Annotated in this window: 43 protein-coding genes, 1 tRNA gene and 2 pseudogenes (1 of these 46 cut by a window edge); 27 read left to right on the plus strand and 19 right to left on the minus strand. The window is 44.3% G+C overall.

Annotated elements, in window-relative coordinates:
- From Xsze_RS10065 to Xsze_RS10085, 5 genes are all read right to left on the minus strand, one after another.
- Window positions 1-4,083: DUF6531 domain-containing protein (locus Xsze_RS10065; protein WP_099139125.1), on the minus strand; the 4,083-nt coding region annotated here is incomplete at its 3' end.
- Between the two features lie 11 nt (window positions 4,084-4,094).
- Window positions 4,095-4,451: a DUF4150 domain-containing protein gene (locus Xsze_RS10070; protein WP_038240787.1), complete on the minus strand. Its 357-nt coding sequence runs from the start codon at window positions 4,449-4,451 to the stop codon at window positions 4,095-4,097.
- On the minus strand, window positions 4,444-5,661 hold the full coding sequence (locus tag Xsze_RS10075; protein WP_038240785.1) for a DUF2169 family type VI secretion system accessory protein: 1,218 nt from the start codon (window positions 5,659-5,661) through the stop codon (window positions 4,444-4,446). Before Xsze_RS10075 ends, Xsze_RS10070 begins: the two co-directional genes overlap by 8 nt.
- A gap of 15 nt (window positions 5,662-5,676) precedes the next feature.
- Window positions 5,677-7,863: a type VI secretion system Vgr family protein gene (locus Xsze_RS10080; RefSeq protein WP_038240784.1), complete on the minus strand. Its 2,187-nt coding sequence runs from the start codon at window positions 7,861-7,863 to the stop codon at window positions 5,677-5,679.
- Window positions 7,864-8,593: 730 nt separating this feature from the next.
- Window positions 8,594-9,811, minus strand: a complete 1,218-nt coding sequence (locus Xsze_RS10085) for a tyrosine-type recombinase/integrase (protein ID WP_038240782.1) — start codon at window positions 9,809-9,811, stop codon at window positions 8,594-8,596.
- Window positions 9,812-10,165: 354 nt separating this feature from the next.
- Between Xsze_RS10085 and Xsze_RS10095 the strand changes: the two are divergent.
- From Xsze_RS10095 to Xsze_RS10160, 14 genes and pseudogenes are all read left to right on the plus strand, one after another.
- Window positions 10,166-11,381, plus strand: a pseudogene (locus tag Xsze_RS10095) (tyrosine-type recombinase/integrase).
- A 437-nt stretch (window positions 11,382-11,818) separates the two neighbouring features.
- Window positions 11,819-12,025: a helix-turn-helix transcriptional regulator gene (locus Xsze_RS10100; protein ID WP_012987855.1), complete on the plus strand. Its 207-nt coding sequence runs from the start codon at window positions 11,819-11,821 to the stop codon at window positions 12,023-12,025.
- 98 nt (window positions 12,026-12,123) lie between these two features.
- The gene (locus Xsze_RS10105; protein WP_051462526.1) at window positions 12,124-14,541 is read left to right on the plus strand and encodes a toprim domain-containing protein; all 2,418 of its coding nucleotides are present in this window, start codon (window positions 12,124-12,126) and stop codon (window positions 14,539-14,541) included.
- Window positions 14,542-15,152: 611 nt separating this feature from the next.
- Window positions 15,153-15,578 carry a DcrB-related protein gene (locus Xsze_RS10110; protein WP_038240781.1) on the plus strand — a complete coding sequence of 142 codons (426 nt, stop codon included), beginning with the start codon at window positions 15,153-15,155 and terminating at the stop codon, window positions 15,576-15,578.
- Window positions 15,579-15,590: 12 nt separating this feature from the next.
- A complete protein-coding gene (locus Xsze_RS10115; protein ID WP_244590072.1) occupies window positions 15,591-19,799 on the plus strand; it encodes an RHS repeat-associated core domain-containing protein in 4,209 nt (1,402 codons plus the stop codon).
- Window positions 19,800-19,830: 31 nt separating this feature from the next.
- Window positions 19,831-20,550 carry a barstar family protein gene (locus Xsze_RS10120; protein WP_038242494.1) on the plus strand — a complete coding sequence of 240 codons (720 nt, stop codon included), beginning with the start codon at window positions 19,831-19,833 and terminating at the stop codon, window positions 20,548-20,550.
- A gap of 383 nt (window positions 20,551-20,933) precedes the next feature.
- Window positions 20,934-21,425, plus strand: coding sequence for a hypothetical protein (locus Xsze_RS10125; RefSeq protein ID WP_038242491.1), 492 nt, complete (start codon window positions 20,934-20,936; stop codon window positions 21,423-21,425).
- 22 nt (window positions 21,426-21,447) lie between these two features.
- A complete protein-coding gene (locus tag Xsze_RS10130; protein ID WP_244590073.1) occupies window positions 21,448-22,830 on the plus strand; it encodes an RHS repeat domain-containing protein in 1,383 nt (460 codons plus the stop codon).
- A 190-nt stretch (window positions 22,831-23,020) separates the two neighbouring features.
- Window positions 23,021-24,091, plus strand: a complete 1,071-nt coding sequence (locus Xsze_RS10135; protein WP_038237817.1) for a hypothetical protein — start codon at window positions 23,021-23,023, stop codon at window positions 24,089-24,091.
- 472 nt (window positions 24,092-24,563) lie between these two features.
- Entirely contained in the window at window positions 24,564-24,782 is a 219-nt protein-coding gene (locus Xsze_RS10140) for a hypothetical protein (RefSeq protein WP_038237815.1), read from the plus strand.
- Between the two features lie 232 nt (window positions 24,783-25,014).
- Window positions 25,015-25,890, plus strand: a complete 876-nt coding sequence (locus Xsze_RS10145) for an integrase domain-containing protein (protein WP_038237813.1) — start codon at window positions 25,015-25,017, stop codon at window positions 25,888-25,890.
- A 254-nt stretch (window positions 25,891-26,144) separates the two neighbouring features.
- Window positions 26,145-26,411, plus strand: coding sequence for a helix-turn-helix domain-containing protein (locus Xsze_RS10150; RefSeq protein WP_038237812.1), 267 nt, complete (start codon window positions 26,145-26,147; stop codon window positions 26,409-26,411).
- A 116-nt stretch (window positions 26,412-26,527) separates the two neighbouring features.
- Complete coding sequence (locus Xsze_RS10155; protein ID WP_244431791.1) at window positions 26,528-27,022, plus strand: hypothetical protein; 495 nt, start codon at window positions 26,528-26,530, stop codon at window positions 27,020-27,022.
- Window positions 27,023-27,092: 70 nt separating this feature from the next.
- The gene (locus tag Xsze_RS10160) at window positions 27,093-27,422 is read left to right on the plus strand and encodes a hypothetical protein (protein WP_038237809.1); all 330 of its coding nucleotides are present in this window, start codon (window positions 27,093-27,095) and stop codon (window positions 27,420-27,422) included.
- Window positions 27,423-28,048: 626 nt separating this feature from the next.
- On the opposite strand, the gene soxR is transcribed toward Xsze_RS10160, so the two are convergent.
- A complete protein-coding gene (gene soxR / locus Xsze_RS10165) occupies window positions 28,049-28,510 on the minus strand; it encodes a redox-sensitive transcriptional activator SoxR (RefSeq protein ID WP_038237808.1) in 462 nt (153 codons plus the stop codon).
- A gap of 171 nt (window positions 28,511-28,681) precedes the next feature.
- On the opposite strand from soxR, the pseudogene Xsze_RS10170 reads away from it, so the two are divergent.
- Window positions 28,682-31,206 (plus strand): annotated as a pseudogene (locus Xsze_RS10170) (efflux RND transporter permease subunit); the annotation flags it as partial.
- 191 nt (window positions 31,207-31,397) lie between these two features.
- Window positions 31,398-32,399: a tRNA-modifying protein YgfZ gene (gene ygfZ, locus Xsze_RS10175; protein WP_038237805.1), complete on the plus strand. Its 1,002-nt coding sequence runs from the start codon at window positions 31,398-31,400 to the stop codon at window positions 32,397-32,399.
- Window positions 32,400-32,587: 188 nt separating this feature from the next.
- Here the strand turns inward: ygfZ and Xsze_RS10180 are convergent, their stop codons facing one another.
- Window positions 32,588-33,238: a GIN domain-containing protein gene (locus Xsze_RS10180; RefSeq protein ID WP_038237803.1), complete on the minus strand. Its 651-nt coding sequence runs from the start codon at window positions 33,236-33,238 to the stop codon at window positions 32,588-32,590.
- Between the two features lie 648 nt (window positions 33,239-33,886).
- On the opposite strand from Xsze_RS10180, the gene Xsze_RS10185 reads away from it, so the two are divergent.
- Together Xsze_RS10185 and Xsze_RS10190 are read left to right on the plus strand one after the other, a co-directional pair.
- Complete coding sequence (locus tag Xsze_RS10185) at window positions 33,887-34,612, plus strand: hypothetical protein (RefSeq protein WP_038237801.1); 726 nt, start codon at window positions 33,887-33,889, stop codon at window positions 34,610-34,612.
- Window positions 34,593-35,075, plus strand: coding sequence for a hypothetical protein (locus tag Xsze_RS10190; protein WP_209435276.1), 483 nt, complete (start codon window positions 34,593-34,595; stop codon window positions 35,073-35,075). Before Xsze_RS10185 ends, Xsze_RS10190 begins: the two co-directional genes overlap by 20 nt.
- An 84-nt stretch (window positions 35,076-35,159) precedes the next feature.
- On the opposite strand, the gene mltD is transcribed toward Xsze_RS10190, so the two are convergent.
- Complete coding sequence (mltD, locus tag Xsze_RS10195) at window positions 35,160-36,497, minus strand: murein transglycosylase D (RefSeq protein WP_038237797.1); 1,338 nt, start codon at window positions 36,495-36,497, stop codon at window positions 35,160-35,162.
- Between the two features lie 71 nt (window positions 36,498-36,568).
- Complete coding sequence (gene gloB, locus Xsze_RS10200; RefSeq protein ID WP_038237796.1) at window positions 36,569-37,324, minus strand: hydroxyacylglutathione hydrolase; 756 nt, start codon at window positions 37,322-37,324, stop codon at window positions 36,569-36,571.
- A 54-nt stretch (window positions 37,325-37,378) separates the two neighbouring features.
- On the opposite strand from gloB, the gene Xsze_RS10205 reads away from it, so the two are divergent.
- Complete coding sequence (locus Xsze_RS10205; protein ID WP_038237794.1) at window positions 37,379-38,086, plus strand: class I SAM-dependent methyltransferase; 708 nt, start codon at window positions 37,379-37,381, stop codon at window positions 38,084-38,086.
- 6 nt (window positions 38,087-38,092) lie between these two features.
- On the opposite strand, the gene rnhA is transcribed toward Xsze_RS10205, so the two are convergent.
- Window positions 38,093-38,563 carry a ribonuclease HI gene (gene rnhA, locus Xsze_RS10210; protein WP_038237792.1) on the minus strand — a complete coding sequence of 157 codons (471 nt, stop codon included), beginning with the start codon at window positions 38,561-38,563 and terminating at the stop codon, window positions 38,093-38,095.
- 62 nt (window positions 38,564-38,625) lie between these two features.
- Here rnhA and dnaQ point away from each other — a divergent pair, with 62 nt between their 5' ends.
- A complete protein-coding gene (gene dnaQ, locus Xsze_RS10215; RefSeq protein ID WP_038237790.1) occupies window positions 38,626-39,384 on the plus strand; it encodes a DNA polymerase III subunit epsilon in 759 nt (252 codons plus the stop codon).
- A gap of 197 nt (window positions 39,385-39,581) precedes the next feature.
- A tRNA-Asp gene (locus tag Xsze_RS10220) sits at window positions 39,582-39,658 on the plus strand.
- A gap of 128 nt (window positions 39,659-39,786) precedes the next feature.
- Here the strand turns inward: Xsze_RS10220 and Xsze_RS10225 are convergent.
- Both Xsze_RS10225 and Xsze_RS10230 read right to left on the minus strand, forming a co-directional pair.
- Window positions 39,787-40,656, minus strand: a complete 870-nt coding sequence (locus Xsze_RS10225; protein WP_038237786.1) for a hypothetical protein — start codon at window positions 40,654-40,656, stop codon at window positions 39,787-39,789.
- 305 nt (window positions 40,657-40,961) lie between these two features.
- Window positions 40,962-41,501 (minus strand): GNAT family N-acetyltransferase, encoded by a 540-nt coding sequence (locus Xsze_RS10230; protein WP_084616228.1) that lies wholly within the window; start codon window positions 41,499-41,501, stop codon window positions 40,962-40,964.
- A 94-nt stretch (window positions 41,502-41,595) separates the two neighbouring features.
- Between Xsze_RS10230 and Xsze_RS10235 the strand changes: the two genes are divergently transcribed.
- From Xsze_RS10235 to abiEi, 6 genes are all read left to right on the plus strand, one after another.
- The gene (locus Xsze_RS10235; protein WP_038237783.1) at window positions 41,596-42,117 is read left to right on the plus strand and encodes a macro domain-containing protein; all 522 of its coding nucleotides are present in this window, start codon (window positions 41,596-41,598) and stop codon (window positions 42,115-42,117) included.
- Between the two features lie 377 nt (window positions 42,118-42,494).
- Window positions 42,495-44,489 (plus strand): transketolase, encoded by a 1,995-nt coding sequence (gene tkt, locus Xsze_RS10240; RefSeq protein ID WP_038237780.1) that lies wholly within the window; start codon window positions 42,495-42,497, stop codon window positions 44,487-44,489.
- A gap of 316 nt (window positions 44,490-44,805) precedes the next feature.
- Window positions 44,806-45,825: an erythrose-4-phosphate dehydrogenase gene (gene epd, locus Xsze_RS10245; protein WP_038237778.1), complete on the plus strand. Its 1,020-nt coding sequence runs from the start codon at window positions 44,806-44,808 to the stop codon at window positions 45,823-45,825.
- Window positions 45,826-45,899: 74 nt separating this feature from the next.
- Window positions 45,900-47,066, plus strand: coding sequence for a phosphoglycerate kinase (gene pgk, locus Xsze_RS10250; RefSeq protein ID WP_038237776.1), 1,167 nt, complete (start codon window positions 45,900-45,902; stop codon window positions 47,064-47,066).
- A gap of 107 nt (window positions 47,067-47,173) precedes the next feature.
- Window positions 47,174-48,250: a class II fructose-bisphosphate aldolase gene (fbaA, locus tag Xsze_RS10255; RefSeq protein ID WP_038237774.1), complete on the plus strand. Its 1,077-nt coding sequence runs from the start codon at window positions 47,174-47,176 to the stop codon at window positions 48,248-48,250.
- A 146-nt stretch (window positions 48,251-48,396) separates the two neighbouring features.
- The gene (gene abiEi / locus Xsze_RS10260) at window positions 48,397-48,930 is read left to right on the plus strand and encodes a type IV toxin-antitoxin system AbiEi family antitoxin (protein ID WP_038237771.1); all 534 of its coding nucleotides are present in this window, start codon (window positions 48,397-48,399) and stop codon (window positions 48,928-48,930) included.
- A 140-nt stretch (window positions 48,931-49,070) separates the two neighbouring features.
- On the opposite strand, the gene dtpB is transcribed toward abiEi, so the two are convergent.
- From dtpB to hpaH, 7 genes are all read right to left on the minus strand, one after another.
- Window positions 49,071-50,537, minus strand: coding sequence for a dipeptide/tripeptide permease DtpB (dtpB, locus tag Xsze_RS10265; protein ID WP_038237769.1), 1,467 nt, complete (start codon window positions 50,535-50,537; stop codon window positions 49,071-49,073).
- Window positions 50,538-51,032: 495 nt separating this feature from the next.
- A complete protein-coding gene (gene hpaC, locus Xsze_RS10270; protein WP_038237768.1) occupies window positions 51,033-51,551 on the minus strand; it encodes a 4-hydroxyphenylacetate 3-monooxygenase, reductase component in 519 nt (172 codons plus the stop codon).
- A 22-nt stretch (window positions 51,552-51,573) separates the two neighbouring features.
- The gene (gene hpaB / locus Xsze_RS10275; protein ID WP_038237766.1) at window positions 51,574-53,136 is read right to left on the minus strand and encodes a 4-hydroxyphenylacetate 3-monooxygenase, oxygenase component; all 1,563 of its coding nucleotides are present in this window, start codon (window positions 53,134-53,136) and stop codon (window positions 51,574-51,576) included.
- 976 nt (window positions 53,137-54,112) lie between these two features.
- On the minus strand, window positions 54,113-55,018 hold the full coding sequence (gene hpaA / locus Xsze_RS10280) for a 4-hydroxyphenylacetate catabolism regulatory protein HpaA (protein WP_038237763.1): 906 nt from the start codon (window positions 55,016-55,018) through the stop codon (window positions 54,113-54,115).
- A 50-nt stretch (window positions 55,019-55,068) separates the two neighbouring features.
- Window positions 55,069-56,433 carry a 4-hydroxyphenylacetate permease gene (gene hpaX, locus Xsze_RS10285; RefSeq protein WP_038237760.1) on the minus strand — a complete coding sequence of 455 codons (1,365 nt, stop codon included), beginning with the start codon at window positions 56,431-56,433 and terminating at the stop codon, window positions 55,069-55,071.
- A gap of 145 nt (window positions 56,434-56,578) precedes the next feature.
- Window positions 56,579-57,385, minus strand: a complete 807-nt coding sequence (hpaI, locus tag Xsze_RS10290) for a 4-hydroxy-2-oxoheptanedioate aldolase (RefSeq protein WP_038237757.1) — start codon at window positions 57,383-57,385, stop codon at window positions 56,579-56,581.
- Between the two features lie 19 nt (window positions 57,386-57,404).
- Window positions 57,405-57,671: the final stretch of a 2-oxo-hept-4-ene-1,7-dioate hydratase gene (hpaH, locus tag Xsze_RS10295; protein ID WP_038237753.1), read on the minus strand. Its footprint extends 537 nt past the window's final position; 267 of the gene's 804 nt are visible here — the last part of the coding sequence; its start codon lies off the right edge, out of view — the gene reads right to left on this strand; its stop codon occupies window positions 57,405-57,407.

Below are 57,671 nucleotides of genomic sequence, written 5' to 3' on the forward strand. Positions count from 1 at the left end.
CCCGCCCAATAAGCCGATCGGATCAGGCGAGATGTACTGCGCCGTCTCCGGCGAGTAATACCTAAACCGATTATAATACAACCCGCTCTCTTCATCCTCATATTGCCCTGCAAACCGTAAGTTACAGTTTACATGATAATCCGCATCGTTCGACGCAATGACCTGCGATTTATCCGCTTTGCCCCACGTCCTCAGCCGCTGTGCCCAGACCAGCGTGCCGTTTTCGTTGAGCATCTCGCGCGGCGTGCCTTGATGGTCGCTCACCACATAGTGTAGCTTACCCTTTTCATAGCGGGCAGACGGGGTGAGTGCCCCCGGCTCGTACAGCCAGCGTACCCGGCAATCCAGTGCCAGCGAGCCATCGGCATACACCGGCGTCTCCTCAATTAGCTGGTCGCCGCTCCACAGGTAGTCCTGCCCATAAATTTCCGTGGCGCGTGGGGTTAAGTCCGGTTTGCCAGCGAGCCATAACTGTAAATTAGCTGCGGTCAGTTTGCCATCGTGAATTTTCAGTTTTCGGATACGTCGCCCAAAAGCATCGTAGCGATAATGCCAGCGCGAGCCATCCGGTGTTTCGCAATGGGTAAGCTGATTCTGTGCATCCCAGCGGTAGCGCCAGATTTGTGGGCGGAAACCATCACGCTGTTCGGTTTTTTCCACCAGACGACCATTGTCATCATAGCGATAGCGGATATCCCCTTGTTGCACGACCCGCCCGGCTTTCTGATGCTGAGTAATTTGTTCCATTGCGCCGTAGGCATCGACAGGCAGGTGCTGGCTCAGGTTGCCGTTGGCATCATAACTGAATTGCTCTTCATGCGGACGATTGCCGTCAAACAGGGTATTGAGGATTTGATCATTACTGTTATAGCGATAACGGGTTTGTCCCCACCGGCTGTCGTCAATCACGCGCACATTATGTGCACGGTCATATTGCCAGCTCCGGTTGACCGCAGAGGCTTGCGGCGGAAAATGCGGGTCATTTTGTGCCAGTGTTTCCCGGAAAAATTGGGTGGCCTGTCCCGCCGACTGATGCGCGAGCAATCCGGTTGCGGTATAACGGCTGGCAAGGATAAACCCGTTGGTACTTTCCCGTACCGTTTCTCGTCCCAGTACATCATGCTGGAAAGTCAGTGGCGCATGTTGGTTGAGCTGAAAATGATTCAGAGCCCCCATGGGGTTATAGCCCAAATGCAGAGTGTTGCCATCCACGCTTTCACTGACAGGGCGTCCGGTCAGCTTATCCCATTCACGAATGATTTCCCGACCGTTGATACGCTCACAGGTCGGCAGACCCGTGGTTTGGTCATACTCATACTCGACAGTAGCATCGGCATTAGTGGCTTTCACCAATTGATACCGTTTGTTGTATTCGTAGGTGGTGGTGTCTTTCAGTACGAGCTGGTTTTCTTCCGGCTGCCAGCTTTCCTGTTTGACCAACAACCCTGCACTGGAATAGTACCCGCGCAATTGCTGGCCATCGGGGTATATCGTGTGTGTTCGGCGTCCCAGTTTATCGTACTGATACGTCAGAGTACGCCCGGTAAAATCGGTTTCACGGATAATCTGGCCAGCGGCATCCCGCTCGTAACGGTAAGTTTCCCCCGTGGAGGAGGTCACGGTATTTAGTCGGGTGAGTCGGTCATAGCCAAAGTGTAGGGTGGTGCCATCCGGGCGGGTCATTTGGGTCAGCAGGTCAAACGCGCCGTAGGTGTAGCGGGTGGTTCGGCCTTCACCGTCCGTAGCCGCTGCCACGCGATGCTCGCCGTCATACTCCAGTTTTTGAGTGACGCCATCGGCGAGGGTGATTTCACTCAGACTGCCATTAATGAGGCTGGCATGGTCAGGGCTGTACTGATAGCGAGTTTCCTGTTTCAGCGCATTGGTAAAGCAACGCAGGCGACCCAAAGCGTCCAGCTCCAGACCGGTGGTTTCACCATCTGGTGCCATCACGGCGGCGAGGCGTTGGTGCTCGTCATAGGCGTAGTGCCACGTCCGGCCATCCGGAAGCAGGCGCTGGCGCAGTTCACCGTGAAGGCCGTACTGGTATTCGGCTCGATGGCCCAGCGGGTTGGTCAGTGCCGTCAGGTTGCCTTGCCCATCATAATGCCATTGCCAGCGTTCACCGGTAGGCAGGTAGCTTTCGGTCAGTTGACCGTGTTCATCATAATTATAGGTAAAGGTGTCCCCCGTCGGCAGCACCACTTCGGTCAATGCCCCGTCTGCATTGTAGTCAAAGGTGGTCATCTGCCCTGACGGGTCACTTTCCCACATCAGCAGGCTGCCCCGCCACTGGCGACGGGTAATGCGGCCCAGCGGGTCCATTTCCCGTATCACCAACCCGTTCGGATCATAGTGGTAGCGGGTTTCGCCCCCTTCGCCGTCCAGATAGGTGGTTACGCGGGCATTGTCATCGTAGCGGAAGCGGTCGTGCCAGTAACCGCTGGGAGAGGTGGTGCTGAGTACCCGCCCGCGTTCGTCATAGGTTATCGTCAGGTCAGTCTGGTCGGTATCATGCCAGCGGATCATCCTCCCCTGCACATCATATTCATGCCACAGGTGGTTGTGCTGGAAGGCGTCGCACTCTTTCAGATATCCCTGTGAATCATATTGACAGGTCAACAAACATTGTTCGGCAGGCTGGCCTTCGCGGTTTTCCTGCATCGTGATCGTGTGAAGCCGGCCGTCCAGATAGTGCAGGCTTAACCGCAGGCCGTCATTGCGGGTGACGGCCGTCAGTTGTGACTGCTTATCGTAGATAAAATCAATCCGGTTCTGACGTCGGTCAGTGATAGCAGACAATTTTCGCGTGTTGCCTGAAATCGGGTTGAAATGGTACGTCAACTGGGCGCGGCGGTCGGTCAGGCACAGTTCGCCGGTCAGTTCTCCCGTCAGCAGGCAATGAGGAAGATTATGGTTACGGGACAAGACCCGATTATCCGGTGTGGCATAATCGTAGATCACGCCATCGGTATGGGTATAGTGCACTTCCCCCTGACTGATAACCAGTTTCAGTGACCAGTCATCCGCCCATTTGGCACCAAACAGACCGTGTAAATCCGCCGTGGAGCGGTAGGTTCGGCTGAGGTTTATTGGCAACAACCCCGGAATGGCGAGAACCGGCCAGACTTGCAGGAAATCGCCGGTGGCCATATCGACCGGATCGCCCTCTGTACTGGACAGCTCGTTGTCATTGCCCTTTTTTTTGCCGGAGGGAGCAGCGTTATCGGCGGGCTTTTCAGTTGTGGGTTTGACTTCCGTTTTCGGGGATGTCGGGGGTTTTTCTTTGATTATAGCCCCAGCGGCAGGGTTGGTGTTTTTAGCCGCCAGTGTACCGGCTTCTACGACCTGTGCTGCCTCACGGGATTTTGTCGCCAGTGCACCCGCTTCTGCCACTTTCGCGATTTCGGTTGCTTTAGTCACTGATCCCGCAGTACCTGCACCTTTTATCGGGCCGATAAGCATGGCAATTTCAGCGGTTGTGCCGCCAATACGTTGTCCGGGTGTGTCCAGTGTCATCTTGTACTCGTCAAGATTAAACTGTTTGGCATTCGTGCGGCCGGCATCGGCGACTTCGCCTATCACTTTAGCCTGTTTTTCGGTGTCAGGGTTGCCAAATACTTTCCCCCAGAAAGCTAACGAACGGGCTGATTCGTCCGCTTCACGAGCTGAGTTCAGCATTCCGCCCTTAATGGCCATTTCGCCCAGCCCCACGGCGGTATTACTGACGGTTTTGGCAATGCCTTTCTGCTGTTCAATCGGATTCCATCCGCTTACGGTTGACAGGTCTTGTTTTGTTTCTTTGGCTTTGTCTACGGCAGCGTTTCCTAACGCTTTTCCCATTGTTTTCAGCGCTTCCCATGCACTCATTTCGGGTTTGCTTTCCGGTATCACCACCGGATTCGCCTCATGAGGCGGATTCGCTCCCTGTGGTGCCTGACCGATGATTTTACCCTGCGTGTTGCCCTCACCGGTTGGGTTGTCACTGCGTGGTTTTGGTGGTAAGGCCGTATTGGGTTGTGGCGGAACGTATTCGCTCGTTTCTGACGACACTTCCTTTCGGTTAGATTTATCTTCTGACATGGTTTCCTTCCTTATGCTCCATTCATCCAAAATTTATCCCCGTGACGCAGCACCAGTTTGTTGCCGGCCCGCACCGTCTTGGTATGCTCCTGCGGATGGCATTTACCGCCGACCGTGCCGCTTTTGACGCCATTCGCCACACCGGGCTGGTCACCGATTGTGGTGGGTACAAAACTGCGGGCAAACACCACCACTGGCTTGCCATTGGCACGCACGGTTTTTTCCGGCACCGAACTGTCCGCCAGTTTCGCGATGACCGGATACGGGATTGGCGGCGTTGATGAGCCCATCGGGGTTTTGCACACGTCCGGCAGAATACCGATTATCAGCCATTCGCCCGCGGTTCGGGCGATGTAGTTATCAGCCATCCTTTTTCTCCTCTTCCAGTGGGGCGAGTTTGAGCAACGGTGCTTCCGGATTGATTTCAAACCGGGCTTCAGCGACCCGCACGGGCAGGGAGGTTTTGAAGCTCAGTCGGCAAGTCATATGCAGCGTCCTTGCTTCGCTGTCGAGTATTAACGTGTCCGTACGCATCGGAACAGGAAGCAGAATGCCGTTTTGCATCCGCAGCAGAATAAACGGACGGTGCCCCGGCAGGGTGACATGCAGTTCACCATCTGGCGTCAGGCCGCTTAACATGATGGCAATATCGGTTTCCGGCCAGTCGATCTGTTGGTCAGCCGGTGCACCGTTCCAGTAGCCGAAGTCAAAATCTTTCGGCAGATAGGGATGACGATGTGCCAGCCAGTCGGCATCGTAAGTGCCGGCAAGCTGACGGCGGGGCAGCCACGGACGGCCGATAAAGCCCATGCCCTGCGGTTGGCTGGCTGGGATATCGGGCGATAACGTTCCCTCCAGTTGAGCGACAAAATGCTCAACGGTAAACGGTGCATCCGGCCGGGTGATACGTGGTGCCGGGTAGCGGGTGGATTGTTTGGCCTCGGCATACCACGGCGTGATAAATCCACTACCGAGAGGATTGCTTTCACAAGTGGCGTGAGCGATCGGTGCTTTTTCTCCGTCAGGATGCTGCTGGCGTTGTTCGGGCGTGAGCCGGTCACGTTCCCGGAGGTGCTGGCTTGCTTCTTCGTCAGCATAGATTTTGCACTGACCGCCAAAGGCATGGCGGTAATCCAGCGGCAACGTTGCAAAAGGTTTCGGCGTGGTCAGTTGCCAGTGGCCATCCGTATTGCGGATAAAGTCCCGTTCGCCACTGACTGACAGGGTTTTATCAAGCAACGTTTGCCCCCGTTTATTCTGCACCTGCAATCGCACGGGGAATTCGGTACAGGGCCGGCCCTCCGGTGCATAAGCTATGCCGTTGACAATGACGTCACAGCGCGGTTTAAACGGGGCAAGGTCACTTTCCCGCAACACCTGTGAGACATTCATCTGCCCACGGTATTCATCCTGTAAACACAGGGGCGGTGCGGGCAATAATTCAGCGCTGTATTCCCCCTGTCCGGCAGGCAGGAGCTGATAGCCGATTTTTATCACCACAACGTGATGTTCGGTATCTTCAATATCGAGCATCTGATAGTTCATCACCGCAAAGGGGGTCAGGTTACGAAATTCCATCTCAATCCGTCCTTTCTAGTTCAGGTCGATATCTTTACCGGTGATTTGCACCGGGCCGCTTGCCTCAAACTTAAACTCACTGCCCTTAAGGGTAATTTTGCCGTTGCTGTCCATGCGCAGGACGCTTGCGCCACATTTCAGCTCAATCACATCGCCGGTCGTGATGGAAAGGGTATTGGTGATGGTCTCTGCCTTGTGCGCACCGACCTCGATAATGTAGTTTTTGCCAGTAATCAGTTTGCGTACCTCCTTTACCGTTTCCGTGCTGTTGAGCGTGACCGTTTCCTCTTTGTTCTCATTGATCGTGATGATCTGATTTTTCTCCACTGTTTCGCTGTGGTTGGCGATAACATGGGTATCGCGGTTGTTGAGAACCTTGGTGTACATGTCTTTCTGCGCGTGCAGTGACAGCAGTTCGCTGCCTTTGGCATCCTCAAACAGCAGTTCGTTGTAGCCCTGTCCCTTATGGGTTTTGGAGCGGAACGCCATCTGGGTTTTGCTGCCCGGCAAGGCACCCGGCGGGATGTTGCTGGCATGGTAGGTGCGGCCGGTGACTATCGGCTGGTCGGGGTCGCCGTGCAGGAAATCCACCACCACTTCCTGTCCGATACGTGGGATGGCCAGCATCCCCCAGCCCTGACCTGCCCATGGCTGGCTGACCCGTATCCAGCAGGAACTCTGGTCGTTGCTCTTACCGTACCTGTCCCACGGAAATTGCAGACGCACGCGGCCGTACTGGTCACAGAAGATTTCTTCGCCGGCCGGGCCGACTACCTTAGCGATTTGTGGGCCATCCATCACTGGTTTGGGCAGCGGTGCTGGGCGCCAGTTTTGGTTCTGGCGGATGAAGTAGAAGTGGCTGTGCAGCGTGGTGCCGCTGCCGCCAGTTGTCGTTTCAAGGGCACCCGGCTGGCTGCCGCTGTGGCTTGCGGAGACGGTTTGCCATGACTGATTCAGGTCTGCCCGTGGATGGTTATCGAGGATGAACAGTTTGCCCGGTTGCAGGGCTATCGCATTGCCGCTGCCCTGTCCGGTCACGGCGTCGCTGCGCAGTGCCTCCAGCCGATAGCGGGTAAAATCCTTGCCATGGGCTTCGTCCTTGAAACGGCCGGGGTAATCGTAGTGCTCGTAATACAGTTGTTGCAGATTTTCGTCCCGCATTTGCTGGTGAAATTCTGCTGGCCACGCCGGGTTCTTGAAGGTGTAATCCTTAAGCTGGACCTGCGCCGGGCGTATCTGTGCGCTGCTGGTCAGGCTGTTGACAGCCGGTTCACCCAGCGTACTGCCCTCACTCGGCTGATAGGGCAGGCGTATGCCCGGCGGCACTGAACCGCAGTCGTCGGCGAATACCAGCGTGTTGCGCCCGTTACTGCATTCGAAGAAGTAGAAAATGCCCTCTTCCGCCGTTAACCGTTGCAGAAAGGCAAAGTCACTTTCCTGATACTGCACGCAGAATTCGCGCGCCGGATGAGGATGGCGCAGGCTGAAGATCACATCGCGGATGTTATGTTCTTTCAGGATAGTCGTGATGATGGTGGCGATATCCTGCTGCTGGAAAATGCGCGAGTTCTGTCTCAGGGTCGTGCGCCACAGGTCAGGCCGGATAGTCATCTGGTAGGTGGTCTGGTGCAACCCGGTGTTACCCTGCTCAAAGCGGGAAACGATCCCCGTGATGCTGCGTTGTTCGAGACCATTTTGCAGAATGGTCAGTGTAGCGGTGCGATCCAGTACGGCCGGAAAGTCGATAGCCGGGTCGGCACTCGCCAGTCCCACACTCAGGCTGAACGGCTGGGAAAAACTTTCGTTCAGGGTGAAATCGGTCACCACAAACGTTTGTGGCGGTAAGTTACCTGCGGTCAGGGTAAATTGCAGGCCACTCGGGTCACGCCCGCCCATCAGCATCTGGCCGACTTTTTCCAGCGCTTTGGTGGCGGCATTTTGTCCCCCGGCTGAGCGTTCTGCCAGCCCCTGTCCCCCAGTAAAACCGCCGCCTGGAATTAATCCCGCCGTGCCTGAAATGCCACTTCCTGAACTGCCGCCTATTCCGCCGGCAAAACCGCCACCCGGGATTAAACCTGCTGTTCCTGACATGCCGCTGCTCAATTTGCCTGCAACCTGTTTCGCTTTCTGAACAGCTCCTTGTCCCTGCTGAACAAGGGCTTGTCCTTTCTTCAATTTATCGATGTTCTTCTTTATTGACATGGTGTGTCTCCCTGAGATGATGGAATGTTATGAAATAGGCTATCCCGCCTGATAACAACGCAGGCCATAACATTCGGGCACAAGATTTAAATCTAACTCACATTGTTTCCGACAAATTTGTTAATTAAGGACGCAATAGGTTGTTTTTCGATAATTTGAAGGGACTTTGTGTCCGAATATATCGACTGATCCGTGATAAATAAAATGGGGGCAATAATAAATAACGAAGGAGTAAAGACCAAATTAAATCAAGTGAAATAAAAAATGGCATCCGACAATTACAGTGTAAAAAGTTAAAATGATTGCGGTTGAAAAATAATATTCTTAGATAGCGTATGTGATTAATGTATAGAACCACTTAATATTTATCCATAAAAGGTGTTTTTTCGTAACGTCATGAAGTAAAAATAAAAAAATAGGTAACGGGTTTGACAAAATCATGATCATATTAAGTTTATGAACTCGATCACAAAAAAACTGCTTTTAGCAATGAGATTTTTTATTTCATGTTTTTTCGTTTAATAAAAAACATAACTATGAATGATATATTTGCATTGAATATATATGCCAGCTATTAATTCAAATGAAATTAAATATTGAGATGAGCTAAATCCTAAATAGAAACAGAAAAATTAATATTTGGCATATTTAGCAATATGAGGATTAAGTTAATTCAAATAACTCAACTTTGTTAGACAATTGCCTGGATTTCAAAGGGCAGTTTTCTGCCCTATAGTGATAGTAACTTATTTTCCCATTGATCTATAATTTCCCGTTTTTCTTTCAGATAGTCGTAACGGTCATAGTGCTTGGATGAGACGCCGGGTTTTTTATGGTTCTGCAACCGATCCCTCATCTCAGAACTGATCCCCATCTCTCCTGCAAGCGTTTTAAAAGTTCGCCTGATATCCCTTGGTGTAAATTTTTCAAAATCATATCGAGCACAAAATTTTCGGATCTGTTTGGCATATTCCGCAGTGAGTAAATGACCTTCTTTAGTATCTCCGGGAAATAGGAATTCTGAGTCTGGATATTGTTTGGCTTGCTGCTCTAATATTTTGGTGGCGGACTCACATAACGGGATCACATGGTAATCACTATTTTTGGATATATGGGGTGGTACTGTTAGCGTGTTATTCTTTTTATCCCAATTATCTTTCGTATTAGTCATTATTTCCCAAGGGCGCTGACCAGCGGTAAAAATACAGAGTAACAGCAATCGGCCGTAATCTGGATTGATTGGAAATATTGTCCGAGAAACTTGGAACAATTCCAGAATTGCTTTCATTTCATCCCACGATAGAAATCTATCTAATGCCCTATCTGCACCTTCTTGTCGCGGAACGATAGTCACAGGGTTTCGATCTAGCCCATAGATAACTTTCTCGTTCAGCTTGGCTGGGTCATTGTCAGCAAATAGACCAAAATTAAATACAGCATGAAGATTTGAACGAGCCTTATTTGAGCCAGCAACAGCACCACGTGATATAAATTCCGCCAGTACTCTTTTAATGTGGTCTGGGGTGATATCTTTTGCTGGAGCATTTCTATCAATGTGTTTGCTATCTAATACTTGATTTAGCCTGTATTCGGTTTTGTCGTATGATCGTTTTCCTCGGCGTTTTTGGTCAGAAATATAATCTTTAAATAGCTGCTCGATTGTAGCGTGGTTTATAATGATTTTTTCAGGAGAGGACAACTTTTCTTGGGCATCTTGAGCTTTTGATGTTGCCTCAGCCAGAGTCAGTGCAGGGTAATCACCCAAGGTCAGGAATTTCCTTGAGCCATTAAGGTGGTACTTGTAAACAAAGACTTTTCTACCAGAAGGGTAGATTTTTAACCCTAACCTACCTGTTCCACGAGTTGCTGATGCCTGCCAAACGTAGTAGGCCTGATCTTTAGGTTTAATGCCTTTTATCTTGCTATCGGTAAGGAGTAATCCAGCCATAATTACGGGTGCTCTAATGGGTGTCTTAGTGGTGAAATAGTATGATATAGGATGACATCATTCAATATGTTAAATTCATTTAAAATCAAAAAGATGAAATGTAATGAAATCGATAGAAATCACCTAAAATCATAAAAAATTGCCCTTCTAAGCCGTAGGTCACAGGTTCGAATCCTGTAGGGCGTACCATCCATTCATATCTTAACGTCTTCCAAAGTCCACAAAACTCCAGTAAATACGCATTGTTAGCGCTTTTCCGTTCTTCTATAGTCCAGTCAGGTAGGTTGAAATCCACGATCTTATGGGGGTATATTTAGGGGTACGTTCAGGTTCAATGAAGTGAGATACCCCCAGATGAAGTTAACAGCCCGACAGGTGGACACTGCAAAGCCGAAAGAAAAACCTTATAAACTTGCAGATGGTGGCGGACTATATCTATTGGTTAACCCTAATGGCGCTCGCTATTGGCGGTTGAAGTACCGGATCGCAGGCAAAGAAAAATTACTCGCATTAGGGGTATACCCTGATATCTCCCTCGCAGAAGCAAGAACCAAGAGAAACGAAGCACGGCGGATGCTATCGGATGGTCATGATCCGATAGAGGAAAAGAAAGCTGAAAAGGCAGCCAAAGTGTTTGCGGTCAGCAATAGTTTTGAATCCATCGCCATTGAGTGGCACGAGCATAAACGCCCCAACTGGTCAAAAGGGTATGTTGAAGACATTCTGGAATACCTGAAAAAAGACATCTTCCCGTATATTGGCAAACGTGCCGTTACCGAGATTAAACCCGCCGAAATGCTGGCTGTTCTCCGAAAAATGGAGCAACGCGGTGTTTTGGATAAATTGAAAAAAACCAGACAGGCCTGTCGGCAAATTTTCACCTATGCCGTGATTACCGGGCGGGCTGAGTTCAATCCCGTTACTGATCTTGCCAGCGCACTTAAAGCACCGAAGCAAAAACACTTCCCACACCTTTTAGCCGACCAAATGAATGAATTCCTCATCGCCTTGGCGGGCTATACCGGAAGCGAAGTGACTCAGTCTGCGACACGTTTATTGATGCTTACCGGCGTGCGTACCATCGAATTGAGAGAATCAGAATGGACTGAATTCGATTTCGATAAGGATATCTGGCAGATACCTGCTGAGCGAATGAAAATGCGCCGCCCTCACATCGTCCCGCTATCCAATCAGGTTAAAGCCATTCTTATCAAACTTCACTCTATTACAGGGCGTGGGAAATACGTTTTCCCCCGGGCGTAATGATGCGGGTAAACCGATGAGTGAGGCCGCCATTAATCAGGTTATTAAACGCATTGGTTATGATGGCAGGGCAACCGGCCACGGCTTCCGCCATACCATGAGTACTATCCTGCATGAACAAGGTTATAACACGGCTTGGATTGAAACTCAGCTTGCTCATGTTGATAAGAACAGCATCCGGGGAACTTACAATCACGCCCAATATCTGGAGGGGCGCAGGGAAATGCTGCAATGGTATGCGGATCATATGGAGATGCTGGAACACGGTGAAAATGTGCTGATCGGAAAAATTGGCAAAAGGGCGTAAAGATACGGTGATTTTTTAAACGCCTGTGCCCGGGGCACAGCAGCCTGTTTTTCATACTATCTACAGATGGTTGATAAAAGAACGTAAAGGTACGGTTGCTTTTTACACCACGTTGGCAGTGCCAACAGAGCTATTTTTCGTACCAGTCATAGGGGGATGGTGCTTTTTTATTCTTTGTTGGCAGTGCCAACAAAGTTATTTTTTTATACAGAACATGGATGATGGATGTTTTTTAGACTGTGTTGGAGGCTCCAACAGTGACTGTTTTTCATACAGCATACAATTCGGGAGTTGGTACTCCCTATAAATTGATAAATTTCACAAATGGAGTAAACAATTAACGCTGTTCATTTAATCTTGCTTTTTAAATAATCCGCCTGTCATCAAACAACGTCCACGATGAGCGCTCAAGGACTCGGTAACAGGAGAGAAAAAATATGACAATGACAGCACCGAAAGAAAATCTTATTCGTTTGCCCGAAGTTCAACGCAGAACGGGTTATAGCAAGGCGTGGATCTACAAACTGATTAGCGATGGGGAATTCCCGAAACAAATTAAACTCGGCTCCCGTTCCATCGCGTTTATTGAATCAGAGATTGATAACTGGATTGCGCAGCGGATCGCAGGTTCACGAGCGGCATAACACATAACATAAGAAACGTAATATAAAAAAACAACGCCCCAGTGTGCGACAACACAACTGAGGCGTCTGACCAACAACCGTTATACGAGGTAACGATGATGGCTGATATACAGCATACCCAAACTCACCCTAAATTTACACTTTCAGATAAAACTGCTCGTCAAAAATCGCTCGATCTGATCCAGACCGTGAAAAAATCCGCCATGTATCATTGGGAAAATCTGCTGCCTGCCTGTGGTATTGATATTCCGGCAAAAGATAAACATGGTGCCTGCCCGATTTGCGGCGGCACTGACCGTTTTCACTTTATTGATGATCACCATCATGGCAACTGGTATTGTCGCCAGTGTGACATACCGAACTACGGCGATGGGCTGGATTTGGTGGCAAAAACCAAAGGAATTTCTATTACTGAGGCGGCGAAAATCATTGCGGATGTACTGGCATTACCCTTGCCCGAACCCAAGCCAGCCAGAAAAACCACTCAACCAACACAGCCGATTGCCGACAGAGTAGCGGCCCTGATGGCGCAGACCGTTACCGGACAATCTCCCTATCTGACCTCAAAAGGGCTGCATTGCCCTAATCAGCGGTTATTGCCTGATAATTCAGCAGTGTTGCGACTCGCAACATTGGACAAAAAAGTAACAGGCGCACAGATCATCAAACCGGATGGCGAGAAAAAATTACTCACCGGTAGCCAGAAGAAAGGCGCGTTTATTCCTTTATCAACGCTGGAAGAGAACCCTGATACCGTCATCATTACCGAAGGTTACGCCACGGCACTCACGGTTAACCAACTCTGTAGTGGCGCTGTTCTGGCAGCACTGGACGCGGACAATCTGCTCTCCGTTGCTCAATCAGTCAGGGAACGTTGGCCGGATACGAAAATTATTATTGCTGCCGATAACGACTGGCATCATCCCAGTGAACTGGATAAGAACGGTAAACCGAAAGTGAATACCGGTAAAATCTCGGCAGAAAAAGCCTCTATTGCGGTTAATGGCTGGATCACGTTACCGCCGACAGATCATAAAGCCGATTGGGACGACTACCGCCAACAACACGGTGTAGAAACGGCAAAGCTGGCGTTTGTTCAAGGGCTTTATCAACCGGCACCCATAACGAAAAAAGCGGTCATTCAGCCCAATGATACCGAATCGTCAAAATTAACATTATGCCAGATGGGAGCCAGTCAGCGCGGAGAAGTGTTACTGGCACGTTATGACGGTGATTTGGCATTGGATGGCGCTTCGGAAACCGTTCATCACTATGATGGTATTATCTGGTGTCCGGTCAGTAACCGCGATTTACAGCGGGAAATGGTGGCGGCTTTTATGGAAGAAAAAATGCCGTACTCACCGCACGGTATCAGCGCTGCTGTGGATGCACTGAAATTACAGCTTCCCATGATGAACTCGCCAGAACGCCATTTAATCGGGTTCCGTAATGGGGTATTTGACCTGAAAATCGGTCAGTTCCGGCCTCATCACAAACATGACTGGCTGCTGCTTGCTAACGACGTTGAATTCAATTCCCCCGTTTCGGGGGAAACCCTGCAAAGCCATGCACCTCAGTTCTGGCACTGGCTTAACCGTGCAACAGGCAGCTGTGAAGACAAAGCAGAGAGAGTGTTGGCCGCGCTGTTTATGGTGCTGGCGAACCGTTATGACTGGCAGTTATTTCTGGAAGTTACCGGCGCTGGAGGCAGTGGCAAAAGCATCTTTGCTGAAATTTGTTCAATGCTAGCAGGCAAAGGCAATACGGTTTCTGCCAGTATGGCCGTACTGGAAAATCCACGGGAACGCGCACTGGTTGTGGGATATTCGTTGATTATTCTGCCCGACCAGACGCGCTATGTGGGCGATGGTTCCGGCATCAAGGCGATTACAGGTGGGGATGAAGTCGCCGTTGACCCGAAGCACAAACAGCCTTATTCAACCCGCATTCCTGCTGTGGTGCTGGCGGTGAACAATAACGCCATGAGTTTCAGTGATCGCAGTGGCGGAGTGTCGCGGCGTCGGGTGATTTTCAACTTTTCCGAAGTGGTGCCGGAGAATGAACGCGATCCGCTTTTGCGGAACAAAATCGCGGCAGAACTGCCCATCATTATCCGACAACTGCTGCATCGGTTTGCTGATCCACAAACGGCAAAGCGTTTACTGGCAGAGCAACAAAAATCCAAAGAAGCACTGGATATTAAACGGGGTACAGATCCTTTGGTTGATTTTTGCGGTTATCTGGTGGCTTCTCATGAAGCGGATGGCCTGTTAATCGGCAATGCGGAAATCGTGCCATTTAATCCCCGTAAATACCTCTATCACGCCTACCTTGCTTATATGAAAGGTAATAACCTGAATAAACCGGTTTCCGTGACCCGATTCGGTATGGATATGCCCGGCGCACTGGCTGAATACAACCAGCATTACCTGCGTAAGAAAAGTAAACAGGGTATTCGCAGCAATCTGAGCCTGAATATCGATACCGCTATCGAATGGCTGCCGAAACTGACATGAAATAACCTGCCAGAAGAATAACTTTTTTCACACAGATAAAGATTTCCTAAAAAATAGTAAAAAGTGTTCACTACTGTTCACCCATAATTTAAATCATATATATCAAGGTATTATAGGGTGAATAGTTTTTTTAAACTGTTCACAAGTCTTCACCCCTGTTCACCTTTTTAAGATTTAAAGGTGAAGGGTTGGGTGAAGAGTGGTGATGAGTTGGATTTCAATTCATCACCCTCTAACGTTATGAATTTAAATATAAATACTCAGAGGTGAACAGGGTGAACAGTTTTACCTCTAATTCTTTAATAGGGAGGGGTAAATAAAAATGGTTTTTCTGGCGGGTGTAGTATTTTTCCAGATCTCTGATTTATCTGGTTAATGTATTAACCAGATAAATCAGAGAAGGCAAGCGCAGCGCGTCAGTGTGATTTTAGTTTGAAGCATTAAGTTAAATTGACACTAGGTGATAATCTGATTTTATTTATAAATAGAAGTTAATCACAATTTCCGTGCTGATTCCTTATTCACTCTGGAGTTCATAAATGTGGCTGTTATATCCTGCCTTTAATCATGTTACTAAAACATAAATTTATTTTTAAAGAGGCAAAGGAAATATGGAAACACGCCCACGCTGTTTGTTCTCGGAAGGCAGTATTACTCTACCGGAAGGTTATCAGGAACAGACCGTCAATATTATTATCGCTCCCAATGTGCCCGCACTGAATATCAGCCGCGATCAGTTAAATGAAGGGGAAGATTTAGCCGGTTATATCATCCGCCAGAAGACGTTGCTGAAAAACGGTCTGAAAGACTGGCAACTGCTTGAAGAACATCCCGCCACACTAGGTGACAACTTGCTACAAGGTCATTTATTGCTTTCCCGCTACCGCCCCAAGAAAGGGCAACAGGTTTACCAGTATCAGGCGGCATTTCAGCGGGATGAGAAAAAAGTGCTGATTTTTACCCTGTCATCCCAGCAGGCCTTCACTGACTCACAGCGGCAGTGGCTGGATGACTGTCTGACAAGTTTTCAGTTCTAGGGAGAGAACGTTATGCCAGAAGCAGCAAGGTTGGGAGATACGATAGGCCATTCCAATGCAATGGCCGGCTTAATTGGTGGAACTCTCATCGGCTCCTTAATTTCTGCCGCAGGCGGAATTGCCGCCGGATTTCTTTTTGCGGCAGGGGTGGCAGCTTCATGTATCGGGGTCGGCGTTTTGTTGATTGGTGCTGCCATTGCTGTGGGAATGGCAGCAAGCGCTTTAGGGGATAAGGCGCGTGATGCTGGTGTTTCAATAGGGGCATCGTCGCAAAGCCCCACCGGAACGATTGAAACGGGTTCGCCCAATGTCTTTATCAATAACAAGGCGGCGGCCATTGCAACACGAAGTCAGGTGGCATGCAGTAAAGAAAATGGTATCCGCCAGATGGCGCAAGGTTCGGATTCCGTACTGATTAACGGATTTCCTGCATCGCGGGTGGGCGATAAAACCACCTGTGATGCCGCCGTGATGACAGGCTCTCCGAATGTCATTATCGGTGGGGGGACAAAAACAACAGAAAAAATCACACCAGAAATCCCCGAATGGGCATATACCGCCTCTGATTTAACCATGTTTGCGGCGGGATTGTTCAGCTTTGGCGGAGCCGCCGCCAAAGGCCCCGGCGCATTGCAAAAGCTGTTCAGCAAATTGCCGGGGGCGGATAAAATCCGCAAATTTGCGTGCCGGTTTGGGTGGCTTGGCGTGGCATTGCCGGTGGTGGGCATTTTGGCGAATCCGGTTGAAGTGATTGCCGGCCAAAAGTTTCTGAATGATGACGATGAACTGGATTTTGTTTTTGAGGCTGAATTCCCTCTCTACTGGCAACGCAGTTACCTGAGCAGCTATCAGTATGACAGTGTGCTGGGTCAGGGCTGGAATTTATTCTGGGAAAGTCAATTAATCCGCGTTGAAGAGGGCATGCTTTGGCGTAATTTATCCGGGGATATCATCCCGTTCCCGGATGTGCCGGAAGGCCACCGTTGTTTCTGCCCCGATGCTCAAAGCTGGCTGATACACACGGAAGATGGCGAATGGGAAATCCGTGATGCGGGCGAATTGGTTTACCACTATGCCGTTTTTGACAATGATGGTATCAGCCGGTTAAGCCACATTCGTGATAATGTCGGCAATGAGCAACGATTCCATTACAACGACCAGCATCAGATGGTCAATATCACCGGTTGCGGCGCAATGAATCTGCACTGTGATTATCAGCTCATGGAAATCAATGGCAAAACGGTTTCCCGAATTACCACCATCTGGCGAGAGTTGTATAACGGCCAACGTGTGCGTCTTTGCCATTATCGCTACGATGAGAACGCCCGGCTTATCGGTGTCAGCCATCGCAATGACCATCTCCAGCGTCAATTCGGCTGGACTGAACACGGTATGATGGCATGGCATCAGGATAAGCGTGGTCTGCGCTGTGATTACGCATGGGAAGCCACCGAAGAAGGTTTGTGGCGTGTTATTTCCCAGAAAACCAGCGAAGGCGCAGGCTACCGACTGGATTATGATGATGAAAACCTGACCCGCACCGCCCATTGGCATGATGGCTCTTGTTCCGTCTGGAGATTGAACGAGGATCATCAAATCATTCATTGTGCTGACCGTAATGGCACAGAGCACCATCTCTTGTGGGATGAGTTTGGCCTGCCGAACGGATACAAAGATGGTGAAGGTCATACCCGCTCAGGTGAATGGGATAAATTAGGCCGGTTGCTGGGCATGATCGATGGCAATGGCAATCAGACACAGTGGCAATACCAGAATGACACGGACAGGCTGGCTTTCATTTTCTGGCCGGATGGCACAGAAACGGCGCTGGAATATGACGAGTTCGGGCGTCTGGTCAGCGAAACGTCACCACTGAAACAAACGACCCGTTATTATTACAGCCTGAAGACGTTGCGCCCTCATAAACGCACGGATGCCAAAGGCGGCGATAGCCATTTTATGTGGAATGGCCAGGGGCAGTTAATCAGCCATACCGATTGTTCAGGGCAAAGAAGCACATGGGGCTATGATGATGAAAATCGGCTGAGCCGTTTTATCAATGCCCTGATGGAAAGCGTTCGTTATCACTATGACGATGCCGGACAGCTCTCAATGGTGACTTACCCGGACGGCTCGACAGAGCAAATGGTGTGGGACAATGCCGGTCGGCTGACGCATCACCAGCGCAATGAAAACACCACCCGTGGTTGGGAATATAATGCATTGGGACAGGTGGTTTGTGCCACTGACCGTCTGCAACGCCAAATCCGTTATCATTACAATCCCGAAGGCTATCTGGTACAGATTGAAAATGCCAATGGCGGCCGCTATCAGCTGAACCGTGATGCAGAAGGGCGTTTGATTGAAGAAATCCGCCCTGACGACACCCTTATCCAGTATGAATACAATGCTGCCGGTTTGTTGCGAACTGAAAAACGCATGGGTGATCGGGTATTCCGGCAACCTGTCCGCGCGGTTTACCTGCATTACGATGCTGCAGGCAACCTGATTAAACGGGAAACCGGCACCGACAATTACCAGTACCAGTGGGATAACATGGATCGGTTACTGGTCGCCTCCCGTGAACCGAATGCCACGGGAAAACAACTGGGGTTATTACCGAATACAGTCAGCTTTGCCTACGATGCATTGGGGCGGGTGATCAGGGAACAAAACGGCGAGGATATTATCCAGTTCAGCTACGATGAAATGGATAACCTGACTGAGCTGACTCTGCCACAAGGTGATACCCTGCGCTGGCTTTACTACGGCTCCGGTCATCTCAGTGCCATTCGCCATAATCAGCAGATGATCACCGAGTTTGAGCGGGACAATCTGCATCGCGAAACCAGCCGGACACAAGGGAAGTTGTTCCAGTTCCGCGAATATGATCCGCTGGGGCGTCGAATCAGCCAATACAGCGTCAGGGATAAATCAGCGGCTATTGGACAGGGCAAACCGTGGCGTGCGTGGCATTACGACCAACAGGATGATCTGTCCCTGATGGAAGACCATTACCGTGGCTGGGTGGAGTACCTGTATGACTCGGAAAGCCGGCTGAAAAAAGTCACCAGCGTGGACAGCTTTGAAGAAATGCTGTGGTACGACCGTGCGGATAATCTGCTTGAACGTCCGCAATCCACGATGGAAAAAGAGACGGAGCAGAAAAAATACCTGACTCCACAGGGTGACAGGCTGAGTCAGTGGAACCAATGGCGTTATGAACATGATGCCCACGGCAATGTTATCAGCCGTGGGACAAGCAGCAGTAATCGACAGGTTTACCGCTACGATGGGGATAATCGCCTGACACTCGCTGAAGGCAACGGCATGAAAGCCATCTATCATTACGATGCCCTTGGACGGCGTATTCGTAAGGTGGTAACGACATGGCCGACAGGGACACCGCAACAGGAACAGACGGATTTTGTCTGGCACAGCCTGAAATTGTTGCAGGAACGCCATACCAATACGGGTAAAACCCAGACCTATTGTTACGAATCTCACGAGAGTTACACACCGCTGGCCTGTATCGTTGCTAAAGGCACTGTGCATAATTATTTCTGGTATCACACCGATATCAACAGTGCACCGCTCGAAGTGACGGATGAAGACGGCAAAATTGCATGGTCGGGGAAATATGACGCTTTTGGCGCCGTCAACAGCACCACAATGGCCTATTTTACCGATACGGAACGTTCAACCCGAAACTTTGACCAGAATCTGCGCTATGCGGGGCAATATTTTGACAAAGAGACGGGGCTGCACTTTAATACATATCGATATTATGCCCCTGAGATTGGTCGGTTTATTTCGCCAGACCCGATCGGGTTAAATGGTGGGTTGAATATATACGTGTATGCTCCTAATCCTTTGTCTTGGATCGATCCGCTTGGGTTAGCAAAACAAAAGAAAAAGCCAGAAGAATATCCGGCGAAAACTAAAAATGCATTTAATGAAGCATTGGAGAACATTAAAAATGGAGGTGGTGTTCCGAGATTAGATGATTACGGAGCCCCTAAAATATATCAAGGAAGAGAGTGGCCAAAATGGAAAGGGGCGGTAGAGTACGAGGTCCCTGGATTAAATCATAAACACAGAATATTAAAATTAGATGGTATTGACTCAAAAGGAAATCCATATTCAAAATATGGTTATAGCCTAGATCATTACGAAAAAATCCACTCAGATTGGGAACGTATGGGAAGAAAATCATGTTAATTTGTAAAAGTTTTATTTAAGGAAATTATGTATGCCATCTAAAACTGTATTAGAAAGTGATGATTTGGATATTGGAGAAATTGAACTTCTCCATGTAAATAAAGTTGGTGAAAATTATTTGTGTTTCTTAAAGGGAATAAGTTATTATAATGACTATGACTTTCATTTCTTTAATAAAAATAAATGCTTAAATATAAAAAGAGTTGGCGGGTATGAATATCTTGCCTCCCTATTTGTTATTGATCAGGCAAAATTTATCGATAAAAATAATAATGTGATTATAATGGCATCCTCAGATTCTTGGGTGAATTGTAATTATGTTAATTTGTATTCCCAAATGGTTTCTTCATGGAATAGTTATGATAGTGTTTATCTAGATTGGGCTGATTTGTCCAGTAGAAAAAAGAAAGTATGGTTGGATCTTAGCGCTGATTGGAGTGATCTTAAGAAGAAAAATATTGAAAATGATATTGTTGTTGATTGCTCTCGCATTACTGATATACCAAGTTTATACTGTTGTTTAGGAGAGTCCATATTAGGAAAGAAAGGATATGTAGGTAGAAATCTAGACTCTCTTGAAGATTGTTTAATTGATATTAAACACCAAGGTAAAAAAATAATTTTTAAAAACAGTAATCGGATTTTTACTATTTTTAATACAGCATTAAATAGAAAAAAATATCAAGATGATTATGTTTCTATTATGGCGAATATATTTAAAAAATATGGATTTAAGGTTGAGTTTATGTGATTTTCATAGATAGGATCTTAAGAATTAAGCAGGGCGGGAGCATGAACGTTTCTTGAGCTTGAAATGTATGTTGAGTAACCATAATTAGGATGAAGATCACTCAATCTGGTCTTGTTAAAGTATCAATTAGTGTTTTATTTGCACGATTAGTTCAAAAACCAGCCTTTCATGCTCTCACCCTGAGTCAGTTCCTATTAACAGAGTTAACTTATCAGATCCTTTACCTCCGCCTGCAACAGGAGGAACTTATGGTAGTAATCTGAGTAAAAAGTTAAATTCAAAGCCTAAAACTCTGATGTTCCTAGAATTAAATTGCCTGAAACGGGTACTCCCAAAAGGCCTCAAATAGTAAGTAAAAATAAAAAAGCGGGTGGTAAGTGTTAATGAATATGAAAGAATTACAAGATAGATGGATTGATAATCAACTAATAGGATTAGATATTATTTACCATCATTCAGGTATTGTGAAAAACATAGATATTGATTTTATTAAAAATGATAAATTAATACATACCTTTCAGAAGGAATATAGTCTTTCATATGAAGGGGAAACGACATTAACTGAATTGTTTGGTAATTATGATGATCCTTGGTCAGAAATCCAAGTAAATAACAAAGTGTTATTGAACAATGACCAGATAGTGTTATGTGGTGAGGGGGAAATGGGAAATGAAGGTTTTATTGTAAAAACAGACACAAATAATAATATTAAATGGTTTTTATATTCAACAACATCAAACCCATTTGTGAATATAAAACAAAAAGATAATATGGTTTATATTCAATCTACATCCAATTTTTATGCTGTTTTAAATTTATCCAATGATGATGTTTTTCTTCTTAATGAAGATATTTTCACATTGAGAGAAGGCTAAATATAAAAAAGCTGGAAGAACCATGAGATCTTCCAGCTTGCGCTGGCTTTACTACGGCTCCGGTCATCTCAGTGCCATTCGCCATAATCAGCAGATGATCACCGAGTTTGAGCGGGACAATCTGCACCGCGAAACCAGCCGGACACAAGGTAAGTTGTTCCAGTTCCGCGAATATGATCCGCTGGGGCGTCGAATCAGCCAATACAGCGTCAGGGATAAATCAGCTGCTATCGGAAAAGGCAAGCCGTGGCGTGCGTGGCATTACGACCAACAGGATGATCTGTCCCTGATGGAAGACCATTACCGTGGCTGGGTGGAGTACCTGTATGACTCGGAAAGCCGGTTGAAAAAAGTCACCAGTGTGGACAGCTTTGAAGAAATGCTGTGGTATGACCGCGCGGATAATCTGCTTGAACGTCCGCAATCCATGATGGAAAAAGAGACGGAGCAGAAAAAATACCTGACTCCACAGGGTGACAGGCTGAGTCAGTGGAACCAATGGCGTTATGAACATGATGCCCACGGCAATGTTATCAGCCGTGGGACAAGCAGCAGTAATCGACAGGTTTACCGCTACGATGGGGATAATCGCCTGACACTCGCTGAAGGCAACGGCATGAAAGCCATCTATCATTACGATGCCCTTGGACGGAGTATTCGTAAGGTGGTAACGACATGGCCGACAGGAACACCGCAACAGGAACAGACGGGTTTTGTCTGGCATGGATTGAAATTGTTGCAGGAACGCCATGCCAATACGGATAAAATCCAGACCTATTGTTACGAATCCCATGAAAGCTATACGCCGCTGGCCTGTATCGTTGCTAAAGGCTCTGTGCGTAATTATTTTTGGTATCACACGGATGTCAATGGTGCACCACTGGACGTCACGGATGAAGACGGCAAAATTGCGTGGTCGGGTAAATATGATGCCTTCGGTACCGTCAACAGCACTACAATGGCGTATTTTACTGATAGAGAACGTTCATCACGGAACTTTGACCAGAACCTGCGTTATGCGGGGCAATATTTTGACAAAGAGACGGGGCTGCATTTTAATACTTATCGATATTATGCCCCTGAGATTGGTAGGTTTATTACGCCAGATCCCATTGGGTTAAACGGTGGGTTAAATCTCTATACGTATGCACCGAATCCAATAGGTTGGATAGACCCTTGGGGTTTAGCTAAAGATAAAACCTATACTGTTACCCGAAATATGAATGCCATAGAAGCTGAGAAAACAAGAAAAGCCGGGGGCTTAGTTCCGGGCGAAACAAACGGGGTTCCTGATAGAAGAGCTAAATGGGTTAATATTGATGGTGCTAACTATGATAGAACAACGAATCCTAAGCCAACACACACAGCAACTCTTGAAGTTACAAAAGAGGGATATGATATGTGAATGGCAAAGATGTTGTTGAAGCTGGACAATAGTCTAAACAAACAGGAAAAATACTACATAAGCCAACAAATGAGCCAGGTGCAAGAGGAATAGGCCGTGATTTGCTAGATAAGTTTAATAAAACGATAAAGAAAATAAGTGTAAATTCTATATCAACTTGTGGTGGCAACAAAAAAAGAAGGAAATAAAAATGGAGTTAGCACCATTTTTTCATCAATACATAGATTTTAAATGTAGCAAATCCCCTGTTTCTCGAGAAATTGATAAATTTGTATATTATCAATGTGAAGATGGTGGAGCTGAACTTTTTTTTATTGAAAGTGATGATATCGTATTTCCGGAATGGAATTATCACTTATTCCCAGAAGACCCACATTACTATAAAGAGTGTAATTGGAAGCCTATATTATTTGATAGATTTGAAGGGGTGAACTTATATGATGAACAGGTTTTTTTATATCTGCTGTTCACTGTAAATAGTATCACATCTATTAGTAAAATAAATAAAAATAATATGGCTAGGGATTTTGTAAAAAATTATTCATTTTTACAGCTTTCTAGAATAAACGATTTTTTATCTATATCGAAAAGAGATAAAAACAAATTAAGAAATTTATTTCTCCATTCTTTTTTATATTCACATCCTGTTAACCACGAAACTTTATATGCATTTTCCATTAGAGATGGTGATGTTTTTCATATTAAAAGCGGAGTCTTGGCTAAGGATTATTTTAACTCGTATTATGATTTCTTTGTTGAGCACTATGATGAATATAAGAATAAAATACCAATTACAATTGATGAGGTAATTAGTTGTAAAAAATTGACATCCTTATTATTGGATAATATTGAAGGGAAATCCAATGGTCTTAAATTCCCAAGAGAAAATATTGAAGATGGATTAATTGAGGCTGTTAATAATTTTCATGTCCTTATTGATGTTTACAATAAGGATAAAGAAAAGTTTTATGAGAAACTAAAAAATAGTTTATTGGGTAGTAATAGAGAAAATATCTTTGTTGAGTTTTTGTTACAAAATTATGTTTGCTATATTCTTTATTTTGATATGGATGAGATTAATAACTTTGTGGAATGTTTTTCAAAGGAACGCGAGCTTTGTGGTTTTTTAATAAATAAAATTTTTTATAATCCTATTTTTATAAAGAAAATACTAATCGCTCAAAAAAAGAACTTATCTTCATATGACCGAGTAATTTGTTTTTTAGATGAGGAAACAATTAGTATGTATAACCATACTTGAATTTTTATTTAGCCTTTATTTATAGCGAACCATTATATTTCCATGTTGAAAATATGGGTCGCTATAAATTTTATCAAAAATAACCTCTTATACATTTCTATAAATAAAAATTATTCTTGTCGAAATTCTAAAAATTCGTTAATCTGAACCGACTCACTCACCATCACATGATGGTACATAGCTGTAACAGCTATAAAACTCTCGTAGCCTGAAAGAGAGAGCAAGTATTGCGGTACGTCTGCGCACCTTTGGAAGCAGATATTGTCAGACATAAACCCCTTGTCTAACAATGAAGGTTTTTTAAACTAAAAAATACCTCAAAAGGTGTTTTTAAACTGTTACCTAAGCGCATTGAACACTGAATCATGCACTTCACGTCATACCATAAAATTATTCTCATACACCACATTCATACTTCTACGATCTCTGTTTGAAATATTCAGCAGATAACTTTTCTGCATCCAAATAATTAATGCATAACTATCGTTTGACACTGCACCTTGCGGCGTTTGCTGTGCCTGCTGGCATTTCAACGTTCGCACGATTGTTGCTAACTGTTCGCGGATTTAAGGCGTCACTTTTTGTCGGTTTACCGCTGAAAGTGACGCCGCAGCAAAAGAATAATCTGACAATGATAGGCTCACGCCTACTTAACCACACAGTGAATCTGACACTGCATTTTATAGATTGAAAAATCATCAAAAGGAAAACCTGACGATATCGAGGCTGGAACTTTGCCAGTGGGGATGACCTGTTAATACAGGCGGCAGTACCGCGTACTCAACCGATACCCCGCAATACCTCAACACGCGTTCACTCTGGCGCACAGATATTCGTCAGGGGGTAAAGCCGGTATTTCCTGCTTTGTCCGTACTGTCGCGCGCCAGAGATCGCATGTAGAAAGGTTGAGTAAGGAGAAATCGATGAGTCGATTGATTAAGGAATTAAAGTTTTTTGCCCGACAGGGCGGTGGCAGCCATAAAACCTGTCATGACCGCATTCGGATCGCGGGGCGTTTGGGCGCGTTGTTATTAAGTCTGAATATTCAGGTTAAAAGCCTCAGCCATTTAAAAACCAAGCATGTAGAGCACTACGTTGATGCCCGTTTATCGCAGGGTGTTGCTAAACGAACAGTGCAAAATGAAATGGCTGCGCTGCGTAACATCTTCCGTATGGCAGGCAGGGAGAAACTGGAAACGTCTCCGCGTTTGAGTAATCAGGAATTGGGATTAAGTAAAGCCAGCCGCGCAGGAACAAAACAGGCGATCCCTGATGCCACGTTTGAGGTTGTTTACCAGAAAGCCCTTGAACGAGACGCCGGATTTGCAGCCACACTGAAGCTTGCCCGTTTGATGGGGCTGCGTTCTCAGGAAGCTGTGCAGTGTAGTGCTTCATTGAAAAGCTGGCGAAAACAATTAGAACAACCTGAGCCAAAATTGCATGTTGTTTTTGGTACAAAAGGCGGCCGACCAAGGCAAACCCGTGTATTGGATATTGTGGCGGTGAAAGAGGCTGTAGAACAGGCCATTGCAGTGGCTGAGCAGAGAGGTGGCAGATTGATTGATAAGCCAGATCTCAGGCAGGCCATGAACTACTGGCGAACTCATACCACAAAAATTGGTTTAAAAGGTTGCCATTCTCCTCATAGTTTGCGCTATGCGTGGGCGCAGGATGCATTGAGTTTTTACCGGCAGAATGGCTTTAGTCATCAGGAAGCACGAGCATTGGTTTCAATGGATTTGGGACACGGTGACGGACGCGGGCGTTATGTTGAACGGGTTTATAGTCGTTCAACTTAGCAGTTCAGTTATTGAGATAGATAAAACAATCAGTTAAAGTAACCCCGCCATTGGCACAATCCAATGGTAAGGTTTAGCAGCCTTGAAGAGTAACCCCGCTGGTAGGAATTTCTACCAGTGGTGCTTGCTATCACCCTTTCAATGGTGATTCAGGTAGGGGAGGCTTCGGCCTCGCCGGTTGGTTACTCCCGGTCTGCTAACCCTGCCTTGAATCACCACCATCAATAATTAATTAATGGAAAGGGGTAGCAGGAATGATTGATCTTAAAAAGGACTGGCATCAGGCTGATATTATTGCTGCATTACGTAAGCGTGGTACTACTTTAGCATCAGTCTCCCGTGAAGCGGGATTAAGTTCTTCAACATTAGCTAATACTCTCAGCAGGCCTTGGCCGAAAGGTGAATGGATTATTGCAAATTATCTCGGAATACACCCTTCAGAAATCTGGCCTAGCCGTTATTTTGATCCTCACACTGGAGACTTGTTAGAAAGGAAAGTTCGCAAAGTATCTACAGAATAGTTTATGTTTATCAAATAGCCATGAGCATAAAAATATTTACAGTTATTAACTGTATACTCATGGCAATTTATTTTCACTAATTGTTTTCAAAAAAGTAAATCATCAAGGAGCATATTTTGAAACGCTGTCAGAGATCACCAGCATTCTCAGAAATAAAACGAGGAATAAAACGTTACGCTAGAGATATGAATCGATGGTGGGAAAAATTACAACATTCTTCTATTGCAGAATGGTCATTATTAGCTGGCATAGGATGTTGGGGAATCCCCAATAAAAGAGCTCAAATAATTGCTTTCATACTTAGTTTGATGTTCTTTTTTGGTAAACTTGCTTCTATTAATCATAAATCTAGTTTTTCTAAAACTGAAAAAAACATAAAGAAAAAAATAATGAATTCATATCTATCCGATTACGAAAGAGGTGTTCTATTTAAAAAGTTAGATGATGTGAGACGATTTAGAAGCATTTGGAATTCATGGTATGTTTTTAAACGGAACTGGAAATTTTTATCAGGGTGTATTTTTCTTGCGGTGTCATTTGTTTTCAATTTATTTGATTCGTTTGAATTTGAAAATATTTTATATAAGCCCATTTTAAATTATTATATTTAATTTGTTACGCTTATTAATTAAACACAAGGTTGGTTTTTTATGTTCATTATAAAATATATTTGGTTATGAAATGAGAAATTATTTTTACTTTAATTTAGATCTTTTATCCAAAGAATTAGATGTTCTCTATACTAAAGAACACTTAGATGAAAATAATTACTACTTTAAAAATAAAGAAATTAAAACTAGAATTGTACATTTGATTGTGGAGGCTAAAAATTCCAGAGAAATTGAATTTATTGATAAAGCATTGCTATTTCTTTTTGAAAATACAGGTTGTCATGAGGATCTTAAAGTTTTAAATGAAATAAATAAACCATTGTTTGAGGCTAAAATCCTTAATGATGAATCTTTAGATAAATATTTGGTTGAGTATTCACCGTTATCTCGGTGGCTGTAATTTGGTCATAATGAAATTTAGTTGAGTTACTATTTTAATAAAATAAGAGATAGATAGTATTGAAACTATTATTTCATTTTTGACAATATTGGTTTTATTGATGATATTTTTGCAATGAAAACTCTACTGTCAGCTGTACCAACCAGATAGAAATCAGGCAAACAGAGACAAAATAATATGGGGGTATTATAGGGGGTATGGTAGATAATTGAACTAAATAAAATCATTTAAAAACAATAGATTAATTTCTAATATTGAATCCTGTAGGTCTGATAATTGGTTGGTTAGTGGGTTTTGCAAATGAAGCCGGTATTGTTGTCGTCAAGGCCGTCGTAATCGCGAGTGTAATAGCAAAGTGGGAAACTTTAAAAATATTTTTCATCGAATACTCCTGATAAATTAGAAAACAATACAATTCTAATAATTACTAAATGACATTTATACAGAGAATTCCAATGGCGCTATATTGTGTTTCAAACTACATTTTTATTGAGTTATCTGCAAATAAAAAAATATAATTATTTATATAATGGCGTGTTTAATAAATTAGCCTTTAAAATGTATTCTTTTGAAGATCTTTATTATTGGTAAAAATCTTCTCTATCTGACTATAAAAAATAGGGCTTTTAAGGTTTTTCCAAAATAATTGCCCCTGTTCCTTTTTCTCCCAAAATATCATTCGGATTGCGTAATGGGCAGTCGTTGAGGGAAAGACAACCGCAGCCAATACAGCTATTTAAGTGATTACGTAGCTTTGTTAATTTTTTGATGCGTTTATTCAGCATATCTCTCCAGTGTGATGAGATGGCTTGCCACTGGTCTGCTGTTAAATTGCTATTGGCGGGGAATTGCCCTAAAACTTCCTGAATTTCTTTGAGTGGAATTCCTGCACCTTGTGCAACTTTGATAATTGCCAGATAACGTAAAACAACAGAAGGGAAACGTCGCTGGTTTCCTTGGTTGCGTGTGCTTTTGATTAATCGCTTAGATTCATAAAAATGAATCGCTGAAATTGAGATCCCACTGCGTTTTGAAACTTCGCCAATCGTTAAAGCCCTACTGATATCAATGACTTTATCTTTTTTCATTCCTATTGACCTCAAGTTAACTTGAGGTTTTATAGTGCAGCTTTGCTATGTCTGTCAACGAGTAAAAATACCGCTGATTATTCGAGCCAGAAAAAAGACGGAACTGTTTTTACCCAAAATAGAGGAAATAGATAATGCAACGTTTTATTGAAAAGGTACTTGGAAGTCATAACGGCAGTCGCTTATGTGGGGTTTTCCAGTGATACCTTGCCCATCTCAGCGGTGACAGACTATTTATCAAGAGTGGTTGAACCGATGTTTTCCTTAATAGAAGGGGTATCAAAGGTTCAGGTATTTGGTGGGCAACAATTATCCATGCGTCTTTGGCTGGATGCTGACCGTTTGGCAGGACGGGGTTTGACAGCCGCTGATGTTGCAGCCGCAGTCAGGAAAAATAACTATCAGGCTGCCCCGGGAAAAGTGAAAGGGGAATATGTTGTTTCAAACATATACGTCAATACGGATCTCACCAGCGTTGAGGAGTTCCGTGATCTTGTTATTCGTAACGATGGTAATGGACTGGTTCGCCTGAAAGATATCGGGACGGTAGAACTGGGGGCGGCATCCACGGAAACGAGCGGTCTGATGAATCAAAAGGCGGCTGTTCATTTGGGGGTATTTTCAACGCCGGCGGGTAACCCTTTGGTGATCGTCGATGGCATAAAAAGTCAGTTACCCGAGATCCAAAAAACGCTTCCTCCCGGTGTTAACGTCGAACTGGCGTTTGAAACGGCAAGCCTCAATTGATGAAGTCGTCAGCACTCTCATAGAAGCCTTGATTATTGTGATTGCAGTGATTTATTTATGTTTAGGATCACTGCGCAGTGTGTTGATCCCCGTTATCGCCATTCCTTTGTCGATATTGGGGGCGGCTGGGTTGATGCTGGCATTTGGGTTCACCATCAATTTACTGACCTTGCTGGCAATGGTACTGGCGATTGGTCTTGTTGTTGACGATGCGATTGTTGTCGTTGAAAACGTTCATCGTCATATTGAAGAAGGAAAATCACTTGTTGCAGCGGCATTGATAGGCACCCGGGAAGTTGCGGTACCCGTTATTGTCATGGATATTACCCTTGTTGCGGTTTATGCGCCGATTGGCTTGATGTCCGGCCTGACGGGGTCATTGTTTAAAGAATTCACCCTGACTTTGGCGGGCGCGGTCGTTGTCTCGGGGATTGTCGCCCTGATTTTAGCGCCGGTCATGAGTTCTTTTCTGTTGAAACCGAAGCAACAAGAGGGATTTGTAGCACGAAAGGCAGAGGCTTTTTTCGAGGGGTTGGCGCATTATTATTCCCGCGCGTTGAATTTTTCTTTGCAGCACAGAGGGAACTGGATCGTGTGTTCAGCGAAATCCCTGAAATGAAAAGTACGTGGATAATTAATGGAACGGACGGGCCATCCTCAGGCTACAGTGGGGTTAACTTGACAGAATGGGGGAGCGTGAGCGTTCTGCTTCAGAAATTCAGTCTGCGTTACAAACGGCAGTAGGAGAAGTTGAAGGTAGCAGTATTTTTGTATTCCAGCTTCCACCACTACCCGGCTCTACCGGGGGATTACCTGTCCAGATGGTATTGCGTAGTTCACAAGACTATCAGGTGCTGTATCAAACAATGGAGGATATTAAACAGCGGGCGCGAGAAAGTGGATTATTTGCTGTGGTAGACAGTGATCTCGACTATAACAATCCCGTGGTTCAAATACGTATTGACCGCGCAAAGGCGAACAGTTTGGGTATTCGTATGCAGGATATTGGTGAATCACTGACATTCCTGGTAGGGGAAAACTATATTAACCGCTTTGGTATGGAAGGCCGCTCATATGACGTCATTCCACAAAGTATGCGTAGTCAACGACTCACACCAGAAGCGCTAGCGCGTCATTTCGTGAGATCTGAAAACCAAAATATGATCCCGCTTTCTACTGTTGTTTCTGTTTCAACGAAAGTTGAGCCTAACAAATTAACCCAATTTAATCAGCAAAATGCGGCAATTTTGCAGGCTATTCCGGCGCCGGGAGTCACATTGGGCCAAACAGTGGCTTTTATTGAAAATGCAACCGAGAGCTTGCCTGTGGGGTTCAGCCATGATTGGCAGTCTGATTCACGGCAGTATAAGCAAGAAGGAAACACCCTTGTTTTTGCTTTCCTTTCTGCCTTAATCATCATTTACTTGGTGTTGGCGGCACAATATGAAAGCCTCGTTGAACCTTTGATTATTCTGATCACTGTACCGCTTTCCATCTGTGGAGCGTTATTCCCACTGGCGATGGGGCATATCACATTAAACATCTATACCCAAATTGGGTTGGTCACACTGATTGGCCTTATCAGTAAGCATGGGATTTTAATGGTGGAGTTTGCCAATGAATTACAAGTAACAGAAGGAATAAACAAGCGCTTGGCGATATTGAAGGCCGCGAAAATTCGTTTGCGTCCAATATTGATGACAACAGCGGCAATGGTTATCGGGTTGGTGCCGTTATTGTTTGCCAGTGGTGCTGGTGCAAATAGCCGTTTTGGTATCGGGCTGGTCATTGTCTGCGGTATGTTGGTGGGTACGTGCTTCACATTATTTGTGTTGCCAACAATATATACATTGCTGGCAAGAAATCATTCTGCTGTGACAAAGAGAAAACAGGATCTGGCAGAAGCCGATGAAATAATGGGCAACACAATTAAACCTTCTTTGAATTAAAAATTAATGGTGGATAACAGTTCCTATAGGCAATGGATTTTAATAAGCCTCTCATTAATACCGAGGGGCTATGCCAGCAACGCGGTCCTTCGGAAGGCGACGGGCATATTTATGGTGGATATAGGAACTGTATTTTCATATACCAGTCACGGCGTATTTTTTTAAACTTGTTTATTGATAGAGGGATTATTATGGTTTATCAAAAACTGTTTTCGAAATTAATTCAGTCTCCTCCTCTTTCTTCCGCTTTACTTCCGTTAACATTGATGCCGCTGGAAGAGTGGGGAGTAGTAACCGTCACCGGTGCTGACAGCCAGCCGTATTTACAAGGTCAAGTTACCGCAGATATCAATTTACTTGGCAATAATCAGCATGTACTAGCCGCTCATTGTGATGCTAAAGGAAAAGTGTGGAGTAATTTGCGGTTATTTCATCGCCACGATGGATTTTCTTATATTGCACGTCATAACCTTCTTGAGATGCAACTGACGGAATTAAAGAAATATGCTGTATTTTCTAAAGTCACGCTGACTGAAGATAAAGAAAGTATTTTGCTCGGTATTGCGGGTAAAAAATGTCGGGAATCATTGTCGGTATTGTTTCCGAGCCTGCCAGATGCAGCTAACCCAGTGGTTCAGCTGGGATCAACAACATTACTTTATTTCTTCCGGCCAGCAGAGCGGTTTTTATTGGTCACAGATGTGGAAATGGCCACGGAATTAATAGAAAAATTACGGCCATCATTAAATGACAGTCAGCAGTGGTTGGCATTGGATATTGAAGCCGGTTTTCCTGTCATTGAGGCCGTGACCAGTGCTCAATTTACTCCGCAAGCCATTAATCTTCAGGCCATTGAAGGCAGCATTAGTTTTGATAAAGGCATGTATATGGGATTAGCCACCATAGCGCGGACTAAATATCGTGGTGTAAATAAACGGGCTATGTATTGGTTAGCCGGAAGTTCTGGTTATCTTCCTGTTGCCGGAGATGAATTGGAATGGCAGCTGGGTGCAAGCTGGCGTCGAACCGGAACAATTCTGTCGGCGGTAAAAATGGCTGATAATACGATTTGGATTCAGGTTGTCATGAATAATGATATGAATGAAGGAAATATATTTCGTTTGTATGGTGATGAAGGTCATTCATTGACTATTCAGCCATTACCTTATTTATTGAATTCTGACACAGAATAGTAACTCTGTGTTTAACTATAAAAGCAACTATCTCTTATAATAATATTCACGGTACTTCACAGGGATATTTTACACTTACGAAGATACCACACCGACTAAAAGAGAGCGGGGAATAGCTGGCCAGCATGATATTGCGCAATAGCCGCTGCGTTACCACCCGCACTCGTGAAGATTTTAGCGGTTAATCGTTAAGAACAAGAACTTGTGGAAACATGACTGGTAATATTATCTTTGATTTTGACGACTGCATCTTTATCGACAGAGATACTGGCTCCGGCGGTCAGGTAACCGGTAATGTTTGGAATATGGCAAAGAGAGGCTTTGGCACCCATGCTTAAGCTGATTTGAGCGGAATCGGCGCGAAATTTCTGAGCAGGCTCATTAAATATTGCCCCCATATTTAACTCCAGACCTAAATGTTTAGTTTGACCTTCAACATCTATCTGACTTCCCATTTCACCGGTGACTTTCAGTTTTTCACTATTGACAGCACAAGCTGCTACTTTTGCTTTAACCCCTTGTTTAATTGAGATATTATTCAGTGGTTGATTGGTGTATAAAGTAATATCAAGGCGTTCAGAGAATGAATTATCTTTGTTGTTAGCTTCGTTAATTAAATTAAGCATATTGCCATCAAAAGCGATATCAAGTTTATTGATGGCTGATTGTGATCCTTTGACATTTAAAGATGAAGCATCAGCACATTTGATGGTGAGAATAATTCCTTTCTGTGCATTAACAGCTGTGAATTTTTGTAGCTCAACCGTTTTTTCTGCTGCCATTGCAGAATGAAATGCTGCCCCTGAAATGAATGCCATTAAAATTGCAAGTTTTTTCATAAAAATACCTATGATACAAGTAAGGGTTATGTGATCAGATAGTCAAGATCCAATAACATATTGGATAAGATGGTTATAATATACTTAACTGATGAGTTTATTTTTTGAACGAATCATCTTGGAGTTTATACTTAACTAAAGGCGCTATTCAACATGTTTAATTGTTATTTGTATTTAAATTAAAAAAGTAACGAATAAACTATCATCAACAATATATCGTAAAGGGGTGTTTTATCAGATCAGATTAGATTATTAATTACATATTGTAATTATTTGTTATCAATTTTACATAGATATTTAAAGCCTGCCATGTCATCTTCCGTTTTATCCTTCACTATAAACGGCGTTATGTTGTTATCATGGTTTTATGCTTCAATGTTTTTCGCTTCTCAATAGGAAATGGGGTTTGGTTTAAGTCCAAAGAGAAACAAAATAAATTTTTTGATTTTATTTTATCATTATTGTAATTTATGTAATTAATGATGTCGCCATTGTTTATTAAAGTGATAATGCATTAATTGACAATAAGAAAAGAAGTATTTTGATGAATTAAATATATACCAAGAACTCACATTCCAGTTTATGTTATGGACGATAAATAGTACGTTAGTACCCGGGTATGGGCAGTATTCTGATATGAATGTTTTCATGAAAGGTTATTCCTTTCTCCAGCTTTCCCATATTAATAACAGTGATTATTTAACGAAGAAACAAAAAGAAGAAATTAGGGATTTCTTTTTTTGGCATTTTCTCTATACACATCCGGTTAATGAAGAAACGTTAGAGGCATTTAGTTTCAGGGGGCAAGACCTTTTTTATTCTGATGCCAATGTTAAAGTTTCCGATTATTTTCGGCTATACCATGATTTTTATATTGAAAGATATTCCAGCTATAAAGATAAGCTGGAGGTCAAACCCCAAGATATTGAGCAATTCAAATATCTGACTTTAGATTTAATCAAAGTCATTGAAGGAAAAAGTAAAAAACTGAAATTGCCTGATGATGAGGAATTAAGCATTATACTTAATTATGTCAATAATATCGATTTTTTCTTGAAGAGTTACTATTCAGATAGGGAGTCGATTTTTAGACTTTTAAAAAATGCATTATTGCGAAGCGATGAAGATTCATACCAAAACTATATTTTTAGTGTTTTTATTCAAAACTATGTATGTTATATCCTAAATTTTGATTTTGATGAGATGAAATATCTTGTGGATTACTTTAATGAAGATATTGATACATACAATAATATTATTAAAAGAATTCATAGTGACGCTATTTTTATTGATAGACTTGTCTACCTTAAAAAAGTAGATGTCCTGAGTTACGATACCTTCTTTATGGCATTGGATGAAAATAGAAAAAGGTAGTATAGAGAGAAATAATATGGTTATGAAGCTCATTCCAGAAAAGGTTGATTTCAGGATTTCAACCACAGATTTAGAAACAGTTTATACCGAATCAGGCGGGATGAAATTAAGGATTGATGCACAAAAAAGAGAGGATATTGAAAATAATCATTATCGTGAGATAGTGATAAATTTTGTGAGTGTTGCTGAATTAAGATGTACGACTGTCAATTTTTGGGAGTTCCATTATTCGGATTTCATTATTGAAAATGTTGCTGGAAATGACGGAATGGCTTTCTGGAGAAAAAACAATTATTCAGCAGATCCGCATTTTTATGAATTGGCCAATTCTAAAATCCTTGAAGAGCGAGGAAAGCGTTATGACCCTCGTAATGGACTCAACCTAAAGCATTATCTTATTATCGGATATGATAGTTACATTGAAGTTGTCGCATCAAAATATGAATACCAATTTTTATCTTGAGATAAAATAATGCTCTGATTGGGAAAGGCGACGGGAGTAAGCTCCCTAATAGAATAGGGAGCGGCATGTTGTGACATGATGTTCTTAATTGAGATAAAGAGTTAACGCGATACCGGGTTTCATCTCTTTGATTTTGATATTTTTATTCCAATTAATCAGATCATTGAGGTTGACGCCGTGGCGCTTGGCGATGCTGGAAAAGGAGTCACCTTTGCGTACCCGGTAGGTAATGGGACTACTTTTATCAATTTTCAGTACTTGCCCAATCCTGAGGTGATCCGCTGTTTTCAGGTTGTTCAACTTTTGCAACTCACGATGGTTCGTATTAAAGCGTTTCGCAATCGCTGACAGTGTATCTCCAGAACGAACTGTGTATTGGCCTTGGTGTTGTACCTTACGGGTATTGTTTACAACAGCCAGACGGATATCTTTCAAGGTGTTTTTATCGGTCAGCGAAGTTTTAAACTGGTGAACATTCTTCTTCGGTAACATGATGTAATACGGACCGTAAGGAGAGGTCATTCCTTGTTTATAACCCGGATTATAGGCTTTGAGCGAAGTCAGAGATAATCCGGATAATTCAGCCGCTTGGGACAACATGATGGGTTGCCCGACATCAACTTTGGTCAGTGCTTCCTGATTGCTGAGTTTTGGCAACTTGAAACCAAATTTTTCATTGTGGCGAACAATATGACTCAACGCCAAAATCTTGGGAACGTAGTGCATTGTTTCCCGTGGCAATGACAGGGACCAGAAATCCGTCGGTTTTCCTTTTTCCTGATTATCCTTGATTGCTCGCATGACCCGGCCTTCACCGCTGTTATAAGAAGCAATGGTTAATAACCAATCACCATTGAACCGTTTGTTCAGACTGTTCAGCATATCCAGAGCAACTGTCGTTGATGCGGCGATATCCCGACGGGCATCGTACCACTTATCTTGTGTCAGGCCATAATAGCGGCCGGTGCTGGGGATAATCTGCCATAAACCAGCGGCCTTGGCATAAGACGTAGCATGAGGGTTAAAAGCACTCTCCACTATGGGCAGGAATACTAATTCCATTGGCATATCGCGTTTATCAAGCTGCTCAACTATCCAATAAAGATACGGCTCTGCTTTTGACGCCACATTTTGGAGATGACTCTTATGCTTAAGGTAGTAATTTTGTTCTTCACGCACCCTGTTATGATCAGGAATTTCCATCTTCAACTCATCACGGATGTGTCCCCACAAATCTTGTTGGGCTGTTGGACTCACCTTCCAGCTTGCAGTTTTTTCTGGTTCTGCAATGTCGCCTGTTTTCTGATTCGTCGAAGACATTTTCTGTTTTTGTGTTTGTTGCTGGGAGGGCACTTTTGGTTGCAAGCCCGACTGACACCCAGCAAGCAAAACAGAGGCGAACAAGATCGCTTTTGTCTTCATGTCTCGATTCACTTTTGCCTAAAAGGTGAGCGATGATACTGAGCAATCAAGCAGAAGACAACCCAACAGGATCAAAAATTATCTTTATAACCTCTTAGTTGCTGAAAAACAGAAGAAAGTGGTATTGAATTAGGTTTAATGCCGATATTTTTTTGTAAATCAATGTCGTGACAATTTAAGAATATATTTATTTTTCTCTCCGTCTGTAAAACTGTAGGGACGGTTGCTTGATTGTTCTCACGTAATTGAATGATTTTATGATAGTAATCGTCAATAACCTGATTTTCAGGCAGGATGGTTTTCGCAAATGCCATGTTTGCAGCGGTATATTCATGGGCACAGCAGATTAAGGTATCATCGGGCAGTGATGAAATTTTCGCGATGGAGGCAAACATCTGCTCGGCTGTACCTTCAAAAATACGCCCGCAACCGCCGGAAAACAGGGTATCCCCGCAAAATAAATAGGGTGCCTGATAAAATGCGACATGACCCAGTGTATGGCCCGGCAACCCAATGACGTTGAAATAAAATTGTTCAACGTTTACGACGTCATGTTCATTAACAATATGTGTGGCGCCTTTATTTCGGGTTTCTTCCGGGCCGTAGATGGGTAAGTCGGGATATTTTTTGAGTAAACCGGCTACACCACCGACATGGTCATGGTGGTGATGTGTCAGCAGGACAGCCACAGGTATAATTTCATTTGCTGCTAGAATATTAATGACTGGTTGTGATTCAGCGGGGTCAATAATGACACAATGTTTGCCTTCATCACAAAGTAACCAAATGTAGTTATCTGAAAGTACAGGGATCCTGATAAGCTCCATGATATGCCTCATTTTTTCGTAATCGATTTACCATTGGTTGGAAAGGAAGATGACATGCAACTAGTACGTTCAGTCAAGAAAATAATAATACCTGATTCTTGGGCTGAGTTACCTTGGGGAGAGTATTACCGTGTGGCTCTGGAACGTCAATTGGAACCATGGTGGCCAAAAATTTTTGGCTTTCATTTGCTGAAAATCGGCCAATTAAGCACGGAAATTGATAGCCGCTCCTGTTTGATAAGCCATCAGGTCAATGTAGGATTGCGAGGGGACAGCATGAATGTGATAACTGATCCTCATTATCTCCCTTTTGCCACTAAATCTGTTGATGCCTGCTTGTTGGCCCATTTATTGACTTATAGCATCGATCCTCATTGGTTATTGAGAGAAATAGACCGCATCATGATTGATGATGGCTGGTTAATTATCAGTGGATTTAATCCGATGAGTTTAGCCGGATTAAAGAAAATAATTTCACCTTTGTCTCATCAGTTCTCTTGCAATGCGCAGATGTTTTCTATGTACCGACAATTGGATTGGCTTCGGCTTCTGAATTATGAGGTGATTTATCATGCTAACTTTCATGCACTGCCGTGGCAAAATAGCAATAACACGTATAAGTCAGTATTCGGTTGTTTGAATGTGATAATTGCCCGCAAGCGGACAATACCTTTGACGTTGAATCCCATGAGGGCTGCTTTATTGAAGCCTAAATTCAGTAATGCACTGGGAGCAATAAAAAATTTTCGCCGGCGTTATTAGCGTTGTTCAATTCTCATTGTCAATATAACCATGATCGGCTTGGGTCGGATTGTTAGCGGCTGCACGTGCCAGTTCATCACACAGCTCGTTTTCATGATGACCCGCATGGCCTTTAACCCAGCGCCAGTCTATTTTATGCTGCAAGATAGCTTTATCAAGCCGTTGCCAGAGATCGACATTGATAACAGGAGATTTGTCTGCTTTTTTCCAGCCTCGCTTTTTCCAGTTATGGATCCATTGGGTGATTCCCTGTCGGACATATTGGCTGTCAGTCGTGAGGATCACGGTGCAAGGTTGTTTAAGGGTTTCCAGACCGATAATCGCGGCCATCAACTCCATGCGGTTATTGGTTGTGCGAAAATAACCTTGACTCATTTTTTTTTCATGCTGAAGATAACGGAGCAAAACGCCATATCCTCCGGGGCCGGGGTTGCCAAGGCAAGAACCATCGGTGAAAATTTCTACCTGTTTGTTCATCTTTGGTAGACTCTTCCTATACCATCGTTAATCAAACTCTAAGTCTGACACAAAAAAATACTATGAGCACTGCAATTACCCGTCAAATCGTCCTTGATACCGAAACAACCGGTATGAATAAGTTAGGTGTTCACTATGAGGGACACAACATTATCGAAATTGGTGCTGTGGAAGTTATCAACCGTCGCCTGACGGGACGCCATTTTCATCTTTATTTGAAACCGGAACGTTTGGTTGACCCTGAGGCCTTTGAAGTTCATGGTATCAGTGATGAGTTTTTGAAAGATAAACCTGTATTTGCAGATATTGCTGATGAATTCATTGAGTTTATTCGTGGCGCAGAGTTAATTATTCATAACGCAACGTTTGATATCGGATTTATGGACTATGAGTTCAGTAAGCTGAATCGTGATATTCCGCCTACTGCTGATTTCTGCACTATTACAGACAGCCTGATGCTGGCCAGGAAACTTTTTCCCGGCAAACGCAATAACCTTGATGCCTTGTGTGATCGTTACCATATCGATAACTCAAAACGAACACTCCACGGGGCATTACTCGATGCCGAAATCTTGGCCGATGTTTATCTGGCGATGACCGGTGGCCAAACTTCTTTGGCATTTTCGATGGACGGTGATTCTTCAGGCAGTGCTGTTGTGGCTGAAGTTCAGAAAGTTACCCGGCCTCAGTCAGGTTTGAAAGTGATCTATGCTTCTGATGAAGAATTAATCCAGCATGAATCCCGTTTGGATCTGGTGGAAAAGAAAGGGGGAACTTGTCTTTGGCGTGCAAGCCCGGAAAACCCCGAGCAGCTGCATTGATAAGGCAGTTATTGGTAAGGCAGTCATGGGTAAGACAGTTATTGATAAAACAGTTATCAGTAAAACAGTAGCAGAATGGGATAAATTTGACATTGAGGCGAAAAACTGCGCAAACAAACCATTTTGTTATAAAAAGTGATTGACGGATTAAGTGGGTAACCGTATTATCCATCCCGTTCTCAACCAGAACACCATGCGGTGCGGTAGTTCAGTTGGTTAGAATACCGGCCTGTCACGCCGGGGGTCGCGGGTTCGAGTCCCGTCCGCACCGCCAGAATTTAGAAGCCCTGAGTTTTTAACTCGGGGCTTTTTCTTTTTTGTGTTGTTGAAATTTTGTGTTATTGAAATAATGCCATTGCCGAAAATGGCATATATAACATATTCTACACATGAGCCAGCGGGTTAGTTCTGGCTGGGGATAGCCTGATCGGAGTCAGAGTAGGTAAAAGTGGCATCCTGAGTGTAATTGGGAGGCAACGTTATTTGTACTATTGGTATGACTTTTCCTGTTGAACCATAAAAATCTCGTTGGTCATGCTGCGCTCCTTGTAACCCACCATAAACACCCGCGATATAAAAGAAGGCTTCAATCGGCAATTGATCAGGGATATCCTGAGGCCAGGTTGCCAGAATCGCTTCATTATTCTCTTGCACTTCAAGCTGTGTTCGGGCCTGAATGCCTTGCATGAAGGCATCGGCATTGCCACGAGTCTGAAGTTTAACGTCGAAACCACACTGCGCACTGTCATTCTGGTGGTTATGATGATAGTTTTGTATCCATTGCTGCGCTGTTGTAATGCGTTGTTGTTGGCAAGGCGCGCTGTGTGGTAAGCCGGGAGTCGCTCCACACCTGTGACCATCTCTGTAGCCAGAGGCCGCATCATCAGGAAAATAACAAAGCACCTCGGGGTGGGTTTTACCCTCTGAATCGAGTAAATAAGGGTGAAAAATAAAACCATTCTGATAATTATAAGCAAGTGAAAGGAGTTTGGAATCACTTCTTAAGTAGGAAAATGAGACGCCACCAATATCCTGAGAGAATGGACTCAGGTTCCAAGAGTGATATTTATCAGAGGCGACGGTTCCCCGTAATAAAATCCCAGAGCATAAAAATGCAGGGCTATTTTCATTTCCACAATTGATTTTATTATCGTTATACCATTGATTCAAATTTTTAACGACTTGGTCACCTGATGATAATTGTATCGTGTTAGCATAAGTTACCGAGAATCCAATTAAAAGCAAAGAAAATAAAAATAGTAATTTTCTCATGTCCTTCCCTTAATGATTATTTGGCAATGTTAAAAAATAGATTGCAATCTCGTTTCTTTTAATTCAAATTTCTTTTTTTTATCATGTAATGATTAATTGTTATTAATTCAGGTTTTTATTTTTGCGTTATATATTTCATGCTGTTTTTTATGATGTTAATTTCTAATGTAGTAATGACTTATTTATATTTGAAAATTATTTCATTTCAATATAATTCTTATGAGAAAATATTTATCAGCCCAATATATGATTCATTATACTGGGCTGGTTGAGAAGGGAGTTTTTTCTGTTATCTTTCCGAAATCTCAAATCAATTTATAAAAATAGGTTGTGCCGGAGTATTCGTAACTGGAATTAAGGGCAAAATGCGGGATCTGCCCGACTTCGGTAAACCCACATTTTCGGTATAGCGCTGAAGCTGGATCATGTGTTCGAGTGTCTAAAACCAGTAAACTACGCTGATGCTGTTTCGCCAAGAGTTCCAATTCAGCCATCAGCATTTTGCCTATTCCACGTTGCCGATAAGCTGTATGCACCATCAGCTTTTCAACCTCAGCGCGGTGCAGCCCATTCTTTTTCTGACACAAAGAGAGTTGTACTGTTCCGGCAATGTTGTCCTCTTCCAATGCAACTAACAGCAGACGATGACCAGATTGAAGCTCAGTTTCAATACTTTGCCAGTACTCTACGGCTTCGTTTTTTTCCAATGGGGCGATAAAACCGATGGATGCTCCGCTGTCGACACAATCATGCAGCAAATTTATAAATTCGTTTCGTTTTGTATGAATGGTATTCAAGCGCACAATACTTGGAGTGTGGATTAAAGTTGGGTTGATATTTGTCATTTGTTATTTGTTATTGAATTTGGTGGTCAGAGTGGTTAAATAACATACAATAAAATGATTGCCAGGGATATGGAAATATAGGAGGGATGAAGCCATGCATATCAATAGGATAAATATAGTTCAGGGTGATATTACCAAAATTCAGGCTGACGCTATTGTCAATGCGGCCAATACGTCTTTGCTCGGTGGCGGCGGCGTTGATGGCGCGATCCATCGCATTGGTGGGCGCGCTATCCTGGAAGACTGCATGAAAATTCGTGCGAAACAAGGCGGTTGTCGTGTGGGAAATGCGGTTATCACCGGAGCCGGAAATTTACCGGCTCAATATGTCATTCACACGGTTGGGCCACGTTGGAATGATGGAAACCATGATGAGCCGGAGCTGTTGAAAAGATCTTATTTGAGTTGTTTCGATCTTGTTGAACAGTACAAGATTAAAACCGTTTCTTTTCCCAATATCAGTACCGGTATTTATCGTTTCCCGAAAAAATTGGCCGCTGAAATCGCGTTAGAGTCGGTGTATTCCGCTTTGTCTGACAACCCGGATATCTTACAAATTAACCTTGTTTGTTTTGATGATGAAAACTATGGAATTTACCGCTCCCTGAACACGTAAATGTGTTCAGGTGAAAAGTATTATTACTGCCAGATCATGGTGTTAACCGGGTAGCAAAACTCGTGTTTTTAGCCTTGATTAACCCATTGTGTATCGTGTTTAATACAAGACTTTCTATTTATTGAGCAAATCGCATTTTATTGCGCAAATCATATTGTGAAATTATTTCTTATTGCGCAAACTTGTTTGCCATTGTTTGTTTCAGCCTGAAAAGTCAGCAAAACAACGGGGTAAATCAAAGAATTGATGCTGAATGGAAATTAAGATAGTTTTTCTTAGCCGGCATTTTATCCGGCATTAATGATTGCGGTTTGTATGCTGCACTGCGAAAATTAGTTCTTAGTTCACTAACGCTTTTATCCGACTTGGAGTAAAGAATGACCACTCGTAAAACCCTTGCTAATGCTATCCGCTTCTTGAGCATGGATGCTGTGCAGAAAGCAAAATCAGGGCATCCTGGCGCACCGATGGGAATGGCTGACATCGCTGAAGTGCTGTGGCGCGATTATCTGAATCACAATCCTTCCAACCCTAATTGGGCAGATCGTGACCGCTTCGTGTTGTCCAATGGTCACGGTTCCATGCTGATTTACAGTTTGCTGCACCTCACGGGTTATGATGTTTCCATTGATGATCTGAAAAACTTTCGTCAACTGCATTCCAAAACGCCGGGCCACCCAGAGTATGGCTATACTGCTGGCGTAGAAACCACAACAGGCCCATTGGGACAAGGCATCGCCAATGCGGTAGGTTTTGCGATTGCGGAACGTACACTGGCAGCGCAGTTCAACCGCCCGGGGCATGATATTGTCGATCACCACACTTATGTCTTCATGGGTGACGGCTGCATGATGGAAGGTATCTCCCATGAAGTTTGCTCTTTGGCGGGTACGCTGAAACTGGGCAAACTGATTGCTTTCTATGATGACAACGGCATCTCCATTGATGGTGAAGTAGAAGGTTGGTTCACTGATGATACTGCAGCGCGTTTCGAAGCATACGGCTGGCATGTTATCCGTGGCGTAGATGGCCATGACTCTGCCGCCATTGCCGCCGCCATTGACGCAGCACATGCAGAAACCGGCAAACCGTCGCTGTTGATCTGCAAAACTATCATTGGTTTTGGTTCACCAAACAAAGCAGGCAAAGAAGAATGTCACGGCGCACCTCTGGGTGATGCAGAAATTGAAGCCACTCGTAAAGCGCTGGGTTGGGAACATCCTGCGTTTGAAGTCCCTCAGGATATTTACGCTGGCTGGAATGCAAAAGAAGCAGGCAAAACCAAAGAAAGTGCGTGGGATGAAAAATTTGCTGCTTACGCAAAAGCGCATCCGGAACTGGCGGCCGAATTCAGCCGTCGTACCAGCGGTGAACTGCCTGCAAACTGGGAAGCGGAATCTAAAGCATTCATTGAAAACCTGCAACAGAACCCTGCGTCCATTGCCAGCCGTAAAGCGTCACAAAACGCATTGGAAGCATTCGGCAAAGTTCTGCCTGAATTCATGGGGGGGTCTGCTGACCTGGCACCAAGTAACCTGACCATGTGGTCTGGCTCCAAGCCATTGAATGAAGTGCAGGACGGCAACTACATTCATTACGGTGTGCGTGAGTTCGGTATGTCTGCAATCATGAATGGTATCGCCTTGCATGGCGGTTTTGTGCCTTATGGTGCAACCTTCCTGATGTTCGTGGAATATGCCCGCAATGCAGTGCGCATGGCTGCACTGATGAAGATCCGCAGCATTTTTGTCTATACCCATGACTCCATCGGTCTGGGTGAAGATGGCCCGACCCACCAGCCAGTTGAACAAATTGCCAGCCTGCGCGTAACACCAAACATGAGCACATGGCGCCCATGTGATCAGGTTGAATCTGCGGTTGCGTGGAAATATGCGATTGAACGTAAAGATGGCCCGACTTCTTTGATCTTCTCCCGCCAGAATCTGGCTCAGCAGGAACGTACTGCTGAACAATTGGCGAATATCGAGAAAGGGGCTTACATCCTGAAAGATTGTGCCGGTCAGCCTGAGCTGATTTTGATTGCAACGGGTTCTGAAGTTGAACTGGCTGTGAAAGCGGCAGAACAGCTGAGTGCCGAAGGCCGTCAGGTGCGTGTGGTTTCCATGCCATCCACCGATGCTTTCGACAAGCAGGATGCTGCATACCGTGAAGCGGTACTGCCTGCGGCGGTGTCTGCGCGTGTTGCTGTAGAAGCGGGTATCGCGGATTACTGGTTCAAATACGTTGGCATTAATGGTGCTATCGTAGGTATGCACACTTTCGGAGAATCAGCGCCAGCCGATGCTCTGTTCAAAGAGTTTGGCTTCACTGTTGAAAACGTAGTAGCCAAAGCGACATCTTTGCTGAAATAATCAGCAAAAGAGACAGCATACCCAATGGATTTAAAAACAACGGGTATAAGCGCATCCGCATCAACTTTTGAGCGGATGCGCTCTTTTTTTATTCAGTTTTGCTTCACAATATGTTTAATGATGCTTGCCATTGAACTTTTTTTCTCGTAGTCTGCTTTTATAGTGGCTGAACCGTTTCAGTTTATTGTATTGAGCTGTGAGCAAAATGTCTTATCTGTCACAATCTGATTAATTTTGTGATGAATCATCCGTACAAGTTGCAGCTGCTCAGTTATCCTAAGCGGTCGCATGGCTACAGAGAAATTCAGGGAGTAACATGACAATCAGAGTTGCGATCAACGGCTTTGGAAGGATAGGGCGCAGCGTTTTGCGTGCCTTATACGAATCCGGGCGTCGTGCTGAAATTTCAGTGATTGCTATCAACGAGCTGGCTGATGCCGAAGGTATCGCTCACTTATTGAAATACGATTCAAGTCATGGGCGTTTTGCATGGGATGTACGCCTGAATAATGATTTATTGCAAGTAGGGGATGACAATATCCGGCTGTTCCATCAACCGGATATTGCTGCTTTGCCATGGAAAGAACTGGGCATTGATATTGTTCTTGACTGCACGGGGAAATATGGTGAACGGGCGGATGGGGAATCCCATATCGCTAGCGGAGCCAAAAAAGTCCTGTTTGCACATCCGGGAGGAAATGATCTGGATGCTACCGTGGTATATGGTGTAAACCACCATTCATTGGTTGCGGAAGACTGCATTGTATCCAATGCATCCTGTACGACAAACTGCATTATTCCGATTATCAAGCTGTTGGATGACGCGTTTAACATTGAATCGGGTACGGTGACAACAATTCATGCATCCATGAACGATCAACCTGTGATTGATGCTTACCACCGCGATTTGCGTCGCACCCGGGCGGCCAGTCAGTCCATCATTCCTGTCGATACAAAATTGTCAGCGGGGATCACACGCATCTTTCCTAAATTCAGCGACAGGTTTGAGGCAATTTCTGTCCGGGTTCCCACCATTAACGTGACTGCCATTGATTTGAGCGTGACAGTCAGTGCTGCCGTGAGTGTTGCGGATGTGAACCAACTATTGCAAAAATCAGCGGTCAAAGAGTTTCGTGGTATAGTGGATTTCACTGACTTACCGTTGGTATCAACGGATTTTAACCATGATCCCCATAGTGCCATTGTGGATGGCACGCAAACCAGGGTCAGCGGGAAGCACCTGATCAAAACCCTCGTGTGGTGTGATAATGAGTGGGGCTTTGCCAATCGCATGATTGATACAACGCTGGCAATGGCTGCAACAGGTTTTAAATAATCATTTGTTGTGTCATAAACGGCACACAGCAGAAGATTGAGTAATTTTAAAAAGAATCAATGAGAGGATTCACCATGTCTGTAATTAAGATGACTGATTTAGATCTGGCGGGTAAACGCGTACTGATCCGTGCTGATCTGAATGTGCCTGTAAAAGATGGCAAAGTTACCTCTGATGCGCGTATCCGTGCGTCCTTGCCAACTATCGAGGCTGCGTTGAATCAGGGAGCCAAAGTCATGGTTACTTCTCACCTGGGACGCCCGACTGAGGGAGAATACAACGAAGAGTTCTCATTGCAACCTGTCGTTGATTACCTGAAAGAAAAACTTTCTTCTTCTGTTCGTCTGGAAAAAAATTATCTGGATGGTGTTGAAGTGGCGGCAGGCGAACTTGTTGTTCTGGAAAATGTTCGCTTCAATAAAGGTGAGAAAAAAGACGATGAAACATTATCTAAACAATATGCAGCACTGTGTGATGTGTATGTGATGGATGCTTTTGGTACGGCACACCGTGCTCAGGCGTCAACACATGGCGTTGCCAAATTTGCCCCGATTGCTTGTGCCGGCCCATTGTTGTCTGGTGAACTGGAAGCCTTGGGTAAAGCGTTGCATAATCCAGCTCGTCCAATGGTCGCCATTGTGGGTGGATCTAAAGTTTCCACTAAACTGACCGTTCTTGATTCACTGTCAAAAATTGCTGATCAGCTCATTGTGGGGGGTGGCATCGCCAATACGTTTGTTGCCGCAGAAGGGCACAATGTGGGTCGCTCCCTGTACGAAGATGATTTAATCCCTGAAGCGAAAAAACTGCTGGAAAGCTGCGATATTCCGGTTCCTAATGATGTTCGTGTTGCAACGGAATTCTCTGAAACTGCGGAAGCAACCCTGAAATCAACCAGTGAAATTAAAGACGAAGAGCAGATCCTTGATCTGGGTGATGCATCGGCTGAACGTCTGGCTGAGATCCTGAAAGATGCCAAAACCATCCTGTGGAATGGTCCGGTGGGTGTTTTTGAATTCCCTAACTTCCGTAAAGGAACTGAAATTGTTGCTCGTGCGATTGCTGAAAGCGATGCTTTCTCTATCGCAGGTGGCGGTGATACCTTGGCAGCAATCGATCTGTTCGAAATTGCCGATAAGATCTCTTACATCTCTACTGGCGGTGGCGCTTTCCTTGAATTCGTTGAAGGCAAAAAACTGCCTGCTGTTGTGATACTGGAAGAACGTGCTAACAGTAACTAAGTTTTGCAGTGACTGAGAAACTCAGTCACTTACCCTCGCAGTAACTAAGTTTTGTGATAACGGGCAGCACTGGCTGCCTGTTCAATGTCAATACAGGACCACGTAACATGTCTAAAATTTTTGATTTCGTAAAACCGGGTGTCATCACTGGTGATGATGTTCAAAAAGTCTTTGCCATCGCTAAAGAAAACAACTTCGCGTTACCCGCAGTTAACTGCGTCGGTACTGATTCCATCAACGCAGTGTTGGAAACAGCGGCAAAAGTACGTGCTCCGGTCATTATCCAATTTTCCAACGGCGGTGCGTCCTTCGTTGCTGGTAAGGGCCTGAAAGCAGAAGGCCAGCAAGCAGCGATTATCGGTTCTATTTCTGGCGCTCACCACGTTCATCAAATGGCAGAACATTACGGTGTACCCGTGATCCTGCATACCGACCACTGTGCACGTAAACTGCTGCCATGGATCGACGGTCTGCTGGATGCGGGTGAAAAACACTACGCGCAAACTGGCAAGCCCCTGTTTTCTTCCCACATGATCGACCTGTCAGAAGAATCTCTGGAAGAAAACATTGAAATCTGTAGCCAATATCTGGCACGCATGGCGAAAATCGACATGACGCTGGAGATCGAGCTGGGTTGTACGGGAGGTGAAGAAGATGGTGTTGATAACAGCCATCTGGACAGTTCTTCCCTGTATACTCAGCCAGAAGATGTGGCTTATGCCTATGAAAAACTGAACGCGATTAGCCCACGTTTCACCATCGCGGCTTCGTTTGGTAACGTTCACGGTGTATACAAGCCAGGTAATGTTAAACTGACGCCAAAAATTCTGCGCAATTCTCAGGACTATGTTTCTGAGAAATTCAACCTGCCACACAATAGTCTGGACTTCGTGTTCCATGGTGGCTCTGGTTCTACCGCGGAAGAAATTCAGGAAGCAGTCAGCTACGGTGTCATTAAAATGAACATCGATACTGACACTCAGTGGGCAACTTGGGAAGGTATCCTGAATTATTACAAAAAGAACGAAGGCTACTTGCAAGGCCAGCTGGGTAATCCGGAGGGCGCAGATAAACCCAACAAGAAATACTATGACCCACGTGTCTGGTTGCGTGCAGGACAGGCGTCCATGGTTGTTCGTCTGGAGCAGGCTTTTAAAGAGCTGAATGCGGTTGATGTACTGTAATAAACAGTAAAGCGTCATCATTGAAAGCCCCCATCTTTGGGGGCTTTTGTTTTTTGACTATAAGAAAAACCAGACTGAATTCGGCTCTATCTTCATTAAGTTTACACAAAACACCCATAATGGGGATCTTAATGTAGAGATATGGAATGGATCAGATCACTGCCATTAAAACATTAGACAAATTCAGCAAGATGGGGAGAAACATTTTTCTCTTGCGGGATTTAGAGGTCATCTTTGCTGATGAAACACCTCGAACACTGAAAAAGTCCATTGACCGCCTTATTAAAGCTGGATTGTTGGTTCTCATCATCAAAGGGGTCTATGCGAATACACGCGCGAACTTAGGGCCTTATCCACTGGAGAATATTGCAATCAATATCCGACGTGGTGAGTACAGCTACATCAGCCTAGAGTCAGCGTTATCCCAATATAGGGTTATCTCTCAGATTCCTATCGACAGACTCACTATCATGTCTACTGGCAGATCAGGGGAGTTTGAAACACGGTGGGGGGTTATTGAGATTACGCACACAAGCAAGAAACCAAGTGAAATTCTAAAAGAAACGTTGGAAGGTCGTGAACCGATGCGTATCGCAAGAAAGGAAACAGCCCTTCGTGATTTAAAAAGAGTGGGCAGAAACACTCACCTGATTCAAAGGGAGGAATTGGAACATGCTTGATAAAACTGATTTTAATATTCTTGTCGATGAAATCGTTACGCAGGATGATTTCGGCAACTTCACCGCAGCCTGAGGAACTCCGCCATTTTGTTTTCTGTGCAAAAACATGGCTCACCCCTCAGGCTTACAGTTCAGATTAATTATGCGGTGGCTTCATCCTTCATAATCCGTTTCAGCCACGGCACCATACAGGCCATAATCACAGTAATCACCAGTGTGGCAAAGCCAATTTTGCCGAAGACACCCATATAAATCGGCAGGGTTTGCAATGGATCAGTCACACCGACCGGAGTTGCAGTCAATGCCGCCACATGACTCGCCAATATTGAAGCAACAGCCTGCGACAGGAACCACATCCCCAGAATAAAGCCTGTCAGGTAGCTGGGAACAAATGCCGCTACCATTGCCAGACCCAATGCACTAATCATCAACTCCCCTGCGCTCTGGAACAAATATACGAGCACAATAAACCACGGAGAGGTCATCCCGTTTGCATCGGCAAACAAACCGGATGCAGCCGCAGTCAGGAAGCCCAGAGAGCACAGGAGCATGCCGAAAGTGAATTTCGCTGGCATGGAAAAGTCTTTACCTTTAGCCCCTAATTTGGTGTAAAACATCGCCAAAAAAGGGCTGAGGGCGATGATCCAAAGTGGATTCAGGGCCTGAAAACTGACTGGATTGATATTAAATCCGAGAATTTGGTGATGTACGTTGTTGATGGCGAAGAAGTTGAGGGAAGTTGGCATCTGGTTATACAGAATAAAGAACACAACTGCCTGAAGCATCAAAATAAAAGCCACAAACATTTTATTGCGGCTGACTTTATTCTGCTTGAATGCCTGCCAGAAAAAAATCAATACGACAAAAACGGTAATGACCAACAAAGCAATATTGGCAATGTTAATATTGTGCAATAACCATGCGCAAACACCAATCATAGCGAGGCTACCCACTAAAACGATCAGTAGGTTGAGTGGCTTGAGAGGTCGATGATCTGGCTCTGAACCGATGTTATGGACTATGTGGCGGCAGGCAAAGTAAACCAGCAAAGCGATGATCAGGCCGATGCCGCAGAGATTATAAGTGACGGTATAGCCATATTTGTCGGCAATCACAGGAGCCAGAGAGAGGGATACCAGAGAACCCATATTGATGGACATATAAAATAATGTAAATGCGCCATCCAGACGGGGATCTTGTGGTTTGTAGCATTTAGCCAACAGGCTGGCAGGATTGGCTTTGAAAAGCCCATTACCGACGGCAACAGTGCCCAATGCATAAAAAATCAGGTCTGGGGCCTTGATAGACATGCCAATCATAAAATAGCCGATTGCCATGATAATCGCACCCAGAACAATGGCTCGTTTAGTTCCGAGTATATGGTCACCAACATAGCCGCCAATGGAAATCAGGCCATAAACCAGCGCAGTAAATGCACCAAAAGTGATAAATGATTGTTCTTCTGAAAACCCAAGTTGTTTGACGAAATAAAGGGTAATAATGCCTTGAACGCCGTAGTAACCAAAACGTTCCCATAATTCCACAAAAAAGATCATGAAAAAGGGTTTCGGTTGATCCCATAAACCGGCCGGAGCGGTTTTATTCATAGTGAATGCCTCTGTTCGCTTTCATTCCGATGGGCAATACATCCAGATGATTATACTGTTGTTAACATTCTTGTAACGTAATGTATCGCTTAGGTTGTGATTTTGTTTATTTATTCAGGGTGAGCGTGAAGCGAGGGAGGTTAATATACTGGCATGGTATCTTCTCAACGATGGATCACACTAACGTAAAAAAGTAATACCAGATTTGGCAGAATATTCACTATATTAATATCAAAAATTATTAATATGAAGGTTGTATGTTCGTAAATAGATCGATTTGGTTATGATTTATTCTTTTTTGTTTGATGAATATTGAAAAATTGTCATGTAAAGAATAAAAGGGAAAAATTTAAATCGATAGAAGATATATATTAAGATTTTGTTATGTATTTAACAGAATAAACATGGCGTGTGAATGCCAGCCTGTATAACAGGCCGGCATCAATTTGACTGACAATGAAGTGAGGGCGCAGATCCACCGGCTATTTTATTTTTTTAAACTGTGGCCGCCATTTGTTTATCCATCACCGCATGAAAATCACGTTTAAAATAAATTAATCCATGACCTTCTTCACGAACCCTGATTTGTTTTACTTCGACCAGATACACATAGTGAGTACCGACTTCTTGTATTTGTTTAATGTGTCCTTCCAGATTGGCGAGCGTTTCTTCCAAAATAGGCTGACCCAGAGTGCCTGTTTGCCAGATATTCCAATTAAAGCGCTCCTCCATGCTGATATTCGTCATACCCGCAAAATGACGGGCCATCAATTCTTGTTCATGATTCAGTATATTGACACACAAATGGCCATTTTCCTGAAATACCGGGTTCGTGGCACTATTGCGGTTAATACATACCATTAGGGTAGGAGGTGTATCTGTCACAGAGCAGACTGCTGTTGCTGTCAGACCACATTTTCCGGCAGGGCCATCAGTGGTAATAATATTCACAGCAGCGGAAAGGCTTGCCATTGAATCTCTGAAATTCAGGCGGTGTTCGTTTTCTACAGACATAATAGACCTCCTGCTACTGTTTTTATTTCAGTAGCGTATCTAACAGGTTAATATCAGAATTATTGTGCAAATGGGGTTGAGTCCAGCCATTCAAATCATAATCAGAGAGACAGCGATCCACTAATTCTGTCATTTTTCTCATATTGCCGGAGCCATAGGCATGACGCAGACATTGCAGGCGAATTTCATCCTGACTACCGGCATAATTGATTTCATATAATTCATGGCGACCACCAAATTCACTGCCAATGGCATCCCACATTAATTTCAAAATTTTAATGCGTTCTACATGGTCAATGCCATTAGATCCACGTACGTACTTCTCAAGATACTTATTGATCTCAGGATTATTCATATCGCGCACACTGGATGGCAGGTAAATCAAACCACTGGTGACATTGCTTTCAATAATATTCTTGATTTTGGTATAAGCCATGGGTGCCATTACGCGATAAGTTTGAATGGCTTGGGTATCGGGCAGATAAGCACCATTTTCCCAAGGCTTGGCTTCTGCCCACATTGCATCCGTTAATGACCAGAACAGATTGCGCCATGCGACAACCTCTCCCAAATCGGCCTGAACACCGCGAAAATCCACCACGCCGGTGCATTCAAGGCTTTTTTGCAACAGTGCTGTAATAAAATCCAGCTTTACCGCCAGACGCGTACAAGCCTGCATGGGGAACAGTCGGGCGAACCCGCTTTGTACCGCCCAGTTACGTGCACGATCAAAATCGCGGTAAATTAACACGTTTTCCCATGGAATTAATACTTTATCCATGACCAGAATGGCATCATTTTCATCAAATCTGCTGGAAAGAGGGTAATCAAAAGGTGTTCCGGTCGCGCCAGCCACTAATTCATAAGAGGCGCGTGAAATTAATTTCACGCCATCGGCATCCATGGGAGCCACAAACATCAAGGCAAAATCGGGGTTATCCCCAATAACTTGCGCAGAGCCAAAGCCGATAAAATTGTAGTGAGTCAGTGCTGAATTGGTGGCGACAACTTTTGCACCACTGACAATAATTCCTGCATCGGTTTCTTTTTCTATCTGGATAAAAACATCTTTAACCTGATCGGCGGGTTTATGGCGATCAATCGGTGGGTTAACAATTGCATGATTGAAATAAATGCAATTCTCCTGAATGCGTTTATACCAGTGACGGGCATTGTCAGCGAATGGCCCATAATATTCAGGATAAGCGCCTAATGAACAGCAAAATGCGGCCTTATAATCGGGAGAGCGTCCCATCCAGCCGTAATTCTGGCGTGACCATTCAGCAATGGCATCACGTTGTTGGCGAATATCATCTGAGCTGGTGGCAAAACGGAAAAATTTATGAGTATAGCCACCGTTGCCGGTATCGGTGTTCCAGCAGAGGATATCATGCGTTTCCGGAGCATGCAGGGCATCATATAACTGACCAACAGAAGCTGCCGCATTACGAAAAGCCGGATGTGTCGTGACATCCTTGACACGCTCGCCGTAGATATAAATTTCACGGCCATCCTGAAGTGAACTCAGGTATTCTTTGCTGGTAAACGGGCGTTTATTATCGGCACGCAAATCTTCTAGTTTCATGGCTACCTCATTATTGACATAATCCCCTTATTTAACCTTGTTATTCATATGGGGATTAAATGTTAATTTAATGTTGATCTATCCTGACTGATTGAAGCGCGTAAAGATCTTTTATTGAAGAGACTTTAAGAAGATTTGCGGGTATTTTTCGTTAAAATGTGTTTAATTATGTCTTAAATGTGATGTGGATTTCTTTATAATTGTTATTATTTTATAAGATGACAATACCTGATTAATTTTATTTTTAATAATAATATTCATATTTTTTAGTGTGATATGGTGTAGGTTTAACTGTTTTTAGGCGATGTAGTGGATAATCTCTCTACTTATGAAAATCATGTTATTAATATATTTTCATTAATTTTGATATTTTAACTTTATTTATAATTTATAATAGAAACAATAATATATTTAATATTGGAAGTGTTATGTTAATAATTTATTTTAAACATACTTAATGTTAAGTGATAAAGCACAAATTACATACTTTATCACTTTAATTGTTTTGTTTTAAATTCTTATCAAAAGATAAAACCTCGTCTTTTATTATGGGTAAATATCTTTTATTGAAAAAATTGCTATCTTTTACTCAGCCGTACAACTCTTCTAATGTTTCTAACATAGATGTGGTGGACATGAGTCTTAGTGCGGTATACCCAGTAGATTTATGTACATTATTAATATCATTTTCAATATCTGGTTATTCAAATTCGTTCCCGACGAAATTGTCATTCCCTTGCCGCTGCGACGCATCTTGAAATATATAGGGTATATATAGATGATGAGGATATTTTATATAAACTAAATGCTATTTTTTAAAAGGGTTGTTTTCATATCTGTCTAAATTTATTTCATTTATTATAATCAATAGAATTAAATCCTAAAAAATCATCAAGATATTTTTTAGTAGGTATAAACAAACATGATCAATTTATTCACTAATATTACCTTCAATGAAAAACTTGAAGGCAATATTTTATTCTGCAACCATACACCTTTCCCGCCAGACACTCGGTGAACACCCCACCAGCCGATTAAAAAACCGGGCAAAGTAAGCGGGATCTTTAAAGCCAAGTTGATAGGCGATGTCAGATACAGGGCTATCACTAAACCGCAGCAGCCGTTTGGCTTCTCGCAGTTGCCTGTCGAAGATTAACCGCTTTGGCGGCCGGTTGGCGAAGCGCCGGCACATATCTTTCAGTCGTGATTCGGTAATCCCTAATTTTTCAGCATAATCCGGTATGGCAAGATGTTGATGAAAATGTTGATCAATCAATCGGTTAAAACGCTGGAACAGTTTCAACTCTCCTCTGACGCCGCCGGAGCGATGGTCTTCAAGGGAAATGCTGCGCAATAAAAAAGTAAACAAGGACTGAGCCAGACAGGCCAGTGACTGCTCCCGGCCTGCAAACTGATTCATTGATTCACGTTCAATCAATGCCCAATAGTGGTTGAATGTTGCCAGTTCATTCGGCTTATCGGCAACGGATAAACAGATAGCCGGAATATCAATTAATTTCCCATGAGTAGGATAAAGTGAACTCAGCAATGGCGTAATTAATTCCTGACGGACAGTCAGCACATGGCCATCAGTATCTTCCTGAGTGAAAAAAGCATGGGGAACGGAAGGTGGTGTCAGGATAAACAAAGGGGCCTGGACAGAATAACATTGCTCATCCAGTTGTAACTCAATTCGCCCTGTCTCCAGATAATGCAGTTGAAAAAAATTGTCATGGCGATGTGCCTGCATATCTCGGCCAAAAAATGCGGCTAAACGACCGAATGTTTGATAGTGAACATCATCCGACCCTTGAGTTTCATCATAATCCTTGCTGATATCAATATTGGCAATAATGGGTTTGGTCACATTGGATGCAGACATCGATTTTTCCTTCCCGTCTTTTGCTGGTGGTTAAGGGGTTTTCTCGTTGTTTACGATGTTATTTGTGGCCTTGAGTGCTTCATGGGGATCATCAGTACCATCAGAGCACCAATAAGCAATAATCCAGCGACAAAATAGAGGCCCGCGCTGAAGCTGCCAGTCTGATCTTTCAACCAGCCAATCAGCAGCGGACTGACCGCCGAGCCTACATTTCCCGTTGCGTTGATCACAGCGATCCCAACGGCACGGGCACGTAAGCTGATAGATTGATCGGGTGTTGTCCAAAAGACGGCCATGGCAGTGAATGAACCGGTAGAAGCCATAATGATCCCCAGCAATTGCACCAGACTGTTATCCGTCAGTGAGGTTAAAATCCAGCCGGCGGCGGCGAATAAATAGGGCAGGGCGGTGTGCATCTTACGTTCTTGCAGCCGGTCTGAGCGACGACTCCAGTAAATCATGCCCAGAATTGTGCAAAACTGTGGAATGGCGGTCAGAACGCCAATAACAACATGGCTGCTACCCTGATTGAAACTCTGCATAATTTGTGGCGTCCAGATATTAATGGCACTCAGGGTATTGGTCAGGCAGAAATAAGCGAAGGTATACATGAGGACAACGGGGGTAAAAATTTCACGCCATAAACTGATTTGTTGCGGAGGAGAACCCCTAGTGTGTGCCAGAGAAATTTTATCGTTTTCTATCATCTCTTGCAGGCATTGTTTATCTTCACGAGTCAGCCATTTGGCTTTATCCGGCGAATCATCCAGATAAAACCAGACAACAAAACCAAGCAAAACAGAGGGAAAACCTTCCAGCAGAAATAGCCATTGCCAGCCACGGAGCGCCCAAATGCCATCCATTTCCAGAATATAACCGGAAATCAGTGAACCAAATGCCATTGTTACGGGCATGGCAATCATAAACAGTGCATTGGCGCGGGCGCGATAATAAGCAGGAAACCAATAAGTCAGGTAGACAAGAATGCCCGGCAAGAAGCCGGCTTCCGCAATGCCCACCAGCATACGCAGGATATACAGACTCGTTGGGCCAGTTGCAAACATGGTGGCGGTTGAGGCGATCCCCCATAACACCATAATAGTGGCAATCCACCGGCGAGCACCGACAATGCTCAGCATCACATTACTGGGAATACCAAAGATGACATAAGTGGCATAAAACAGCGTGGCTGCCAGCCCGAACATGGTTGATGTTAAACCCAGATCGTTTCCCATCGTCAAACCAGCAAAACCAATATTGATGCGATCCAGAAAAGAGAACACGAACAGAACAAAGAGAAAGAGGATCAGGCGCCGGAATAATTTATTAATCACGTTTTGTTGCTGAACAGTGAGCTTTTGGTGTTGGGGGGTGGAATTACCTGTTTGCGATGTGGCGCCAGACGAAATGCTCATTGTCGTTTCCTTTCTTATTATTCTTTTTAGTGAATGGTGCTTGGCGAATTGTTATCAGGAGCTTCAACTGCAATGGCAGATGCTGCAAGCAACATCTGCTGTGAGATCAGGCTGTTGAGGTGCCTGATCGTCGTGTTGTTGGTATTCAGTAAGAGCCAGGTGATGATATGTTTTGTTTTTCCTGAATCTTGCCAAAACGTGCGGATAAAGCACTGGCGGCGTTTGTCAGTAAAATGGTATCGACACCAACGGCAATAAACAGAACGCCCAGATCAAGGTAGTGTTTAGCCGTATCAACATCAGCCATTAAAATACCTGCCGCTTTCCCTGATGCCTTGATTTGGGCAATGGCTTGTTCAATCGCCGCCTTAACCTCAGGGTGTCGGGGGTTATTGATATGCCCCATGTCTGCGCTAAGATCCGAAGGGCCGATAAATACGCCATCCACACCTTCTACGGCGGCTATTTCTGATATATTTTTCAGCGCCTCGCGCGTTTCGACCTGAACTAACACGCACATTTCATCATTGGCGCGGGAAAGATAATCAGGGATAAGATTCCAACGTGCGGCCCGTGCCAAACCACTACCAACACCACGAATGCCTGCGGGTGGATAGCGAGTGGCCTGAACCGCCAGACGCGCTTGTTCTGCATTCTGAACCATCGGAATTAACAATGTTTGGGCACCAATATCCAGCAATTGCTTGATGATGACAGGATCATTCCACGGTGGACGAACAACAGGCTGGCTTGGATAGGGAGCAATACTCTGCAATTGAGAAAGAATGGCAGGAATATCATTGGGGGCATGTTCCCCATCAATCAACAGCCAGTCAAATCCCGTTCCTGCCAGGATTTCCGCGCTGTATCCACTACATAGCCCAATCCATAATCCGATTTGGGGTTGCCCTGCCTTCAGGGCTTGTTTAAATTTATTCGTTAGCTGATCCATGTTTTCACCTCATAAGATATCAAACAAAGCGGCAACTGATTGAACCCATCACCCCATAATCTACATGGAAAATATCGCCTTGACGCGCAGAAACAGGCCGAGTGAAAGAGCCGGAAAGAATGACCTGGCCTGCTTCAAGTTGTACTTCATGCAGAGACAGTTTATTGGCAAGCCATGCTACGCCATTGGCGGGGTGGTTAAGTACTGCTGCTGCCACCCCGGATTCTTCAATCACACCATTGCGATAGAGCAGGGCGCTGACCCAGCGTAAATCGAGTTTATCCGG

Origin of the sequence: Xenorhabdus szentirmaii DSM 16338, from assembly GCF_002632585.1 — a bacterium.
GTDB lineage: Bacteria > Pseudomonadota > Gammaproteobacteria > Enterobacterales > Enterobacteriaceae > Xenorhabdus > Xenorhabdus szentirmaii.

Coding starts and splice junctions, on each gene's coding strand:
- rnhA (WP_038237792.1), bottom strand. CDS start 38,563: ATGAACAAACAGGTAGAAATTTTCACCGATGGTTCTTGCCTTGGCAAC.
- Xsze_RS10205 (WP_038237794.1), top strand. CDS start 37,379: ATGCAACTAGTACGTTCAGTCAAGAAAATAATAATACCTGATTCTTGG.
- Xsze_RS10110 (WP_038240781.1), top strand. CDS start 15,153: ATGGAAACACGCCCACGCTGTTTGTTCTCGGAAGGCAGTATTACTCTA.
- Xsze_RS10125 (WP_038242491.1), top strand. CDS start 20,934: ATGAATATGAAAGAATTACAAGATAGATGGATTGATAATCAACTAATA.
- Xsze_RS10120 (WP_038242494.1), top strand. CDS start 19,831: ATGCCATCTAAAACTGTATTAGAAAGTGATGATTTGGATATTGGAGAA.
- hpaC (WP_038237768.1), bottom strand. CDS start 51,551: ATGTCTGTAGAAAACGAACACCGCCTGAATTTCAGAGATTCAATGGCA.
- Xsze_RS10105 (WP_051462526.1), top strand. CDS start 12,124: ATGGCTGATATACAGCATACCCAAACTCACCCTAAATTTACACTTTCA.
- Xsze_RS10115 (WP_244590072.1), top strand. CDS start 15,591: ATGCCAGAAGCAGCAAGGTTGGGAGATACGATAGGCCATTCCAATGCA.
- Xsze_RS10235 (WP_038237783.1), top strand. CDS start 41,596: ATGCATATCAATAGGATAAATATAGTTCAGGGTGATATTACCAAAATT.
- fbaA (WP_038237774.1), top strand. CDS start 47,174: ATGTCTAAAATTTTTGATTTCGTAAAACCGGGTGTCATCACTGGTGAT.
- Xsze_RS10190 (WP_209435276.1), top strand. CDS start 34,593: ATGAAAATAGAAAAAGGTAGTATAGAGAGAAATAATATGGTTATGAAG.
- Xsze_RS10080 (WP_038240784.1), bottom strand. CDS start 7,863: ATGTCAATAAAGAAGAACATCGATAAATTGAAGAAAGGACAAGCCCTT.
- ygfZ (WP_038237805.1), top strand. CDS start 31,398: ATGGTTTATCAAAAACTGTTTTCGAAATTAATTCAGTCTCCTCCTCTT.
- Xsze_RS10150 (WP_038237812.1), top strand. CDS start 26,145: ATGATTGATCTTAAAAAGGACTGGCATCAGGCTGATATTATTGCTGCA.
- tkt (WP_038237780.1), top strand. CDS start 42,495: ATGACCACTCGTAAAACCCTTGCTAATGCTATCCGCTTCTTGAGCATG.
- Xsze_RS10135 (WP_038237817.1), top strand. CDS start 23,021: ATGGAGTTAGCACCATTTTTTCATCAATACATAGATTTTAAATGTAGC.
- dnaQ (WP_038237790.1), top strand. CDS start 38,626: ATGAGCACTGCAATTACCCGTCAAATCGTCCTTGATACCGAAACAACC.
- abiEi (WP_038237771.1), top strand. CDS start 48,397: ATGGATCAGATCACTGCCATTAAAACATTAGACAAATTCAGCAAGATG.
- hpaX (WP_038237760.1), bottom strand. CDS start 56,433: ATGAGCATTTCGTCTGGCGCCACATCGCAAACAGGTAATTCCACCCCC.
- Xsze_RS10145 (WP_038237813.1), top strand. CDS start 25,015: ATGAGTCGATTGATTAAGGAATTAAAGTTTTTTGCCCGACAGGGCGGT.
- Xsze_RS10180 (WP_038237803.1), bottom strand. CDS start 33,238: ATGAAAAAACTTGCAATTTTAATGGCATTCATTTCAGGGGCAGCATTT.
- soxR (WP_038237808.1), bottom strand. CDS start 28,510: ATGAAAAAAGATAAAGTCATTGATATCAGTAGGGCTTTAACGATTGGC.
- Xsze_RS10230 (WP_084616228.1), bottom strand. CDS start 41,501: ATGACAAATATCAACCCAACTTTAATCCACACTCCAAGTATTGTGCGC.
- gloB (WP_038237796.1), bottom strand. CDS start 37,324: ATGGAGCTTATCAGGATCCCTGTACTTTCAGATAACTACATTTGGTTA.
- epd (WP_038237778.1), top strand. CDS start 44,806: ATGACAATCAGAGTTGCGATCAACGGCTTTGGAAGGATAGGGCGCAGC.
- pgk (WP_038237776.1), top strand. CDS start 45,900: ATGTCTGTAATTAAGATGACTGATTTAGATCTGGCGGGTAAACGCGTA.
- Xsze_RS10185 (WP_038237801.1), top strand. CDS start 33,887: ATGAAAGGTTATTCCTTTCTCCAGCTTTCCCATATTAATAACAGTGAT.
- dtpB (WP_038237769.1), bottom strand. CDS start 50,537: ATGAATAAAACCGCTCCGGCCGGTTTATGGGATCAACCGAAACCCTTT.
- Xsze_RS10100 (WP_012987855.1), top strand. CDS start 11,819: ATGACAATGACAGCACCGAAAGAAAATCTTATTCGTTTGCCCGAAGTT.
- Xsze_RS10225 (WP_038237786.1), bottom strand. CDS start 40,656: ATGAGAAAATTACTATTTTTATTTTCTTTGCTTTTAATTGGATTCTCG.
- Xsze_RS10130 (WP_244590073.1), top strand. CDS start 21,448: ATGAGATCTTCCAGCTTGCGCTGGCTTTACTACGGCTCCGGTCATCTC.
- Xsze_RS10160 (WP_038237809.1), top strand. CDS start 27,093: ATGAGAAATTATTTTTACTTTAATTTAGATCTTTTATCCAAAGAATTA.
- hpaI (WP_038237757.1), bottom strand. CDS start 57,385: ATGGATCAGCTAACGAATAAATTTAAACAAGCCCTGAAGGCAGGGCAA.
- hpaB (WP_038237766.1), bottom strand. CDS start 53,136: ATGAAACTAGAAGATTTGCGTGCCGATAATAAACGCCCGTTTACCAGC.
- hpaA (WP_038237763.1), bottom strand. CDS start 55,018: ATGTCTGCATCCAATGTGACCAAACCCATTATTGCCAATATTGATATC.
- Xsze_RS10085 (WP_038240782.1), bottom strand. CDS start 9,811: ATGGCTGGATTACTCCTTACCGATAGCAAGATAAAAGGCATTAAACCT.
- mltD (WP_038237797.1), bottom strand. CDS start 36,497: ATGAAGACAAAAGCGATCTTGTTCGCCTCTGTTTTGCTTGCTGGGTGT.
- Xsze_RS10070 (WP_038240787.1), bottom strand. CDS start 4,451: ATGGCTGATAACTACATCGCCCGAACCGCGGGCGAATGGCTGATAATC.
- Xsze_RS10140 (WP_038237815.1), top strand. CDS start 24,564: ATGCATAACTATCGTTTGACACTGCACCTTGCGGCGTTTGCTGTGCCT.
- Xsze_RS10075 (WP_038240785.1), bottom strand. CDS start 5,661: ATGGAATTTCGTAACCTGACCCCCTTTGCGGTGATGAACTATCAGATG.